A 45,804-nucleotide genomic window follows, 5' to 3' on the forward strand; every position below is an offset into this window, starting at 1 on the left:
GAACAGTGCGCCGGCCAGGAGCAGGACAAAAAGTCCGAGGCAGATCGCGGCAGCTCGGGAGCTGACCGCGCGGAGCCCCTCGGAGCTGTCCGCCGTGGCCAGGTCCCCGGACCGGATCAGCAGCGCTCCGACGAGACCGGCGAGCAGGATCACCGCCAGGTGCGTCCAGGGGGTGGCTACCGCGAGCACCAGCAGCGCGCTGACCACCGCGATGGTGGCGGTGATCTTTCCCGCGGCCATCGTCTTGGCCATCCCGGCGACCGCGTGGAAAACCACGGCCACCGCCGCAGCAAGCAGACCCTGGATCCAGCCCTGGCCGGCGGCGATGCCCGCGGCGTCGATAAGCAGGGCTGCCAGCATCAGCAGGACCGCTGAGGGGAGGGTGAACATCAGCCAGGCCACCGCCATTCCGGCGTATCCGGCGCGGTGATAACCCAGGGCCATGCCCACCTGTGAAGAGGAGGGGCCGGGCAGGAAATGACTGAGCGCGATGAGCTCGGCATAGCTGCTTTCGCTCAACCAGCGGCGCCGCTGGACGAACTCCTCCCGGAAATACCCCAGATGGGCGGTCGGCCCACCGAAGGAGGTAAGACCGAGCAGGCCGAAGGAACGAAAAACCTCACGGAGGTGGACTCTATTCACCACGGTGATCCTAGTGGGTGGATATCGGACATGCCGGACGAGCGAGACTACGTTGGGGCACATGAAACACATCGCAGAGGTCGACGGAGTGGAATACGAGTTCGAGTGGCCCGCTGAGCTGACCCTGCTCGATGCGATGCTCGCCGCGGGCATCCCGGCGTACTACTCGTGCATGGAGGGTCACTGTGGCACCTCCCAGCTCACCCTGGCCGGTGGGCCCTCCCACATGCTGGCGAATGAGGTCCTCGGAAAGTATGAGATCGAGCGGGAGGGACAGGTGTTGGCGTGTCAGGCGATCCGGGATGGCGAGGGCCCCTACCGGGCCGCATATGAATGAGCAGGGCCCCGGGATGTGAAAGGATCAGTGTTAAGGAAATCACAGCGTGCCGTCAAAGGAGTCCCCATGCACATCGGAATACCCCGCGAGCTCATGAACAATGAAGGGCGGGTGGCGCTGAGCCCTGATGGTGCCCGCACCCTGGTCGGGGCTGGCCACCGGGTACTCGTCGAAGCCGGAGCAGGGGAGGCCTCCGCCATGCCGGATGCGGAGTACCTCGAAGCCGGTGCTGAGCTCGTGGAGACCGCCGAGCAGGTCTGGCGGGATTCGGAACTGGTGCTCAAGGTCAAGGAACCGCTGGAGAGCGAGTTCGGTTACCTGCGCGAGGATCTCATGCTCTTCACCTACCTCCACCTGGCGGCCTCCCTGCCGGTGACCCGGGCGCTGCTGGATTCCGGCATCACCGCCATCGCCTATGAGACGGTCACCGACGCCACCGGCGGCCTGCCGCTGCTGACCCCGATGAGCCAGACCGCCGGTCGGCTCGCGGTGATGGAGGGCGCGCACCACCTGCTCAGCCCGATGGGTGGACGCGGTGTACTACTTCCCGGGGTGCCCGGCACTCAGGCGGGTCGGGTGGTGGTGCTCGGCGGCGGCCAAGTCGGTGCCTCCGCGGTGGCGATGGCGGTGGGGCTGCGCGCCGAGGTCACGGTGATGGATCTGAACCCGAAGGTGCTGGGGCACTTCGATGATCTCTATCAGGGGCGGGTGCGCACCCTGGTGTCCACCCCACAGACCGTGGAGGACGCCCTGGTGGAGGCCGACCTGGTGATCGGTGCGGTCCTGGTCGCCGGTGCCAAGGCTCCGGTGCTGGTACCGGATACCCTGGTGGCGAAGATGAAGCCCGGTGCGGTACTGGTGGATGTCGCGATCGACCAGGGCGGCTGTTTTGAATCCTCCCACCCGACCTCGCATGAGCGCCCGACCTTCAAGGTGGAGAACACGATCTTCTACTGCGTGCCCAATATGCCGGGTGCGGTGGCGAATACCTCCACCCGGGCGCTGACCACGGCAACCCTGCCCTTTATCCGTGCAGTCGCGGAGCTCGGGTTTGACGCGGCCGTCGAGAAGCTGCCGGGGCTGGGGGATGGGCTGATGACCCGCGGCGGTCAGCTCCGCAGCCAGGCCGTGGCAACGGCACATGGCCTGGCGCTGGCTCAGTAGTACTCGGACCGCCGCGAGTACTAGACCGGCCGGTTGATGAGCATGGCGGCGACGCGTTCCATGTGCTCCCAGATCGCTGCGCGATAAGCCGGGGGAATGGTCTCCTCCTCGATCTGGTCAAGGGAGATCTTCATCATCTCCAGCCAGCGCTCCGCCTCGGGCCGCCCGATGGAATAGTCCACGTGGCGCATCCGCAGCCGCGGGTGGCCGCGATTCGCGGAGAAGGTCTGCGGGCCACCCCAGTACTGGGCGAGGAACCACTTCAGCCGTTGTTCGGCACCTTCCCAGTCCTGGTCCGGGTAGAGCGGGCCGATCAGGTCATCCTTTTTCACCTGCTCATAGAAACCGTGGACCATGCGGGAAAAGGTCTCATCGCCGCCGATGGCCTCAAAGAAACTCGGTTGGCCGGGCGCACCGGAAGAGGGGAGAGTCATGGCCGCCAGTCTATCCAGTGCGCCCGGCAGGGCTAAGTCGCTGTGCTCCAGTTCAGGCCGTGCGGCCGCAGGTCACGGGAGCGGCCGCTAGCTGTCATACTCCTCACGCCGGACATTGCCGATGCCGTGCGGATAGGGCGTGGTGATGTCATTGGCGCGCATGTCATTGAGCACCTTGGCCTGCAGATAGCGCTGCACCTCCCACTGTCGGCCCGGCAGCGTTTTCACCGAAACCCGGTAGGAGAGGTGGTCCGGCTGGAAATCGGTGACACCGTTCATCACCGGTTCCTCGAGCACACCCTCGCGGATGTGCTCGGCGGTGACCCCCTCATTCACCGAGCTGAGAATGACCTCCCAGGCCTTTTCGGAATCATTGGACAGCCCCACCGGGACCTGGAGGCGGGCGATGGAGAAGTCATCGCTGAGATTGCCCACCCGCAGGATCTCGCCGTTGCGGACGTACCAGACGGTGCCGTCGATATCGCGGATCGTGGTCAGCCGCAGGCTGATGTCCTCGACATCGCCGACGATGCCCTCGCCCAGGTCCACGGTGTCGCCGACCCCGTATTGATCCTCCAGGAGCATGAAGACACCGGCCAGGAAGTCCTTGACCAGCGACTGGGCGCCGAAACCGATGGCCAGGCCGATTACCCCGGCAGAGGCGAGGATGGGGCCGACATTGATGTCGATGGCCTGGAGTATCGAGAGCACCGCCCAGGCCCAGATCAGAATCGCGGCAGCGGATTTGCCGACCGCCGCCAGAGTTCTGATCCGCGCTTTACGACGATCTTCCTGGGCCCGGTTCATTGCCGCGATATGGGGCGGGATCTCCTCTGCTGGGGTCTTTCGGCCGCCAAGCCTCACCGGGAGCTTGGGCTTGCGGAGTTTGGTCTTCGCGTTCCGGTCGGCGAGCTTCTCGATGCCGCGGCGGGCCAGCCAGTGCAGGATCAGCGCGACGATGATCGTGAGAATGATCTCGACAGGTTTCTCCACGAGCCATTCCCTGGTCAGGGGTTGTTGCCACCAGTCGGTGGCGTTGTCCACGGATTGGGCAGCCACTCCGGCTGCGGTGTACAGGGTCGGAAGTTGCTCAGTCATCACTGCCGGAGTGTAGGGACAAGCTCTGGACTATGGCTGGCCGCTTTCTGTGAGCCAGCTGTTTTTCGGTGCTGTGCAGGGGTAAGTCCGGTAGCGGCAGGAGGCCCGGGGGTGAATATAACTCGGGCGCAGAGGTGGGGAATATATACCGCTTGGTCTAGAGTGGCTGATGGTATGACCCTGAGCAGGGTCGAGTTTTGATTGTTGAGGAGCAGCAGATTCATGAGCGCCGCAGGTAACCCGGGATTTTCCACCCAGAGCATTCACGCAGGTTATGAACCGGATTCCCTGTACGGATCTATCAACACCCCGATCTATGCCTCCACGACCTTTGCGCAGGACGGTCTGAATGAGCTGCGCGGTGGCTATGAGTACACCCGCGTGGGCAACCCCACCATCACCGCGTTGGAGCGTACCGTCGCTGCCCTGGAAGGGGCGGAGTTCGGCAAGGCCTTCTCCTCCGGTATGGCCGCCACCGATATCGTGCTGCGTGTGCTGCTCAAGCCGGGCGACCACCTGATCCTCGGCCATGATGCCTATGGCGGAACCTGGCGGCTGATCGACTCCGTCTTCAAGGCCTGGGGGGTGGACTACACCGTTGTCGACACCACCGACGCCAAGGCGGTCGAGGCGGCCATCACCGAGCAGACCAAGCTCATCTGGCTGGAGACCCCCTCCAACCCGGCTCTGGCGATCACCGATATCGCTGCGGTGGCCGCGATCAAGGGGACTGCCAGCCTCGTGGTGGACAACACCTTCGCCTCCCCTTACCTGCAGCGTCCGCTGAGCCTGGGGGCGGATGTCGTGCTGCACTCCACCACCAAGTATCTCGGCGGGCACTCCGATGTCGTCGGTGGTGTCGTGGTGACCAATGATGCCGCGGTTGATGAGCAACTGCTCTTCATGCAGGGCGGCGTCGGGCCGATCCCCTCGGTCTTCGATGCCTACCTGACCGCCCGCGGCATCAAGACCCTGGCGGTGCGCATGGACCGACACTGCGATAACGCCGAGAAGATCGCCGCCTTCCTGGACTCCCGTGCGGAGATCTCCCAGGTGCTCTACCCGGGTCTGGCCTCCCACCCCGGCCATGAGGTGGCCAAGAAGCAGATGGACCGCTTCGGTGCCATGATCTCGGTCCGCTTCGCCGGTGGCGAGGACGCCGCCCGTAAGTTCTGCACCTCCACCAAGTTGATCTGCCTGGCGGAGTCTCTCGGCGGTGTTGAATCCCTGGTGGAGCACCCAGCCACCATGACCCACCAGTCCGCCGCCGGCTCCCAGCTGGAGGTCCCGCGCGATCTGGTGCGCATCTCCATCGGCATCGAGGATGTCGCGGATCTGCTGGCTGACGTGGAGAACGCACTCGACCAGATCTGAGCCTAGGCTCGGGCCCATGGCTGATTCCCTCATTGGTTCAAAGCGCAAGATCGCCGTGGTCACCGGAGCAACCGGTGGCATGGGCGAGAAGATCGTCAGAGAGCTGGCCCGGGACCATGAGGTCCTGGCGCTGGGCCGCAATGCCGAGGCGCTGGCGGGGCTGGAGCGGATCGCCCAGGTCACCGCGGTGCCCGCGGATCTCACCCTGCTTCTCGACGACGCCGCTGCCGCAGATTCCGCGCCGCTTCAGGCGCTCTTCGCCCTGGACAAGGTAGACCTGCTGATCCATGCCGCCGGGGTCATGGAGAAGAAGACCGTCGAAGAAGCTACCGCCGCTGACTGGCGCCTGCAATTTACGGTCAACGCCACCTTGCCGGCCATGTTCAGCGCGCGGCTGCTACCCGCGCTGCGCCGTGCCCGGGGGCAGATCATCTTCATCAACTCCATCTGCGAGCAGGGCGCCCACCCCGGCCACGCCGTCTATACAGCCAGCAAGCACGCACTACGGGGGATCGCAGATGCGCTGCGTGATGAGGTTTCCCCGGATGATGTCCGGGTAGCCACCATCGCCCCCTCCGGCACGGATACCGCCATGATGCGCAAAGCGGTCGAGCAAGCGGGTGAATCGGACTACCACCCGGAGTACTATTCCGATCCGGTGGAGATCGCGCGCGCCGTCCGGCTGATCGCGGACACCGGGGAGAGCACCCAGTTCACTCACCTGGATATCCGCCCGCGACGCCCCTGAAGCCCCTGACAGCGGCCGCGGCCGTGGCTAGAATCGCGGGTATGAACCATTCTGAGGCTCAACCCGAAGACCGTGGACGCATCGCCGTAGTAACCGGGGCCACCGGTGGTATGGGGCGCGAAATCGTCGCCGATCTGGCCCGTGACCACACCGTCTACGCGCTGGGACGCAACCGTGCGGCACTGGCGGAACTGGCGGAGCTCGACAATGTCGAGGCCATCGAATGCGACCTGGTCAATGGACTGCTCCACGGCGGTCCCCATGATTCCTACCGCAAGATCCGAGATCTGGCACAGGTGGATGTGCTGGTCCACGCCGCCGCCATCGCACACCGCCACACGGTGGAATCAGCGCAGCCCCTGGATTGGCGGGGGCAGTTCGAGATCAATGTCTTCGCTCCCGCAGAGCTGACCCGCGAGCTGATGCCGGCCCTGCAGCGGGCCGAGGGACTGACGGTGTTCATCAACTCCGGGGCCGGTCAGGGCGCGCACCCGGGCAATGTGGTCTATGCCGCCACCAAACACGCCCTCTATGCACTGGCGGATGGACTCCGCAAGGAGCAAGCCACCAAGGGAGTGCGGGTGACCACCATCGCGCCGGGACCGACGGACACCCCCATGTTGCAGGGCCTCAACAATGAGGCCGGTGCGGGTTATGAGCCCGCGCACTATATCGAGCCGGTGGAGGTGGCCCGGGCGGTGCGACTCGCGGTGACTGCCGGGCCGAGTACCCAGATCACGGATCTGGCGGTACGGCCGCGCATTGAGCTGGCGGACCGGAAGTAACGCTGAGCGCTGGGCCGCAGACTCTCTGCCGGGAGCCGGATTATCGGCGGGCTCTCCGTACCGCTTTATTCCCACCGTGCTCCGGCAGGATGAGGCGTGGCAAAATGTGTGCAAGGTGCGGTGAAATAGACCAAAAACTGGACTTTCAGTCCACCGTGCACATATTTTGCCACCTCGGGCCACCACCGGGGACCCCACTTCGGGGCACCACTTCAGACCTCAGCCACCGCCAGCCTTTCCTAGACCACTCCGAAGGCGACAGCCAGCGCGTGCCGGGCGACCTTATCCGTTTCCTGCAGCAGCAGCGGGTTGGTTCCCGGCATCGGCGAGATGGTGGTGTCCGGCAGCTGCGCATAGGTGGGGATGCCGATCAGATGCAGTCGCTTGTCCGGTTGTTGGTCCGCTCTGACCAGCAAGCGGGTGTCCGGATCAACCTCGGGGGATCCGGTGGCGATTCGTTCCCGGTTGGTGGTGGTGTCATGGAAGGGGCGGGTCCGGCCAGCTTGGCGGAGGCTTTTCGCCAGCGGGTCCGCCGAGCGGCGGATATCGGGTTGATGCATCCAGGCGTCGACCAGGGTGTGGGCGAAGACGAGGGTCTCATCTGTGTTGGGGGATTTCATCACGAATTCGCCAGCGACGCCGTCGACCCGGAGTTTCGGTTCAGCACCGAGGAAGCTGACCAGTCCGGCATCCACCAGAGCCAGTAGCTGTCGGGTTCGGAACAGCGGCGGGCCAGATCCGGCCATCTGACCGATCGACATCAGGGCGGCGAAGCGGTTGCGTCGGGATTCAAAGGTGTAGCGACCTTCCGCCCCCAGAATCTGGGAGGGCTTGCGGGAGGCGCTGACGGACCACAGTCCGGCCTTGAGCGGGGAGTCCACTCCGGCCGCGGCATCTGCGATATCGCCGACCAAGCGCTGGGCGAGGTATTCGGTGAATTCGCTGCGGGGGGCCACCTTGCCAGCCAGGGCATGTTCCCAGGAGAAGAGGTCGAAACGGTTAGCCGGGTCCGGGATGAATCGGGCAGCGGCCGCGTTGACCTGCTCGGGTGTCGCCCGGTCGAGCGCATCGATCAGGTCCCGGACCGGGGCATTCAGGGCATGAGGTTTCACGTGGTGCAAGGTGCGGTAGTAGGCCTCATAGGAGTCCCGGACAATGGCCGGCCACACCTGTTGATCAAAGTCGATGCTGGCGGGGCCGAGCATGCCGGTCGGAAGGGAGGAAATCACCTTCTTCAGGCGCCGCAGTTCCGGCTTCGGCGGGAGACCACCGTAGGCGGACTTCGGCAGGTAGGGGTAGCCACGGTAGGAGGACACCACCAGGTGCGGTTCCCGCCCGGAGGCTTCATAGCGCAGACCAGAACGCGTGCCAGCATCCTCAATGAAGCGACCACCCCGGTCGAAGGTCAGCAGCGCCATGAGGTCGAAAAAGCCCATGCCCAGGCCACGGACCAGGACGGTCCCTTCCTCGGGGATCTGGTCCACGGACTGCTCCACCGGGTTCCCCGGGCGGATCCAGGTCAACTCCGGGTGCTTATCGACGGCCGCAGCCAGTTCCCGCTCCTCATTATTGGGGCCGGGGGTCAGCCAGCCCACGGCCAGCACCGTCGCATCGGCGGAGATCTCCGAGGCGTCGTCAAGCGTGAGGACATCGCGGTTGCCTGCTTCCTGGATGCCCACCACCCTGGTGTGGTGTTCAATGACGGTGACCTCGGCGGGCAACCGCCGGAGCGCCACCTCAAAACACCAGTGCAGATAGGCGCCGTAGAAGGCGCGGCTGGGGTGTGATTCCGGGCGGGATTCTGCGATCTCCGCAGCGAAGTCCACCGTGATCTGCGGGTTTGGCGGGTAGTTGTCAAAGGTGGTCAGCTTGGCCTCGGCGATGCCTTCGCGCTCCCCCCGGAGCAGACGGATCCATTCATATTGGATCGGCCCCTCGAACACCGGGGCCGCGACCGTGGATTCTGGTTCAGTGAAGAGGGTGACCGCACCGGCGAGGGTGTTCATGCACAGGGTGCGGGTCTGGGAGGGGTCCCAGATCCGGCCGGCGCCGATTTCGGAGTCATCGATCAGATGAAGAGTGAGTGGTGCGCGGGGGTGGGCGCGTAGTTCAGCGGCGATCCGTTCGACCACGGAAATACCGCGAGGCCCCATGCCGATGATGGCGAGGGCGGGGGAGTGCTGGTTTTGACCTGACATGCCAATAAACAATACCTTGCAGGTGAGATAGACTAAGCAGTCTGCTTCAAGTTAACCACGCGGTTTGAACTGTGTTAGTTTCAAACAATACTTTTAGCTGTTGATTATTTTCCTTAAAATCAGAGGAGTTGCCGTTTTGTTTGGAGCCAAAGCAAGGGCGGGGCGGGGCCGCATATTCGGCTTCACTGTTGCTCTGCTCACCAGTGCCTCCCTGATTGCGGGATGCGCCAGTACCACTGAAGAAGGCTCCGAGAACTCCCTGACGTATCTGGAGCCGATCTTCTTCGCCACCCTCTACCCACCGGCGGCGGGTTTCTACCCGAACGGCGGCGTGATCAACAACATCACTGACCGTCTGCTCTATCAGGATCCGGACACCCTGGAACTACAGCCGTGGATTGCCACGGAGCTGCCGGAGATCAACGAGGACGCCACCGAGTACACCTTCGATATCCGCACCGATGTCACCTACTCCGACGGCACCGCGTTGACCCCGGAGAATGTCGTGGCCAATATCAACCTCTTCGCCAAGGGCGATCAAACACGACTGCTCACCTCCTCGGAGCAGCTCAGCAACTATGAGAGCGGTGAGGTGGTGGATGAAGATACCGTCCGCTTCCACTTCAGCGCGCCGGCACCGGGCTTCGCCCAGGCCACCAGTTCCTTCAACGCCGGGCTCCTCGCCGATGCCACCCTCGAGTTCACCAACGAGGAGTTCGCCCCGGGTAATGCCGTCAATGTGATCGGTTCCGGGCCCTTTGTCATCACCGATGAGAAGCTGGGTACCAACCTCACCCTGAGCGCCCGTGCAGACTATGACTGGGCACCGCCGAGCCATGAGCACCAGGGACGCACCCGGGTCGATGAGATCAACTTCGTGCTCGCCGGTGAGGAATCAGTCCGCGTCGGTAGCCTGGTCGCCGGGCAGGCGGACATCGCCCGCCAGGTGGAGGCTCCGGTGGAACGCCACCTGATCAACCAGGGGCTCAACGTGGTCTCGCATGGCACCAACGGCATGAACAACCAGCTGCTCTTCCGCTTCCAGCACCCGAAGCTGCAGGATATCCGGGTCCGCCAGGCCCTGATCCACGGGATCGACCGGGATGAGATCATGCGGGTGCTCTTCTCTGAGTCCTACCCGTTGGCCACCAGCGCCGTCGCCCATACCGCGCTGGGATATAAAGACCAGGGCGATGCCTATGACTATGATCCGGCACTCGCTGAGCAGCTGCTCGACGCCGCCGGTTGGACCCGGGGGACCGACGGTATCCGTGTCAAGGATGGCGAACGTCTCTCCCTGACCGTGAACGAGGCGGTACCGCAGCCCCGTTCCCGTGAAGTTGTCACCAAGGTCCAGGAGCATCTGCTCCGGATCGGGGTGGAGATCCACATCAACCCCGGTGATAACGCCAGCCAGAACGCTGACTCCTTGGACCCGGAGAAGATCCAGATCCGACACACCATGGTCGGACGTGCGGACCATGACGTGATCAAGTCGCTCTACTACTCCGATAACCGCAATGAGCTGTTGAACTACAACGCCACCACTGATTCGCTCGGGGACCCCGAGTTGGAGGCGATGCTGGAAGCGGTGGCCTCCGCACCGAAGCCGGCGGACCGGGACCGCATTGCCGGGGAGATTCAGGATTACCTCACCGAGCAGGCCTATATCCTGCCGCTGTTTGAGGAACCCCAGGTCTATGGGGTGCAGCCCTATGTCAAGGGTTTTGCACCCGAATCAATCGCCCGCCCCTCCTTCTACGGTGTGTGGATCGACCAGGAAGAAAGGGAACAACAGTGAATTCCTCGATGATCCTGCGCAGAATCGGCCAGGCCGTGGTGGTGCTCTTCATCACCTACACCCTGTCCTTCCTCATGCTTTCGGCATTGCCCTCCGATGCCGTGATCGCCCGCTACGCCGCACCCGACCTGGGGTTGTCCCTGGCCGAGATTGAGGCGATCCGTGCCGAGATCGGGGCGGATCAGCCCCTGATCCAGCAGTACTTCACCGCCCTGTTCGGGTTCCTCGCCGGCAACTTCGGCTTCTCGGTCCAGACCGGCACCGCCGTCTCGACCATGCTCGCCGAAGCCCTGCCCGGCACCCTGCTTCTGGCGGTCCTGGCGTTTGCTCTGGCCGTGGTCCTGGCCATGCTGATCGCCATTCTGGCCACGCTCGATTCCGCCGGATGGCTGCGCGGTTTCGTCCGTGGTCTGCCACCGGTGATGGTCTCTCTCCCACTGTTCTGGCTCGGCATCATCGCCATCCAGATCGTCTCCTTCCAGCTTGGTTGGGTACCGGTGATCGGGGCGAGTATCGGACAGGGACTGATCCTGCCGACCATCACCCTGGCCATTCCGATCGCCGCTCCGCTAGCCCAGGTGCTGATCCGCAGCATCGACGAGGTCAAGACACAGCCCTTCATCCAGGCGGTGCGTGCCCGCGGCGCCAGCGAGGCCTGGATCTTCTGGCGCAATGTACTGCGCAACGCCATGCTCCCGGCGCTGACCATGGCAGGCCTGCTCTTCGGTGAGCTGGTCGGTGGGGCAGTGGTCACCGAGGCGGTCTTCGGTCGCGCCGGGATCGGCGCGATGACGGTGGACGCGGTGGCTAACCGCGATACCCCGGTTCTCCTCGCGGTGGTGGTCATCTCCGCCACCGCCTATATCCTGATCAACCTCATCGTCGACCTGCTCTACCCGGTCCTCGATGCCCGTCTGCGCAGGAAGGCAACGGCATGAGCATTCAGCTTCCCAACCTGAAGGGCCGGGACCCCGAAACTCCCGGAGTTCCCGCAACCCCCGCGAAGAGCCGTGGCTTCCGCAATCCCTGGACCCGCCCCGGCGCGATCGTCTCGCTCATCATCCTGGTGCTCGCGCTGGCCGCAGCGCTGGTGCCGCGGTTGTTCACCGGGCTGGACCCGAACGTGGGAACCTATGGTGCGCTGCTGGAACCCAGCGCCCAGAACTGGTTCGGCACTGACTCGGTGGGTCGTGATCTCTATACCCGGGTGGTCTACGGCGCCCGGCAATCGCTCAGCGGCGCGGTGGTTGCCGTGCTGGTGGGGCTGGTTCTGGGCACCCTGATCGGTGTGGTCGCCGGTACCCAGCGTGGCTGGCTGGATGCCCTGCTGATGCGCCTGGTGGATGTGTTGTTGTCCATCCCCTCGTTGCTGCTGAGTCTCACGGTGATCATCTTGCTGGGCTTCGGCACCATGAATGCCGCCTTCGCGGTCGGTATCACCTCGGTGGCCACCTTCGCCCGATTGGCTCGTTCCCAGGTGCTTTCGGTGGCGGCCAGTGATTTCGTTGAGGCTGCCTATGGTTCCGGTGGTTCCCGGATCCAGGTGCTGCTGCGCCATGTGCTGCCCAACTCGCTGACCCCGGTGCTCGCCCTGGCCGCCCTGCAATTTGGTTCGGCCCTGTTGCAGCTGGCCACGCTCGGGTTCCTCGGTTATGGTGCGCCGCCGCCCACCCCGGAGTGGGGTCTGCTCATCGCTGACTCCCGCGATTACATCGCCACCTCCTGGTGGCTGACCATCCTGCCCGGTGTGGTCATCATCGCGGTCGTGCTCGCCGCTAACTACCTCAGCCAGATCATCCGGAAGGAGGGCTAGATGTCCACTACCTTGCATGCTTCCCCGCAGCCGACACCGCTGCTGAAGGTCACCGATCTTGCGGTGTCCTATGACACCGCGAGGGGCCCGGTGAACGCGGTCAACGGCGTCAGCCTTGAGGTCCATGCCGGCCAGATCACCGCGATCGTCGGTGAGTCCGGTTCCGGTAAGTCCACCACGGCTCAGGCGGTCATCGGGCTGCTTGCCCGCAATGCCGCGGTTGATGCCGGCCAGATTGAGTTGCAGGGCACCTCGCTGGTGGGGCTCAAGGAGAAGCAGTGGCGTGAGATCCGCGGCACCCGCATCGGTTTGATCCCGCAGGACCCGAATAACTCCCTCAATCCGGTCAAGACCATCGGTAACTCCGTGGGGGAGGGCCTGGCCATCCACCGTCGTGGCACTGCGGTGGATCGTCGGAAGCGGGTGATTGAGCTGCTGGATCAGGTGGGCATCGACAACCCGGAAAAGCGTTATGAGCAGTACCCGCATGAGCTTTCCGGTGGCATGAAACAGCGGGCGTTGATTGCCGCCGCGCTGGCGCTGGAACCTGACCTGATCATCGCCGATGAACCGACCTCGGCGCTGGATGTGACGGTGCAGAAGGTGATTCTGGATCTGCTCGATCAGATGCGGGCGGAATTGGACATCGGCATCCTGTTCATCACCCATGACCTGGCGGTGGCCGGTGACCGGGCGGACCATATCGTCGTCATGCAGCATGGCACCGTCCGGGAGTCCGGCTTCGCGCAGTCCGTGCTGACCAATCCGCAGCACGAGTACTCCCGGCAGTTGCTGGCGGATGCGCCCTCCCTGGCCACCGCCGTCAACTTCGAGCGGCCCGCGGTCGATGCCGAGGCCAGCCCACTGCTGCAGGTGCGGGAGGTGTCCCAGAAGTTCGGGGATTTCCTCGCCGTCGATGCGATCTCCTTTAGTGTGATCCCGGGGACCACTCACGCCATCGTCGGGGAGTCCGGTTCCGGCAAGACCACGTTGGGCCGTTCCATCGCGGCCTTCAATCAGCCCACCTCCGGATCGATTCTGCTGGGTGAGACCGATGTCGTGGGACTCGGGGTGAAGCAGCGCCGGGAGCTGCGGCGCCGGGTGCAGCTGGTGTATCAGAACCCCTATTCTTCGCTGAATCCGCGGCAGTCCATCGGTGCGACCATCGCGGAGCCGCTGCGTAACTTCAGCTCCAGCTCCCGGGCGGAGATCTCCCGGGAGGTCGGGCGTTATCTGGAGTTGGTGGCGTTATCGGCGGACATGGCGTCCCGACGCCCCGCTGAGCTTTCCGGCGGTCAGCGTCAACGCGTGGCCATCGCCCGTGCCCTGATCCTGGAACCGGAGCTGGTGGTACTCGATGAGGCGGTCTCCGCCCTCGATGTCACCGTCCAGGCGCAGATTCTGCGCCTGCTCGATGAACTCCAGCGTGAGCTCGGCCTGACCTATGTGTTCATCTCCCATGACTTGGCCGTGGTCCGCCAGATCTCGGACACCGTGTCGGTGCTGAGCCACGGCAAGCAGGTGGAGTTCGGGACCACCACTGAGGTCTTCGACAACCCCCGCTCGGAATTCACCCGAGAGCTCATCGACGCGATCCCGGGATCCCGGTACCGTGACGGTGGACTTAATCTCGGCCTCTAAACCACTACTACAAGGAGAATCATGGCGGACATCATCAATCTGCTCAGCGCACTGAACCCGGACAGCGAGCTGGCGACCACCCGGGCCCAGCGCCCCGATGCCCTGGCCAATGCCCAGCGCAGCTTCGAGGCACTGCTGGAGCCGGTTAACCCGGGGACCTTCTCCTTCGGCGAGCGCTATGCCATCGCCACCTATGTTGCTGGAGTGCATCAGGTGGGCAATGCGACCTCCTTCTACTCTGAGCTGATGCTTGACGACGCCCCCGCCACCTTGCGCGATGCGATCCTCGCCGCGGTGGAACGGGGGCTCTCCGCTGGCCCCTACGGCAGCTACCGCGAAGCCGGACTGGCAACGGAATCCGAGCCCGGCGGAGTCATCCACCATGATGTCGCCGCACTGGGGGATCGCCTGGCGGCGGCGCTGGATGTGGCTCACCTGATGATCTTTCACCCGCGTGACTCCCGCCCCGAGGTACTCGGTCGGCTCTCCGCCGCCGGGTGGAGCGCGGATGACACCGTCAGCCTCACCCAGTTGGTCAGTTTCCTCTGCTTCCAGCTCCGCGTGATCCACGGCCTGCAGACCATCAACGGCCACGGGCGGGTGGCTGACTCAGATCGGACTGAGGGAACCGCCGCTGACTGGGAACTCTCGGACCGCGGCTTCGAGGTCAGCACCTACCCGGAGCTGGTGGGCCCCTCGGAGTTCGTCGCCCACCCCCTGGGCTGGGTTCCCTGGGTACCGCCGGTGGCCAAGGCCGATCTGACGGCGGAGCAGCTGGACTCGCTGATCAAACCCGAACGCGCCGATATGCCCTATTTCCGGCTGTTGGCCCGGGACCCGCAGGCCCTGAAGGCCCGCACCCTGACCGATCTGGACATCTTCTACAACGTCGAGGGCGGCATCGGCCGGGCCGAGCGGGAACTGGCCGCTGCGGTGGCCTCGCGGCTCAACGGCTGCGTCTACTGCGCCTCGGTGCACGCCGGCCGGGCCAATGAGGAAGCTGGCCGCAATGCCGACATCGACCGGCTGCTGGCCGAAGGTGTGTCGGCTGATCTCGGTGATGAACTGTGGAATGCGGTCGCAGCTGCAGCCAGCGCCCTGACGTATTCCCCGATGCGCTTCGATGAGTCCCATGTGGAGCGCCTGCGCGCCCTGGATCTCGACGAGGCCTCGATCATCGATGTGATCAATGCCGCCGCCTTCTTCAACTGGGCCAACCGGCTGATGCTGGTGCTCGGGGAGCCTGAGCTGCCCAAGCGTTTCCGCTAGTTGTTTTCCCCGGTGGCCGGGGCACCGGCATATCAGGGACTGGATTTCTACCTGGCTTTACCTGGGGTTTGACGTTTAGGTCTCGAGGATCGACCAGATTGTTCCGTTGCGGAGATGATTGGCGTGATTCTCGAGACCTACCCTTCATTCCCCGGAGTAGCAGACTAGGGCTGGGGTTCCCTTGAGACAAGGTGGCCACGTATGACCTCACACCAATCTGACTCAAGCCTCGACAGGAGCGGATACCGCTCACTGCCGCGAACCTCTACGCCGGCACCGTCAACCGTGGACTTCACCTCAACGCAGCGAATGCCGTTGGCCAGGCAACGATCGACCATGAGCTTCAAGGCAGCGTGCGGGGTGGTATCCGTTGGAGACAAACAGAGATAGATTCATCACCAAGAGGTGCTTGAATATGGCGGCAGTACTGCCGGCCACCCTCTTCGTGATGCTGTTGCACGGCGAAGTCCTCGTTGGCTGAACGTTTATTAACGTGCAGTGCAACGCCGGCCGGGTGCCCGCTATTCTCATCAAGAATACGAGTTCGCAGCAGCACTCATTGACAGCAAGAGGAGCCTCAAGGTGGACATCATCAACCTGCTCGGCACGCCGGGCCCCGACAGCGATATTGCGGCGCTGCGGCGGCACCGTGCCGAGGCGATGAGACAGACTCAGCTGGCCTTCGAAGCACTCCTGGGATCTCTTCACCCGGGTACCTTCAGTTATGGCGAGCGCTACGCCATCGCCACCTATGTCGCCGGGGTGCATCAGGTGGACAACGCCACCGCCTTCTATGCCGAGCTGATGCTTGACGCCTCTCCCAGCACCCGGCGCGACATGATCCTCGCCGCCGTCGAGCATGGTCTTTCCGCTGGCCCCTACGGTGTCTACCAGGAACCCGGGTTAGCGGCAGAGGCGGATCCCGGCGGAGTGATAAGGCATGATGCCGCAGTGCTGGGGGAGCGGCTGGCGGCCGCCCTGGATGTGACGCACCTGCTGGTTTTCCATCCTCGCGACGCCCGCCCGGAGGTACTCGGGCACCTCTCCGCCGCCGGCTGGAACGCGGATGACGCGGTCACACTGGTACAGCTGGTGGGTTTCCTCTCCTATCAGCTGCGGGTGATCCATGGCCTGCAGGTACTGGGCGGTCAGCAGCACCCGGTGAGGGAGTCGGTCCGGGCGCCGGGTGAGTCAGCAGATTGGAACTTCAGCGATCAAGGCTTTGAGATCACCACCTACCCCGGGGTGATCGGGCCGGAGCACTATGTCTCCCACCTCCTCGGTTGGCGGCCCTGGGTCACTCCAGTGAAGAAGCGTGAGCTGGCGGCGGAGCAACTCGCGGCCTTGGGTCCGGAGCGCGCCGGGCTGCATTATTTCCGGGTGATGGCGAGGTCTCCGCAGGCGGTCGGGGCTTATATCCGGGCCCAGGATGACCTCTTCACCAACCCTGATGGCGGTATCAGCCGCGGTGAGCGCGAGTTGGCTGCCACGGTGGCCTCCCGGGTCAATGGCTGCGTCGTCTGTGTGTCCATGCACGCCGGCATCGCCATTGCGGAATCCGGCCGGTCCGCGGAGATGGCGCGTCTCCTGGCCGAAGGTGTCACTGCGGATCTGGGGGATGAGCGGTGGAATGCCATCACCGCTGCCGCGGCTGCCCTCACCCGCACCCCGATGCAGTTCGGCTCGGTTCAGGTGGCACGCTTACGCGGGGCTGGCCTGGATGAGGTCGCGATCTTGGATGTGATCAACTGCGCCGCCTACTTCAACTGGGCGAACCGGTTGATGCTCTCCTTGGGCGAGCCCCAGGCCTCCCGGGCCATCCGCTAGAATCATGGGTCGTGAATGACTTTCTGGGGCGTTTCGATGCGATGTCGGAACGTGCCACCGGCACGGTGATAGGGACCTACTCCACCAGCTTCTCGCTGGCGGTGCGGCTGCTGGATCGCCGAACCCGCACCGAGGTCCGTAATCTCTACGCCATGGTCCGCATCGCCGACGAGATCGTCGATGGTGCCGCAGCACAGGCCGGGTCGGACGTCGAGAAGCTTCTCGGGGAGTATGAGCAGGCCGTACTGGCCGCGCCTGGCCAGCGTTTCCACACCGACCCGGTGCTCCACGCCTATGCCGGCACCGCCCGCCGCTGCCGTTTCGAGGATGAGCACATCCGGGCCTTTTTCTGGTCCATGCGTCAGGACATCACCCCACGCTTTTATTCCAGTGCGGAACTCGAACGCTATATCTACGGCTCCGCGGAGGTTATCGGTCTGCTGTGCCTGCGGATCTTCCTCGAAGGGGAACCCGGCGACGCGGAACTCGAGCATGGGGCCAGATCCCTGGGGGCGGCCTTCCAGAAGGTCAACTTCCTGCGAGATATCAGGGTTGATGAACACAGCCTGGGGCGCAGCTACCTCGGGGAGGTGGACGAGGCGGCGAAGAAGGAACTGATTGCCGGGGTCCGGGCTGATCTGAGGGCTGCGTGGAAAGTCATCCCTCGACTGCCTCGCTCGGCGCGGCTCGGGGTGTCGGTGGCGGCGGAACTCTTCGGGGAACTGGTGGACCGCCTGGACGCTGCGTCGATCTCCCAGATCGAGGCCGGTCGGGTGAGGGTTTCTGATCTGCATAAAGCGCGCATTGTCGCGAGAATGGTGGTCCGGGGATGAAGGTTCTGGTTATCGGGGCGGGTTTCGCGGGGCTGGCCACCGCCGGCCTGCTGGCGAAGGCAGGCCATGAGGTACAGGTGGTGGAGGCCCTCGATGGTCCCGGCGGCCGCGCGGATTCGCTGGAGTTCGAGGGTTTTCGTTTCGATACCGGCCCCAGTTGGTACCTCATGCCCGATGCCTTCGACCACTTCTATCGGCAGATGGGCACCACCACCGCCGCTGAACTGGACCTGGTGGACCTCGACCCCGGCTACCGGGTGTACACCGGCGAGCGTGCGCCCCTTGATATTCCGGCCACCGCTTCGGCGACCATCGAACTCTTCGAGGGGATCGAACCCGGGGCCGGGGAAAAGCTCCGCGCTCATCTGCGCAGCGCCGGTGAGACCTACACCCTGGCTCTGGAACGTTTCCTCTACACCACCTTTGACACCCCGGCCCCTTTCCTGCATCCGAAGGTCATCGCTCGGGTGGGCGAACTGCTGCGGCTGTTGCTGGAACCCCTGGAACGCAAGGTCAACCGTGACTTTGAAGACCCGCAGATCCGTCAGACACTGAGCTATCCGGCGGTCTTTCTCTCCTCGGAGCCGAAGGCCATTCCCTCGCTCTATCACCTGATGAGCCACACCGATCTAGTACAGGGTGTGCGCTACCCGCAGGGTGGTTTCAACGCGGTGGTGTCCTCCCTTCACCGGCTGGCGGTCGAAGCCGGGGTGGTTTTCCACTTCAACACACCGGTGTCCGAGATCCTGGTGGAGGATGGCCGCGCCGTCGGCGTGCACACCCCCGGCAAGGTCTGGCGCGCCGATGCGGTGGTTAGCGGCGCTGACCTGCACCACACCGAAACCACGCTGCTGCCGCGCCGTTGGCGCAGCCGTCCGGAAAGAACGTGGCGACGCCGCGACCCCGGGCTGGGTGCCGTCCTGGTGCTGCTCGGTGTCCAGGGGGAGCTGCCGCAGCTGGCGCATCACACCTTGCTGCTCTCTGAAGACTGGGACCCCGACTTCGCGGCGGTCTATGGTCGTGGCTCAGCGCTGCGGGAGCATGGTGCCTCGCATTCGATCTATGTCTCCAAACCCTCAGCGAGCGACCCCGGGGTGGCACCCGAGGGGCAGGAAAATCTCTTCATCCTGGTGCCGGTGCCCGCCGACCCGGAGATCGGGCGGGGCACCGCCTACGGCACGGAGCAGGCCTCCGGGGTGGTGGCGGGCATCGCCGAGCAGGCGATTGCGCGACTGGCGGAGCAGGCCGGAATCCCGGACCTGAACGAGCGCATCCTGGTGCGGCGCACGCTGGGGCCCGGCGACTTCGCCGAGCGCTATCATGCCTGGTCTGGTGGGGCACTGGGCTTGGCTCACACGCTGCGCCAGTCCGCCTTCTTCCGGGGATCGAATACCTCCGCCAAGGTGAGCGGGCTGTACTACGCGGGCTCCACCACACTGCCCGGGGTCGGGGTCCCCATGTGCCTGATCTCCGCGGACAATGTCCGGCGCAGCCTCCTGCGGGACCAGAAACGGGGTATTCTCCGGAAGCTTTAGGCGAAGGAGGCCCGTTTCCGTCGGCGGCTGCCGGCTGCTGACATCGTGCTCCGTTAGGTCGCAGGGGTATGTGGTTCGTACCATCTGGGTGTGTCCTTCCAATCCTCCCGGAAACAACCCGTCTATGTCGCCATCGCCGATACCCTGCGTTCCCGCATCAGTGAGGATGAGCTGAAAGCCGGGGACAAGCTTCCCACTGAACGTGATCTGGTCGCGGAATTCGGGGTGGCACGGATGACCATCCGCCATGCCCTGGATCTGCTGCAGTTGGAAGGGCTGGTGGAGCGGCGGCGGGGCCGGACCGGCGGGACCTTCATCCGGGGAGTTCCCCCTCGGGTCGAGATGACCCGGATCGAGGGATTCATGCCGCAGCTGCGGGAGCGCCATCTCACGGTTGCCTCGGAGGTTCTGGCGGCTGAGCTTCGCCAGGCACCCGCCAAGGTGGCCCAGGCACTGGAGATCGGGGTCGGACAGCCGGTGTTCTATATCCAGCGGTTTCGTTCGGTGGACGCCACTCCCTTGCTGATCGAGCACTCCTATTTCCCGGCTGATCTGGTCCCCGGCATGTTGGAGTGTGATCTGGAAGGGTCCATGTATGAGTTACTGGGGACCCGGTGGGGGCTGGCGCCGGTGCGTAAATGGGAGACCGTCGAACCTGGGGTGGCCTCAGCCTGGGAACAGGAGCTGCTGCGGATCGCCCGGCAGTTGCCCCTGCTCCGCCTGACGCGGAAGGCGCAGGCGGCGACTGGCCGCTTCATCGAGTACTCCGAGGACGTGCTGCGTACCGACGTCGCGCGGATCGAGGTCTACACCGAGGAACGACCAGGCGGAGCCCGACCAGACCGTGGGATGGGCTAGTTCTGGTGGGCTCTTCTTCGGAGGGTTCCTGGTCTGAGTGCTCAACCCGAAGTGCTCAGTGATCGCTTCCGAGGATGATCTGCGCCGCCTCGTCCATGGTGGCGAAGGCGAGCGCTGCGCCACTGCTCAGGCCGATGCCCACCGAGGGCATGCCAGCGGCGGTGGCGGCCGCCACGCCAGCCCGGGAATCCTCAAAGACCAGGATCCTGGAATGGTCGCTCATCCCGATTCGGTCCGCGGCGGTGAGAAAACCCTCCGGATCGGGCTTACCCCGGCTGACGTCCTCAATGGTGATCAGGGTGCTGAGTCGACGCAGGATATCCCGTTGTTCAAGTACCGGTCGGATGAGATGGGAGAGGGTTCCGGTGACGATGGCGACCTGCTTGCCCTGGTCCACCAGGTGATGGACCAGTTCCACTGATCGCTCAGATACCCGCGGCGACTCGGCACAGATGGCGATATAGCGGGTGGAGACCAGGTCCAGGAGTTCCGTTGCCCGGGTGGTGGAACCGGTACGAGCCTGGGTCAGCGCAGCGGCGATATCGGGTTCACTTTTGCCGAGCTGGGCGGCATACTCCGGGGCGGTCAGCGCCGGAAGTCCCATGTCAAGCAGCGCTTCACCATAGGCCTGTTCGAGTTCGGTTTCATCATCGCTGAGGGTGCCATTGAAGTCGAAGATAATGGCTTGGGAGCGATCGATGAATCCTCGGAGGGCGCTGCTGGGAGTGGACATCGGGAACCTTTCATCGGAGGGTGTGACCGCTGAGTTTAACCAGAAAACTATTTGGATCAGTTCTTTGTTTTTTGGTCTAGTCCATCTTTCTTCTCAAGTTCACTTCTTGGTGATGTTTCAGTCAATTGTCAGTGTCATGCTGTGCAAGCACCAGCTACCGATACTTCCGGGATATGACCCCGGGTACGTGCTGACAACCGTCTTTGGAAGGACCTCACCTTGTCTGCCATGAACACGAACATCTCCCGTCGCTCCCTGCTCCGCATCATCGGTCTCGGTGCCGGTGTGGTCGCCGCCGGACCCATCCTGGTGGCCTGCGGAAGCACCTCCGCCGGTCCGACTGCTGCTGAGGCAATCGGCAGCAGTCTCGATGAGATCGCCACGATGGCCAAGGAAGAAGGCAAAGTTCAGCTGATCGCCTACCCGGAGACCTGGGCCAACTACGCCGGGCACTTCGCCGAGTTCACCAAGAAGTACGGCGTTGAGGTCACCGTTGATTCCCCGGATGCCTCTTCGGCTGAGGAACTGCAGGCAGTCGCGAATCTCAAGGGTCAGCCTTCCCAGCCTGATGTTCTTGATATCGGCTATTCCTTCACCCAGCCGGCCATGGATCAGGGCCTGCTCGAGCCTTATAAGCCCTCCAACTTCGATGCCATCCCGGATCAGCTCAAGGATCCAGAAGGCAACTGGGTCGGTGCCTACTACGGTGTCATCTCAATTGGTGTGGATCTGGCTAACGCCGAGGTACCGACCAAGTTCGCCGACCTGCTCGACCCGAAGTACAAGGGCAAGATTGCCCTGCCGGGCGACCCGCGTCAGGGTGCCTCTGCCATCGCCACCGTCTTCGCTGCTTCCCTGGCCAACGGCGGCTCGCTCGATGACATTGAGCCGGGCATTGAGTTCTTCGCTCAGCTGAAGGAGAGTGGCAACCTGGTGACCGTCAGTGATGCTTCCAGCGCCCTGGCCACCGGCCAGGCCGCCGTGATCTTCGACTGGAACTACAACTGGCTCGGTCGTCGCGATCAGCTCGAGACCGATGGCGTGGACTTCGACTACTTCGTGCTCGAGGACGGCGTCTTCGGTAACCATTACGCCCAGCCGGTCACCATCGGCTCCCCGAACCCGAACGCTGCGCGCCTGTGGGTGGATTGGCTGACCTCTGATGAAGGCTCTGAGCAGTACGCCCTCGGCGGTGCCATCCCGGCCCGCTTCACCGAGCTCGCCGAGGCCGGCAAGCTTTCCGAGGCAGCGCTGGCGGCACTGCCTGACGCGGAGATCGTCGCCCAGGTTGAGTTCCCGACCCTGGAGCAGGGCGAGGCCGCCAACAACACCATCGCCACCACATGGGCACAGAAGGTCGGCTAAGTAATGGCCACCGCACTGGAAAAACAGCTCCCCGGTGGGACCGGGGACGGGCCTGAGAAATCAGCAGGAAGATTCACCCGTTTCAATCTGAAAAACATCGATACCGGATCGCTGCTTGGGGCGCTGCCGTTCTTCGCCTTCGTGGCAGCCTTCCTCATCATCCCGATCATCACCAACACCATCGTCGCCTTCCAGGCCCCGGATGGCAGCTTCACCGTTGAGACGATGGTGACCGCGATCGGACCGGATTACCGTTCCGCCTTCGTCGACACCGCTTTGCTCTCGGTCATCACGGCCGTCGTCGGCGGCGCTTTCGGTCTCATTCTCTCTTGGGCGTTGGTGACCGCAGATCGACCGGGCTGGCTCAAAGGTCTCGTCAGTAGTTTCTCGGCGCTGGCTTCTCAGTCCGGCGGTGTTCAGCTGGCCTTCGCCTTCGTCGCCGCCCTGGGAACCCAGGGATTGATCACCGGCATGATCGAGTTCTTCTTCCCCGGTTCGATGAGCGAATTCTCCATCACCAGTTTCACCGGTGTGACCATCGTTTACCTTTACTTCCAGGTCCCGCTCATGGCGATCCTGATGCTGCCTGCCATCGGTGGAGTCAAGAAGTCCTGGTTTGAGGCAGCCTCTTCACTGGGTGCCAGCCGGTGGCAGTACCTGCGCGATGTCGCCCTGCCGGTGCTGTGGCCCTCGATTCTGGGCTCACTGCTGCTGCTGTTCGCCAACGCCTTCGCCGCCTACGCCACCGCCTACGCGCTGGCCGGTGGCTCCCTGAACCTGGTGCCCATCCTGATCGGCTTCTTCATCAGCGGCAATGTGTTGCTTAACCCGGGGATGGCCGCCGCCCTGGTGACCTGGATGATGATCATCATCCTCGTCGCCATGGGTATCCGGTTCCTGCTGACAAGGAAGAGTGACCAATGGCTCAACAACTAGTACAGGACACCCCCACCGCGGTGGCCGCCCCCACCAGGAAGCAGCGGGCTGGCGGTAATTCCACGATGAGCGCCAACCTGGTGTTGGTTGTCTCCTTGATCTTCTTCCTGGTGCCGTGGATCGCAGCCGCGTCCTTCGGTTTCACCCGGCCTGGTGAGGGCTTCACTTTTGGCCCGCTGGTCGAGTCGCTGTCCGATCCGCAGGCGATCCCCGCCATCAGGAACACCTTGTTGCTGACCGTGGCCTCGACCGTACTGATGCTGGTGCTGCTGGTTCCCACGAACATCTTCTTGAACATGAAGGCTCCGCAGCTGGCTAAGTTTGCCGAGGTCCTCTCGGTGCTCCCGCTGGTGATCCCGGCGGTGGCACTGGTCTCCGGTGTATCGGAATTCTACCGGGCAGTGGCCCCGGCCTTCCTCAACAGCATGTGGTCACTGGTTCCGCTTTATGTCATCCTCGCAATGCCGCTGTGCTACCGAGCCATTGACGCCGGCGTGAAATCCCTGGATCTGCATACCATGTTCGCCGCCAGCTCCTCCCTGGGCGCGAGTACCTTTAGCACTCTGGCCAAGGTCATCCTGCCGAACCTGCGGGTGGCCATGCTCTCAGCCGCGCTGCTGTCCATCTCGATGTGCCTGGGAGAATTCGCCATGGCCTCGCTGTTGCTGCACTACACCTTCCCGGTCTTCCTCGTCGAAATCGGCGGCAGCTATCCGCGTGGTATCGCAGCACTGTCCTTTATCACCCTGATCATCACCTGGCTGCTGCTGGTGGGCATCTCCGCCGCATCGCGTTCCCAGTCCACCGCGAAGCCGCAGAAGAACTAAAGGAGAAACAGATGAGTCAACCTCATGTAGTCCTCAGAGACATCGTCAAGAGCTACGGTTCCAAGACTGTCCTCGACAATCTCAACCTGACCCTCGGCGAAGCCGAGATGGTAGCCCTGCTGGGGCCTTCCGGCTGTGGCAAGTCCACCTCGCTGCGCATCCTCGCCGGCCTGGAACTGGCCAACTCCGGTTCCGTGACCATCGGTGGCAAGGACATCTCTGCCATGCCGACCCGTGAACGCAATATGGGCATCGTCTTCCAGGCGTACTCGCTGTTCCCGCATCTCAGCGCCAAGGACAATGTTGCCTATGGCATGAAGATCCGTAAGGTCAAGACTGCCGCCCGCATCAAGCGCGCCGAGGAATTGCTGGAGCTGGTCGGACTGACCGAGCACATGGACAAGTTCCCCAACCAGATGTCCGGTGGACAGCAGCAGCGCGTCGCCCTGGCTCGCGCGCTGGCCATCGAGCCAGAGGTGCTGCTGCTCGATGAGCCGCTCTCCGCACTCGATGCCAAGGTCCGTAGCCAGCTCCGCGATGAGATCCGCCGCATCCAGCTCTCCGCAGGTATCGCCACCCTCCTGGTTACCCATGACCAAGAGGAAGCCATCACCATGGCGGACCGTGTCGGAGTCATGCGTGCCGGTCAGATTGAGCAGATCGGCACACCGAAGGATCTCTATAACCATCCGCAGACTCCCTTCATCTCGCAGTTCGTCGGAATCTGCAACCGCGTCCCCGGCCTCATCCGTAATGGTCGAATCCACGTGCTGGACGGCGAACTGAGCATCGTTAACACCGGTGACCGGTCCGCCAAAGACGATATCGCCACCGCGCTGGTTCGCCCGGAACAGATCCAGGCTGGGCGTGATGACAGCTCCAGCTTCAAGGTCATGGACAAGATGCTGCGCGGCATCTTCACCTCCGTAATGGTCCAGGACGATATCTTGGTCACCCCGCTGCGCATCGACATGTCCTCCCGGAGTGCTGACCTGCTGGAACCCGGCATGGGCGTCCGGCTGCACATCATGCGCGAGGACACCGTCGTCGACGAAGCCAGCAAGGAAGAAAAGGCCATGGCCCGGGGCCTGGCCCAGCGTGCCAGCCTGAACCCGAACCGCAACCACAGTGAGGTCAACTAGATGAATTCGATTCACCGGGCCGAGTCCCTGGTCGAGCCGCAGGGCTCCACCAACTCCCGCCACCTGCTCCTGCTCGGCGTCGACGGGGTCCGCTGGGACGTGCTCGCCGAGGAGGGCGTGGGCACCCGGCTGGCAGCCGCCGCCCGCGAGGGGAGCCTGCACCGGATGACGATGGAGGCGCCGACGATCTCCGGACCTGGATGGTCCTCGATCCTGACCGGCACCACCCACTCCCAACACGGTGTGCGGGACAACTCCATGGTGGGCAAGCGTCTCTGGAGCTACCCGGACTTCCTCTCCCAGGCCTTCTTCCGGGACCAGGACACCCGCACCTTCGCGGCAGCGGGCTGGCCGGTCCTGGTTGATCCGAACGGGCTCGGTCCGATCATCCACCCGCGCCAGGATCAGCAGTTCGCCGGGCTGCACAATGTCATCGTCCGGGACGGGGAGACCCACGGCTACCAGCGTATCGACGCCGAGATCGCGGACATCTCCTGCGCCGCCATCGCGCAGCGGGGATTCGACGCCGGGTTCATCTACTTCTGCGACATCGATGACGCCGGACATGTGTACGGGCTCCAGGGGGAGCACTACCGCGAGGCGATCCGCCGGGTGGATGCCCATGTGGAACGGATTCTGGCCGCGATTCAGCAGCGCGCGGAGACCCACGGCGAGGATTGGCTGGTGGTGATCACCACCGATCACGGCCACCGCGACGAAGGTGGTCACGGCGGAGACAGCGATCGGGAGAAAGAATCCTGGGTCATCTCGTGGACCCCGAATGGCACTCTTCCGGAGTGGCCCGCCGAGATTGAACCCCATGCGCTGGCCGGGCTGATGCTCGCAGAGCGTTAGGTCATCACCGCAGGGCGCGTGGCACCGGGTACCGCTGGATTATCTCAGCCGGTAGCCGGCGCCACGCACTGTTTCGACCTTCTCCGCACCGATCTTCTTGCGCAGCGTCCGGATGTAGACATCGACGACATTGGAACCCGGGTCAAAGTCCATGCCCCACACCATGGAGAGCAGCTGGGGGCGGGAGAGCACCTGACCGGGGTGCCGCATCAGGGTTTCCAGCAGTCCCATCTCCCGACGGGAGAGGTCGAGCCATGTGTCGCCGATCTGGACCCGCTGGGTTCGAAGATCCAGGATCATGTCCCCGTGGCTCATCCGGTAGGTGGTGTCCTGGCCCACGCCTTCCTGATTCGCCTTGTCCGCCAACCGCAGTCGGATGCGGGCGAGCAGCTCGGCGAATTGAAAGGGCTTGGGCATGTAGTCATTGGCCCCGCCCTCCAGGGACCGGATGCGGTCATCAATGGAGGTCCGGGCGGTCAGGACGATCACCGGGATGGACACATCGGTGGCGCGCAGCGCATCGAGGACATCCATGCCGTCCATCCGGGGGAGCCCCAGGTCGAGCACCAGCAGGTCAAAGTCGCCATTGCCGGCCAGGTGAAAGGCAGCGGCACCGTTATCGACCACATCGCAGGCATAACCGGCGGCTTTTAGGCCTCGTTGGATAAAATCCGCGATGCCGCGGTCATCCTCGGCAATCAGAATCCGACTCATGCTCAGATATTATCCTTCTCCGGTGGAGGGTTGCTCATCAGCGGTGGGTTCCGGGGCAGGCAGTTCCAGGCCGAAGATGGAACCCAACCCGACGGTGGAGTTGAGGAAGGCGCGCCCCTTGTGTGCCTCAGCGATGGCCTTGACGATCGACAGTCCCAGGCCAGCGCCGGAGGGTCTCGGTTGATCAGTGGGGGCACCGCGGTGGAAACGCCCGAAGAGAGCGTCCTGCATGTCCGCCGGGACGCCGGGACCACGGTCGCGGACCCAGATCCGGAAGACCCGATCCTCGCCGCTTCCCTGGAATTCACTGCCCAGGTCAATATCGGAATCATCACCCACGTATTTCAGGGCGTTGTGGTACAGCTCGAGGATGGCTTCGGTGACCCGCTGTTCATCGAGTGCCACTTCACCCTCAGCGACCGCGACCACCTGGGCACGCTGGGTCATGGTGTTCGCTTTCTCCTCGATATCGAGGGTGAGTTCGGCGACATCAACGGGGGCGGGTTTAACGAAGTCCGCCGAGTCGGCGACCACCAGCGTGAGCATGTCATTGACCATCCTGGCCATGCGGTCCAGCTCGGCGGTGGACAGCTGGATGGAACGGGTACGTTCCTCCGGGGTGGAGGATTCCAGCAGTTCCAGCTGCCCCCGGACCACCGTGATCGGGGTGCGGAGTTCATGGCCGGCATCATCGACGAACTGTCGTTGATCGCGGTAGGCCGTTTCCAGGCGGTCGAGCATGCTGTTGAAGGTGGCGGCCAACTGGGCGATCTCGTCACTGCCCTCGACCGGTACCCGCTGGCCGAGGTCACTGTTGTTGATGGTGGAAGCTACCTCGCGCAGGTTCCGGATCGGGGCGATGATCTGGCCTGCGATCAGCCAGGCGATGAGGAAGGCGGCGGCGACCCCACCCAGCCCGATGAAGGAGATGGTGACCACCTCCCGGTCGACGAAGGCCCGGGCTGGATCGGTGTAGACCGCAATGGCGAAGTAGGCTTCTCCGTTTTCATTGGGTGACTGAAACTCGATCCTTCCCCAGCGCACCGTTCCGTCCTCGGAATCATGGAAAATACCGGAGGGGGTGGGGGATTCGAGGATCTCCCTCGCCAGCGCGGAGTCGAAGGACAGTGGTCCGCGGAATCTCGAGCTGAGTTGGCTGAGGTCCGGCTGGATCAATTGTCCCTCGACGGCACCGAGGAAGACCTCATCCTCATCCGGGATCTGCCGGGAGAGGTAGACCTCGATGAGTCGTTGCGGGGTGGCAAAGGGAGCGGCGGTCAGCGGATCGGTACCATCGGCGGCGAACTGACTGAACTCCTCGATCTCCTGCTCCACCGCTTCATTGGCGGAATCGGTGACCTGGGACTGGAGGACTGAGCGGGTGATCACGATGACGCTGCTCAGGGCGACCAACACCACGCAGGTGATCCAGAAGATGATGCGCCAACGAAGCGAACGGGCCGCATCCAGCTTCGGGATGCGGCTAACGTCCGGCATAGGTGATCCTGGTCTGCCGCGCAGCTATTCCGGACTGCGTGCTAATCGTCATCCCAGTCATCATCGTCGTCCCCGTCGTCATCGTCCCAGTCATCGTCATAAGGCTGATAATTCAGTGGTGGCTGTGGAACTGGGGCTGGGGCCTGCTGCACCGGGGCGGGAGCCGGTGCTTGCTGGACTGGCGCGGGAGCCGGTGCCGGTGCCGGTACCTGCTGCACCGGGGCCGGTGCGGGATTCTGAGGGGCATCGGCAGCGGGACCCGGTTCAGCTTCGCCGGAGTTGTCCGGGGAGGTGCTTTCCATGGGGTTCTCGCTGTCGGATTGAGCAGGGCTGCTTTCACCGGGGGCACGGGTGGTGCTGCTTTCATCGAGCTGGATGGTGACCAGCTGTGAATCGACCTCAGGTGACTCATTGTTGCCGGTCACTGCCAAGGCAGTGAGACCAGCGGCGCCGACAAGACCGATGACGGCGAGGAAAGGGGCTAAGCGGCGCAAGGTGGCGGTACTCGGCGCTGGCATGGTGGGCAGCTCCCTTCGAAGGTGTCTACTGGTATTTCTACCAGATCAGCTGTTGGGTTACGTAGACGGTGCCGTCGTCGGCCACGGCCCGGCCGAAGCCCACCTTGTGGTAGTCGGGATTGAGAATGTTGGCGCGGTGGCCGGGACTGTTCATCCACATTCTGGTGATGGTCTCCGGGCTGACGTTGGTGTCATCGTGCCAGGCGATGTTCTCGGCGACATTCCATTGGTTGCTGTGCTCGAAGGCTCTGGTGGCTGCCATCTCCTGAGACCAGAGACGGGAGTTCTCGATGAGTACGGCATCCGTTGCAACCGGGCCCACGCCATGATCCGCACGGTACTGGTTGGTCAGGTCGAGCAGGGTGGACTCATAGTCGCTGAGCGCCGGAGGGGTGCTGGGCTCCGTGTTGACGATCGGTGACTGGCTCGGGGAGTTGTTTCCAGAGCTGGAGAGGGCGTGTGCCGGAGCTGCACTCAATGCGAGGGTAGCGGTGAGCGCGACGGCGATCAGACGAGAGGCTTTCATAGTGATGGTCCTTTCGGGGAGGAAAACTTCAGGGACCCTATTTTCGGGGGCATTGTCACTGTCAGTCATAAGTGAGTTGATATTCATAGATAGGATTTTCCAGGAATGAGTGTGCGCACCATAGATGGATTGAGAGGCCTCCGGCAGTGTTCGGGGTAGCATCGCGGAATAGGGGGCCTGAGGAAGTTCTAGCTTGCCGAGGTAGATCTTCTTAGTGCTCAGGCACTCACCCTATTGGTAGGAACTGAGAAAACCTGAGGAATGAAATGACCTTGAGCGAAGACTTTTTGCCCGCCGAACTAATGACGACCCTGCGAGATCGGGCAGCCGGATATGACGAGGAGAATCGCTTCTTCCATGAGGACCTGGCGGACCTCCAGACGGCTGGTTACCTGAGAATCCTGGTGCCGAAGGAGTTCGGTGGTGGGGGAGCCACCCTGGCGCAGGCCAGTCAGGCGCAGCGTCGGTTGGCGCAGGCTGCCCCCGCGACCGCATTGGGCATCAACATGCACCACGTGATCATCGGAATGGCTTACACCCTTTGGTTGCGCGACGATCACCGTTTGGACTGGGTGTTTGAAGAAGCGGTGGCGGGCGAGATTTTTGCCTTCGGCATCTCGGAGGCTGGCAATGACGCGGTACTCTTCGACTCGGTCTCGCAGGCAGACCCAGCGGGGGAGGGATACCGGATCTCCGGTACCAAGATCTTCACCTCGCTGTCTCCGGTCTGGACCCGCCTGCTGATCCACGCCAAGGTCGCGGACCGGGATGAGCTGGTCTTCGGTTTCCTGGAACGGGGGGCGGAGGGCATCACGGTTAAAAATGACTGGGACACCCTCGGCATGCGGGCCTCGCAGTCCTGCACCACCGTTCTCGAGAATGTTTCACTCGAGGAAGATCGGGTGGCCACCCACACCCCGCTGGGCCCGAATCCGGATCCGGTGGTCTGGGGGATCTTCGGGGCCTTCGAGCTACTGCTCGCCTCGGTGTACACCGGCATCGGCGAGCGTGCGGTCGACCTCGCCGCCGAGATCGTCGCTAAGCGGCGCTCCCAGGTCAAGGGTGCGCCCTACGCCCATGATCCGGATATCCGCTGGCAGATCGCCTCGGCGGGAATTCTCATGGACGGGGTGATCCTGCAGCTGGAGAAGCTGACCGAGGGGGTTGATGCCATCGGCACCGAGCGGGATCCCGATTATGGGGCCAAGTGGTTCCTCCACTTCTCCGGAGTGAAGGGACGGGCCACCGAAGCCGCGAAGGAAGCGGTGGAGCTGGCGGTGCGGACCACCGGCGGGGCACAGTATTTCCGGAGCAGCGAGTTGCAGCGACTCTACCGCGATGTCCTCGCCGGGCTCTACCACCCCTCGGATAATGAATCGCTGCATGCCTCCTATGCGAAGGCGCTGCTGGGCCCGGTCAACTAGGGCAGCGGCGCTAAGCCGCGTCCACCATCCGGTTGTTCACGGCACGCTCAACATGGGCGCGTTCCTCGGCGATCAGGCGCTGCAGCCCGGCGGGGTGATGCCCAGCCAGGAAATGCTCGGCCTGGTCCAGCGCCCGGCGGGTGATGTTCCAGGAGGGGTAGATCCCGGAGAGCGTGGTCAGCGCCAGTTCGGAGGACCACTTCTCCCAGATCGCCGGGGCCAGTGCAAAGACCGAGTCGTTGAACTGCCCCAGGTGCGGGGCCGCGCCGGTGAAGTTCAGGCCCTCGAGCTTGTGGCGCACCGCCAGGTTGGACAGCTCGTGCTCCAGGTCGGTGAGCTGGGCGAAGATCTTCGCCTTATTCTCATCGGTGTTGATGGCAGCTTCGGCACGCAGCGCGGCCTGTTCCCCGGTGGCGGAGCGGTCACGGCTGCGCTCATGCGCAATCGCCGAGCCCGGGTCGGCGATGTCACCGTGGGCGATCAGGGCGGTCAGCGCCCACCACCGCAGGTCGGCATCGACGGTGAGGTTGGGGTTCCCGCCGTCCAGAATCGAGCGGAAGAAGTCGGCGGACTCCTCGGTCAGTGCGGTCTTGGCCAGGGCCTGGGCGAAAATGAGTGCACGATCCGGCTCACTGCCGCGCGCCCCCTCATGCAGGGTCTCGTTGAGCATCTTCTTGCCCAGCCCTTCAGCCCAGTCCGGATCTGCGTAGCTGCGCAGCGCAGACGTGGCCTGGGCGAGGATGCGCTCGAGGACGGCGGGTTCGGTTTCAGCGTGGGCACCGCGGGCCACCAGTGCGAGGAAGTCGCGGGCCCGCATATGACCGCCGCGGGTGGCTTCCCAGGCGGCGGACCAGCACAGGGTGCGGGCCATCGGGTCCACGATCTTGTCGATATTCGCAACCACGAAGTTGCGGGACTCATCATCGAGTTCCATCAGGCAGTAGCTCAGATCATCGTCATTGACGAGCACCAGATCCGCCGCCTCGGCGCCCACCAGCTCCGGCACACTGGTCGATGCCCCGTCGATGTCGAGCTCGATGCGCCTGGTGCGGGAGACGCGGCCGTCGATAAGCGAGTAGAGGCCCACCGCGATGCGGTGGGTGCGCAGCTCACCCGCGCCGGGCTCCGCGCCGTGCTGGGTGATGTTGAAGTGGGAGTAGGTGCCCTCCTCGACCTCGAAGTCCGGGACCAGCCGGTTGATCCCGGTGGTGCGCAGCCACTGATCCGCCCAATCACCGAGGTCGCGACCGGAGGAGCGCTCCAGGGCGCCGAGCAGGTCATCGAAGGTGGCGTTGCCCCAGGCGTGGGTGGCGAAGTGACCACGCACGCCGGCCAGGAACTCCTCGCGGCCGACATAGGCCTGCAACTGCTTGAGCACGCTGGCGCCCTTGGCGTAGGTGATGCCGTCGAAGTTCTGCTCCACGGTCTCGATATCGCTGGCATCCGCGGAGATCGGGTGGGTGGAGGGCAGCTGATCCTGCTGGTAGGCCCAGGACTTCTCGACATTAGCGAAGGTCACCCAGGCAGTGTCATACTCGGTTGCCTCGGCCTGGGAAATCGCGGCGGACCAGGTGGCGAAGGACTCGTTGAGCCAGAGATCATCCCACCACTGCATGGTCACCAGATCGCCGAACCACATGTGCGCCAGCTCGTGGAGGATGGTCTCCGCCCGGCGCTCGTACTTGTAGTGCGTGGCCTTGGAGGAGAAGACATACTCATCGCGGATGGTCACACAGCCCGCGTTCTCCATGGCACCCATGTTGTACTCCGGGCAGAAGACCTGGTCATATTTGCCGAAGGGGTAGGCCATGCCGAAGTGGCGGTGGAAGAAATCGAAGCCCTGCTTGGTTTCGGTGAATAGCCGCTCAGCATCAAGATACTGGGCCAGGGAACGGCGCACGAAGAGACCGAGGGGGACCGCCAGCTCATGCGGCTGATCCGTCGGGGTTTCAGCGTGGTGGGTCAGCTCACCGCGCCAGGTGTCGCGGACCTCGGCGTAGCGGCCGGCGCAGACGGCGACCAGGTAGGTCGAGATCGGGGTGTCCACCCGGGAGGAATGGGTGCTGTGCTTCTCGCCGTGGTGGACCACCTGCGGGGCGTTGGAGATCACCTTCCAGCCCAGCGGGGTGCGCACACTCAGATCATAGGTGGCCTTGAGGTCGGGCTGGTCGAAGCAGGCGAAGACCCGCTTGGCATCGGCGGTCTCGAACTGGGAGTAGAGGTAGACCTCATTGTCCGCCGGATCCACGAAGCGGTGCAACCCCTCACCGGTGCGGGAATAAGGGCAGGTGGCCACGACTTCGAGGGTGTGGCGGCCCGGAGTCAGCCCCTTCAGTGCGATGCCGTGGGTATCGTCATAGCCCCTGGCGTTCAGTTCTAGGGCAGTGTCGCGGATGCTCGTGCCATCCAGCCGGACTCCGTCCACGCGGTTGGCCCGCAGGTCAATGAAGGTGTCACCGGCCTCTTTGACGGTGAAGGTGACCACCGTCGTGGACCCGAACTCGACATCGCCCTGGTTGAGGTCCAGGGAGATGGCATAGTTTTCGACCGACAGTAGCGTCGACCGGGCCTCCGCTTCGGTGCGGGTCAGGTTGATAGAGGTCATGAAAACTCCTTAGAAGTTGGGCATCCGGGAATCTGGTCGAGGTAAGCGGCCACTGACATGAAGCCTAATCTGCAACTACGCTGGAAGCGTCAACTGTTTTTGCTCGAGTGATTAAAGGAAATAACTGTATGTCTGAGAACGTGACTCTCTGGTTCGACGTTACCTGCCCCTTCGCCTGGCAGACCTCCCGCTGGATCAAGGAAGCGGAGAAGGTCCGCGACATCAAGGTGGAGTTCACCCCGATGTCCCTGGCAGTGCTTAACGACGGCCGCGAGGAACTCCCGGACTCCTACAAGGAGAACATGAAGGCCGCCTGGGGCCCGGCCCGCGTCTTCGCCGCGGTCAAGACCGAGGAGCCGGAGAAGGTCGATGAGCTCTACACCGTCATGGGTACCCTGGTGCACCCCGGTGGCGAAGGCGGCAAGGCTGACTTCGGCGCCTATGACGAGATCATCGCCAAGGCTCTGGCGCAGGTCGGACTCGATGCTAAGTACGCCGCCTACGCCAACACCGAGGAGTGGGACAGCAAGCTCAAGGAGTACCACCAGTCCGCCATCGACTCCGTCGGTGATGAGGTGGGCACCCCGGTGATCAAGCTCGGCGATGCCGCCTTCTTCGGCCCCGTGATCACCCGCGTCCCCCAGGGGGAGGAAGCCGGCGAGATTTTCGACGCCGCGGTCCGCCTGGCCCAGTACCCCTATTTCTTCGAGATTAAGCGCACCCGCACCGAGATGCCGCAGTTCTAAGTAGGTTTTTGAACTGCCGGACGTACTCCCCCGAGATCTTGAGTTCTCGGGGCAGTACGTCCGGCTTTTTCTTTTCCCATCGTGGGAGCCCCGCCGCCCGGATGTCCGGCCTCCGAACCCGAGAGAATGCCGGGAACTCCCGGTAGCCTGGCCAGCAGGAACCGTCGCGGACGGGCAGCCGGAGAAGAAGGAGCGGGGCAATGACTCCCAGGGAAATAGCGCCACGAGTGTGGTCATGGGCGAGCATCATCGATCAGGCCACTGCAGATCAGGCGATCGCGCTGGCACAATTGCCCTTCATCTCCCCGCATATCGCGCTGATGCCGGATGCCCACTTCGGTATGGGATCCGCGGTGGGCACGGTCATCCCGACCGAAGGTGCAGTACTCCCGGCATCGGTCGGGGTGGATATCGGCTGCGGAATGATCGCGGCCCGAACCACCTACACCGCAGCTGACCTGGCACGTATTGAACTGACTGAGCTGCGCGACCAGCTTGAGCGTTCGATCCCACTGTCCCCGGGAAACTACAACCGCAAGGTCCACCACGAGCACACCCGGCGCCGGGTCAACGAGCTGGAGGAGCTGGCGGACCGGGATGCGGTCGACCTCGCCCATTCCCCGAAGTGGCGGGAGCAGCTCGGCAGCCTCGGCGGCGGAAACCACTTCATTGAGCTCTGCCTCGATGAACAAGACCGGGTGTGGTGTTTCCTGCACTCCGGCAGCCGGGGAGTGGGCAATAAGATCGCCCGCAAACACATCACCATCGCTGGAGTGGAGTCGGCCAAGGGCACCATCGAGCTCAGCGACCCCGATCACGCCTACCTGGTAGAGGGCACCCCGGAATTCGATGCCTACCTCCGGGACCTGCACTGGGCCCAGACCTTTGCCCTGCTCAACCGGGAGGAGATGATGGACCGCTTCGTGGACCAGCTCGCCAGACTGATGGCCGATGACCCCGCGGAGGTTGAGGTGGAGCGGATCAACACCCACCACAACTACACCGAGAAGGTTGACCTCGAAGGTCGGGCGGTGTGGTTGACCCGCAAGGGAGCCGTCAATGCTGAAGCTGGGAGACCTGGCTTGATCCCCGGATCGATGGGTACCCGCTCCTATGTCACCCGCGGCAAGGGGAACGCCCTGGCGTTGTACTCCGCCCCGCATGGTGCCGGACGGACCATGTCCCGCACCCAGGCCAAGAAGACCTTTACCGCCGCAGACCTGGATGCCCGGATGGCCGGTATTGTCTACCGCCCCGGCAAGCAGTGGGTCGATGAGATCCCGGACGCCTATAAACCCATTGATCAGGTGATGGCGGACGCCGAAGATCTCGTGGAGATCGTTCACGAGCTCCGGCAGGTGCTCAACGTCAAGGGGACCTGAGCCTCATTGTCCCGGCATCGGCCCAGCCCCGGGCCACGGTCATTCCTGGGTCACGTTCAGGGAGAACTCAATGAAGCCGGAGTCCTCGACCGCGACGAACCCCAGGTTGGGGGCTTGGACACCGAAGTCAGACCAGGTGGTCGGGATTTGTCCCACCAACTGGGCGGTGCCCTCGCCGAAGGCACTCTGTACCTCGGCGGTGACGGGCCTGGTCAGACCGTTGAGGGTGAGATCACCGCTCACGGAGTAGGTCTGGGTTCCACTGACCGCCGCAGTGGAAAGATCCACCGGCTCGGTCAGCGTGAAGGTCGCCTCGGGGTGCTGTGAGCTGTCGATGGCCGTGGTACGGAAGTAATTGTCGCGCCGGGAAGAGTCTGTGGTGATGCTTTCTATCTGAAGGGTGAGCTCAGTGGCGGTGAGTTCCTGCTCCGCCACGGTGAGCGAACCGCTGATGTCCCCGGTGCGGCCGGTGACGGTGCCCTCGGATCCGTTGAGCACCTCATCGACCCGGTAGCCCGCGTAGGAACCATCGGTGACTGTCCAGCTTCCAGACAGATCCGCATCGGTGGCGGGTGCGGGAGAATCCTGGCTGCTGGGCGTGTTCGCTGAGGAACTCAGAGTGGGGACATCCTCTGCTTGGGAGGAGACATAACCGCTGTAGAGGCGGCTGCCAAGCAGGACACCTGCCAGGAGGATGAGTACCGCGAGGATGATCACGATGATCCACCGCAGGCGCTTGTTTCGGGAATGGGTGGGGGCCGGACTCTCGGACATGGGCTCTCCTGGGGGTGGCGCCACCCTCACGGTGACGAAGGTCGTGATAACTGAATTATCCACCTGTGGTGGAGATATGTCGCCTCTGCGGGAAGACTCATGGCCTTTTTGGGGGAAGATTTCAGGTGGAACACAAAATCCCCTGACTTCCGCTCTGTGGACAGGGAATCACCGATTACACTGACCGCCGACGTGGGGCGCGGGTGAGGGAGCTATTTCCCCACCGACCGGCGGAATCCTGCTCAGCGCCGCGTCTCGTACCTGGTCAGGACCACGTCTCCGGGAAACGTCCGCATCTCCATCAGTTCCAGGTTCACCCAGCTGTCCAGCCCGGTGAAAAACGGCGTGCCGCCGCCCACCAGGACCGGATGGGTGGCCAGCACGTACTCGTCGATCAGCCCGGCCCGCATGGCCGCCGCGGCGAGCGTTGCGCCGCCGATACTCATCGGGCCGCCGTCCTCGGCTTTGAGCCGGGTGATCTCGGCGATCGCGTCGCCGGTGACGAGGCGGGCATTCCAGTCGACCTTGTCGATCGTCGAGGAGAACACTACCTTCGGCGTCTCCCGCCAGTTCCGCGCGAACTCGATCTCCGCCGGGGTGGCGTCGGGTTGCTGGTCGCCAGTCGGCCAGTAGGAGCTCATTGTCTCCCAGAGTTTGCGCCCGTACAGCGACAGGCTGCTCGCCCGCTCCTGGTCGAGCCACCACTGGAACAGTTCCTCGCTCGGCCCGCCCCAGCTGATGTCATCGCCGGCTGCGGCGATATAGCCATCCAAAGTCACGTTCATGCCGTAGATTAATTTCCGCATGGCGCCAGCCTTCCGTCAGTGGAATCCAGTCTATAGCTCGGGCGCATCGTGGTAAATAGATTCATTGTTGCGCGATCTGAGCCGCAGACAAACCTCGGGATGCAACGTGACCTGCTCGACCGGCTCCCGCCGCGACGCACCTCAACCTCCAGAACTGCTTGGCACCCGGCGGTCGGCGGGCTTATGCCTGGAGAAGAGCTCTAGACACCAGATGGCACCGAACTAAGCTGTAGGGGGACACATCAATTCGCCCCCGGGAAACCATGTCCCAGGGAGAGACGGCAGGGTAGCCATCATGCTCGGTACCACCATCATTGCCTCTATCATTGCCTTCCTGGGAGGCGTCGCCACCTACTACAGCTGGAAGCAGAACCGCCTCCTTTCCATCATTTCCGGTGTCATCGGTGTCATCGCCGCGGTGGTCGCCATCGTTCTGGCCTTCATCGGGGCGGTGATGGTCATCATGCGTATCATTCCGATCCTCATCCTGATCGGTCTGCTCTGGCTGATCTGGAAGCTGTTCATCAGCCGGAAAACCGAGAAAGTCAGCAGTTGAGTCACCGTGGGGCGCCCGGTGATCCGGGAACCTCAGCCCCTCCAACATCAGACATGACCCCCGGGATGCCAGATTTGGTTCCCCGGGGGTCACTGCTGATTTCGGACCGCTAGTGCTGCAACAATCCCAATAACTGGTGGCGCAATTCCGCCTTCCGTTCATCCTGGCTGTCATCGGCATCATCCATACGCGGGCGAGGCAGGTCGACCGTGATATCGGCGATGATGGTGGAATTCGGGGAGGGGGCCATCACCAGCACGCGGTCGGAGAGCAGAATCGCTTCATCCACATCGTGGGTGATCATGACAACGGTTCGACGTGAGGCCTCCCAGACCTGCAACAGCTGGAGCTGCAGTTGGCGACGGGTCAGCGCGTCCAGGGCTCCGAAAGGCTCATCAAGGAGCAAGATTGCGGGGTCGATGGCGAAGGCGCGGGCCAGTCCCACTCGCTGTTGCATTCCGCCGGAGAGCCGGGCGGGACGCCGCTCGGCGGCGTGGGAGAGATTGACCTTCGCGAGCCACTCCGAGGCAATCTCCGAGCGCTTAGCTCTGGAAAAATCCGGGTGGGCCGAGCGCAGGCCGAATTCGATATTGCCGCGGGCGGTCATCCACGGCAGCAGCGCATGGTTCTGGAATACCAGGCCACGATCCGCTCCCGGCCCGGTGACCTGTTGGCCACCAGCCGTCACGGTGCCGGAGGTGGGGAAGTTCAGGCCCGCGATCATGGAGAGGATCGTCGACTTGCCGCAGCCAGAAGGGCCGAGGATGGCGACGAACTCTCCCTCCCCGATGGTGATCGAGGTCGGCGCGATGATCGTGGTTGAGCCATAGGACTTGGTGATCTCGTTGAGGGAGACATGGGGATTAGTCATAACGGACAACCTTCTGAAGTGCGGCGATGAGATGGTCAAGGACCAGGCCGGTCAGGCCGATGATCACGATGGCGACGACGATGGCATCAATGTCGAGGCGGTTCCACATGTTCCACACGAAAAAGCCGATGCCCTGGCCACCGACGAGCATCTCCGCGGCGATGATCACCAGCCAGGAGGTGGACAACGACAGGCGCAGACCGGTGATGATCCCGGGCAGCGCCGAGGGGAACATCACGTAGACCACTTTCGACCACCAGGAGGTGCCGAGTGTGGCGGTCAAATCCAGATAAGTGGGGTGGATAGTGCGCACTGCATCAATGGTGTTGACCAGGGTGGGCCACAACGCGGAGAGGACGATGACGAAGATGGCGGTGTTTTCGGCATCGCGCAGCAGCGCCAGGCCCAGCGGCAGCCAGGCCAGTGGGGAGACCGGGCGCAGAATCTGGACCATCGGATCCACCGCCCACCGCAGGGTGGTGGATCGGCCGAGGATAAAGCCCAGCGGCACTGCGATCACTGTGGCGATGAGAAAGCCGAGGATCACCCGCTTGAGGCTGGTGAGCAGGTGCCAGAAGATACCGACGCTGGCGGGGCCGTCCCGGTAGAAGGGATCGGAGAGCAGCTCGACGGCGCGGGCGCCGGTACGCGTCGGGGTGGGGGCGAGGTCGCTGAGCCAGCCAGCACTGGCGGCCAACTGCCACAGGCCAAGGAAGGCGGCGAGCAGCACCACACCTAAGATGACCGCATTACGGGGCTTGGGGGTTGACTTCACTTCTACGTCAGTTCCTTGGGTAGTTATAGCGAGTAGTTGCGGGTCGGGTGGGTGGGGTCAAAGACCTGCCCGTTGATCTGCACCGGACGGCCGGTGACCGGGGAACCTGCGGGCAGCACCGAGGCGGCGGCCGCGATGATCGCGGCGTCGTCAAGCGGAAGGCTCGTGCCGCTGCTGAGATCCCAGCGCGCGATCTGCGCGGCCATCCAGATGATGGCGGTCGGGTCAGTGGGATCACCGAAGGACATCATCTCCGGATCTGTGACCTCCTCGTCCTCCCAATTCCGGTAGTGTCCCGCCAGCGCCGGTGAGAGGAGTCCGACCGGCTGATTGAGGTACTTCTCCTGGGACAGCAGCTGGGCGGAGTCCTCGCGTCGGGCTGGATCATTGACAATGCCTGCAGCCTCGTGGAGCGCCCTGAGCAGCTGATCTGCCGTATCGGGATGGCCGCTGCGCCAGTCCTTGGCCATCGCCACGGCACAACAGGGATGTTTGTCCCAGAGCTGCCTGGTGGGCAGGAAAATCCGGCCGGACCCGGACTGCAGGGCGCGTTGGTTGAAGGGTTCCGGGCCGATGAAACCATCGATCCCGCCGACCTCGAGCTGGGCCACCATGTCCGCCGGGCGCAGCAGGCGCAACTCCACATCAGCCACCGGATCCACCCCACCGGCGACCAGATAGTCCCGCAGCAGCAGAGCGTGAACCGAGTATTCGAAGGGGATACCCAGCACCATGCCGGTCATGTCGGCGGCTGATTGCACGCGGGGGTGGTGCTCGGCGGCCAGCGTGATGGCCTGGCCGTTGGTGTTCTGGGTGAAGCTCAGCTCGGTGGGCCTTTTGCCGTTGGTGACACCGGAATCAATGGCCACCGGCATGGGGGAGAGCATGTGCGCGATATTGAGCTCTCCGGTGGAATAGGCGCTCCACAGGTCCGACCAGCCGGCGTATTTCTTGAGCGCCACGTTGAGGCCATGCCGCTCAAATACTCCAGCAGCCTCGGCGATGAGCAGCGGGGAGGCACAGGCGATCGGGACGTAGCCGATACTCAGCGGGGCATCTTCGTTGTTCGACAAGGTTTCGCGGTCCCCGGTGGAACAGGCTCCCATCCCGAGCATGAGGGAACCCAAGGCGGTGGCGGAGGTAGCACGCAAGAAGGTCCGTCGGGAGAGCTGGGGCATGGTTGGTGGAATTCCTCGTTCCAGGCTGAGAAGACGTGCTGTGGGAAATCACAGACCGCTCGGTCTTTGAAGCTGTCTGGGAACTATAGCTATTTCCCTCATGGCTCGTCCACTGGGTGGGTCAGTGGGGTTATATGTGCAGGTATTTACATGCAGACTCTCTGGCCTGGGATAATATTCATTTTATAGACAATGCGGTTCATCTCTGAATAAAAATATGCTAGCGTCGGCTCCGTAAGCTAAACACTTGAAGGAGATTTCATGTCTGATCTGACCCCGAACCACAATGACGGCGAGGCCCTGGCCCCGATCGACGCTGATGCTCTGAAGGCACTGGCGCAGAAGAACATCGACAACCCGGAGGGCGGTCGCAAGAAGATCCGCACCCACACCGAGGCTGACGGCATGTTCCGCAACATCACCCAGGTCCGCGATCTGCCCGCGATTCTGGTGTCCGAGCCGCCGGCACTGCTCGGTGACAACTCCGCCGCCAACCCGACCGAGGTCGCCCAGGCCGCTCTCGCCGCCTGCATCTCCGTGGGTATCCAGGCCATCGCCACCCACCGTGGTGTGACCCTGACCAAGATTGACATCGACATCGTCTCCGACATTGATGTCTCCCCGACCTGGGGTACCGGCGACCTGGGCGAGCACAAGCGCCCCGGCGTCTCCGACGTTGAGGTCAGCATCGACCTCGAAGGTGACGCCGACCGCGAGACCCTGGACCAGATCCAGAAGGACGCCGTTGAGTGGTCCCCGGTGGTCAATACCTACACCCGCCCGGCCAAGCTGACCTCCAAGCTGGTCTAAAAACACCCTTTTCACCTCCAACCAATCTCATCCGGAAAGCGTATGACCACCGTGACCCAGCTTGTGACCACCACTGAACCCCTCATTCTTCCGGCCGTCTTGCGCGCGGAGATCGCCGCAAATGCGAAGCCGGTGGACAAGGGGGAGAGGGATGCCCGCTATGTGCTGAATTTGCTCGGCGACGCCGAGCTGCTCAGCCTGGGGGCCCCGACCAACGAGAGTGGGAAACTGCTGGACATGGCTCGGGTGGTCCGTGAGGTGTCCGCAGAGGATCTCTCTGCCGGTTTCACGCTCTGGGCTGACCGGATGACGTTGGAGTACCTGGTGCAGGCCGGTACTGAATACTCCCTGGGTCTGGCCGCGCAGTTGCGTTCCGGCCAGCGTCCGGGAGTCACCGGAATGGCCGGGGCTTTCAAAGAAGCCGCTGGCTGCGGTGAAATCGACCTTGCGGCCTCCCGGGTCGAGGGTGGTTGGCTGATCAATGGCAAGCTGAACTGGGCCTCCAATCTCTATGAGGACGCAATCGTGGTCACCGCGGCCAAGTCCGCGGACGGTGATCGTTTCCTCTTCGCTTTCGAGGCTGGCCACGCCGGCGTGGAATTCGGCAATCCATTCGGCCTGTTGGGGCTCAATGCCACCGCTTCCGCCTGGGTGGGTTTTGACAGTGTCTTCCTTCCGGATGAGCAGGTGCTCACCGAGGATTTCAACAATTTCATCAGGACCGTGCGCCCGACGTTCGTGGTGCTGCAGACCGCCGAGTGCATCGGTGTTGCGGAGGCCGCGGTAGCCGCCGCTGCCAAGCGACTCACGGGGGTCAACGAGTGCTTCAGTGCGGACCACCAGCAGGTGGCCGCCCGAGTTGCAGAGGTGATCAGCCGCCAAGAGGAGATCATTTCCCGAATCGGAAAAAGCCAGGTCAGCCCGGTGGAACTGCTGGAACTGCGGCTCGAAGCCGCCGAGGTAGCTGTCGCCGCCGCCAATATCGAGGTACGTGTCGCCGGTGGCGCCGGCTATGCAAAATCCTCTCCGGCGTCCCGTCGTTTCCGCGAAGCCGCCTTCATTCCGGTGCAGTCGCCCTCAGAGGGGCAGCTGCGTTGGGAACTCGCGCGCGCACGTGAAAACGCCTGACAGTAGACTGCTAGCCATGCGCGTATACCTTGGAGCCGATCATGCCGGATTCGAAACGAAGAACATCATTGCTGAACACCTGAAGAATCAGGGCCACGAGGTCATTGACTGTGGTGCCCACGTCTATGATGCCCTCGACGATTACCCCGCCTTCTGTATTGAGGCAGCCACCCGTACCGTCAACGACCCGGGTTCCCTTGGAATCGTCTTGGGTGGTTCGGGCAACGGCGAGCAGATCGCCGCGAACAAGGTCAAGGGTGCCCGCTGCGCCCTGGCCTGGTCCCCGGAGACCGCCCGCCTGGCCCGCGAGCACAATAATGCCCAGTTGATCGGCATTGGTGGCCGCATGCACTCCGAGGCTGAGGCACTTGCCATCGTTGATGCCTTCCTCGATCAGGAATGGTCCCGCGAGGAGCGCCACCAGCGACGTATCGATATTCTCGCCGACTATGAGCGCACCGGTATCGCCCCGGCCCTGCCGGAAAACTAGCACGAGAACTTAGTTTTCATTTTCTCCGCCGACATTCCCCGACGCCCGGGTGGTTCCCCTCAGAGGAATCGCCTGGGCCTTCTCTGTTGCCCTGCTGCGGTCAGCGCTGGGGGAGGGGGCCGGAGAGCGGGAGATCAATGCCGATCAGGGCCCCCAGACCGGCGACGGACTCCACCCATGCCCGGCCACCGTGGTGGGCGGCGACCGCATGAATCAGCGGGGAAATAACTGGGGTGGGAGCCGCCGGGCGGGCGGATTCACCCCGGTCGCGCACCCATAGGCTCAACGCTCGTGAGCTCCCGTCACCCCGGAAAGTGGTGCCGAACTCGATTCCTTCCGTCGAGCCCAGGGACCCCGGGGAGAAAGCCTGAATCGCCTCACCCAGGGCAATTCGCAGCTGCTCCGGGTTCACCGAGACTTCCTGACCGGTGGCGGTGGAGGCCAGTCGCACCGCGAGGCCGCTGTCCTGCCGGAGCCGCTGCACCAGCTGCCAGGTCAGCTCCCCGGAATCTATCGGGAGATCCTCGCCGACGGTGCCAGGCTGCAATAACTGCGAAAGGGCTCCCAGTGACTCCGATACCTGCTGGAGTTGGCGGACATGCGGGGCCAGCGTGGGTTGCTGCGCGGCCGCAGCATTGAGGTACTGCAGCGGTGCCCGCATCTCTTCCCCGGTGTGCCTGAGCGTGGCCCGATGGGTGACATTCGGATCGTTCACCTCGGGGGAGGGCTTATCGACGTCCACGATGGCCGGGCTGGGTGCCTCGGTACCCGACATTGCGCGCCGTCGATGCTGCCATCCCAACACCAGCGACAGGATCAGCGCCAGCACTGCAGCACCACCGAAGGCGGTCACTGCGGTACTGCGCAGTACCGCCGAGGTCGCCGCCAGGTCCGCATGGTCGGCATCGGTGTGGTGGACCACCACGAATGCCGCCGGGCGGGGGTCCTTAGCGCTGCTCAGATGCACTTTGCCCCAGTGGATGCTGGCGCCTTTCTCACCAGCGGGCGGCTCGATGACTCCGGCGGCAGCCGCGGAGTTGGAAATTTCCAACACCAGGGAGGAATCCGGCTCAAGGCGGCGGGTGGAATCACCACGGTTCATCTGGATGACCCGATCATCGACCAACCCCGCGAGTGCTTCATCTGGTTCGGGGATTCTGGTGGCGAGGTAGACATCCAGGAGCCGGGTGCTGGCACCGAAGGAGTTCCCGGTCTGCGGATCAGTGGCCTCTTCGCTGAAGGTGACAAATTGCTCGATCTCATTCTCAACCGCAATGTTGGCCTGTTCGGCGACTTGCTGCAGCAGCGTTTCCCGGACCACCAGGTAGGTGGCGGCCATAGCCAGGGCCGTGACCAGCAGAATTGCGAAGAAAATTCCGAGACCATGGCCGAACACGCCCGAACCAGGCCTGCTCCATACGGGCGCCGGATCAGTTTTGTTCGGACGGGGCTCAGTCATCGCAGGGAGAAATCATCGGCAGGGGAACTTCTTTCTGGTGTGGGGCATCTTCATTGGTACCTCATATGATGCGTCCTGGAAATTAAACTCCGGTGAGTCCGAGATGAGAGTTACTTCATGACGATAGCGGTGGCGAGAGGGGAATGGGAACGAAAAACCGGCACCGGGGGACCCGTTCGAATCAGGTCCCACGGTGCCGGTCAGGTGCGGCCCTGCGGGGGATTAACGCCTCAGGAGCTAGAAGTCGAAGTCGAAGTCACCGAATCCGCCGAAGAGTCCGCCGTCGTCGCCACCGCCCATGTCGCCGCCCGTATCTTCAGCGCCGCCCATGTCTTCGCCACCTTCGCCGGCATCCATGCCCTCATCAGTGCCTTCGCCGGCGCCGCTGGCGAATTCCTCGCCACCGTAGGGCACCCCAGCCATGCCGGTAAACATCATGGAGAACATCATCATGGAGCTGGCGGTCCACATGCCGGAGGCCAGTGCACTGGCCCACCACGGGGAGGAGTACCAGCCGGCAGGTACCGGCCGGCCGGCGACATTGCCGCCGGGGTAGTAGTTCGGGGTTTCATCGGAGGCCACCGGGGAGGCCGTCAGGGTCTGACCCTCGTGCTCGATCTGGCGACGCTCAGTGACCGTGCCAGCGTTGCGCTGGCCCTCCAGGAGCGGCAGCTCCGGACCAGTAGTCATGCCCATGATCTCACGGGCGGCGTTCATGTAGTGCAGCCCCTCAAGCGCGGACTCGCGGGCCAGCTTGGCCTGTTTGGTCGTGTTCGCGGTGGAGATCTGGGAGGCTGCGGCGTTGTAGCGCTCGGACGCATCGGCAATGGCCTGGGTGGAGGCGGTGTCATTGCCGGCGATGGTCAGTACCTGGGAACCGAGGCGTTCGATCCAGCGACGCGCGTCTGCGCGCGCATCCTCCAATGCATTGGCCTCCTCCAGCTCCTTCCGCTTCTTATTGTTGCGGTTCATGAAGTAGACGGCGGCGGCGCCGCCCAGTATCAGGATGAGAAGAAGTTCCACGAGTCAATCGCTCCGTTGCCGATGGTGCATGCGCCGAGGGTGAGTCGAAACAATGCGGGTTGCTATAGGGCCAACGCTACAGGTGGCGGAAAAGTTCCGGGTCCGGTCGTAGCGTTCCCGGGTCTGGGTAGCGTTCGCAGCCGCGGAATAACACCGGGGGTCAGTGGGGCCCAGCTGGGTGATTTCCATTTTTCGCTGAACTTGGGCTAAACTGCACAACGCACACCACAGCCGTTTAATCCGGATCTGGTGGAGTGGGAATGTCGTATAGTGGCTAATACCTCAGCCTTCCAAGCTGGTCTATTGG

The 45,804-nt window shown here is 63.5% G+C and carries 43 protein-coding genes (1 of these 43 cut by a window edge); 26 read left to right on the forward strand and 17 right to left on the reverse strand.

Features of this window, described 5'->3' with window-relative positions:
- Positions 1-642, reverse strand: partial view of a chromate efflux transporter gene (gene chrA, locus ACTU46_RS09975; RefSeq protein WP_443381448.1) — the 5' portion only. The gene continues 534 nt to the left of window position 1, outside the view; only the first 642 of its 1,176 coding nucleotides appear in the window; its start codon is at positions 640-642; its stop codon lies off the left edge, out of view.
- A gap of 61 nt (positions 643-703) precedes the next feature.
- Between chrA and ACTU46_RS09980 the strand changes: the two genes are divergently transcribed.
- Both ACTU46_RS09980 and ald read left to right on the forward strand, forming a co-directional pair.
- The gene (locus tag ACTU46_RS09980; protein ID WP_443381450.1) at positions 704-979 is read left to right on the forward strand and encodes a 2Fe-2S iron-sulfur cluster-binding protein; all 276 of its coding nucleotides are present in this window, start codon (positions 704-706) and stop codon (positions 977-979) included.
- Between the two features lie 66 nt (positions 980-1,045).
- Positions 1,046-2,143: an alanine dehydrogenase gene (ald, locus tag ACTU46_RS09985; RefSeq protein WP_443381452.1), complete on the forward strand. Its 1,098-nt coding sequence runs from the start codon at positions 1,046-1,048 to the stop codon at positions 2,141-2,143.
- Positions 2,144-2,163: 20 nt separating this feature from the next.
- Here the strand turns inward: ald and ACTU46_RS09990 are convergent, their stop codons facing one another.
- Positions 2,164-2,577 (reverse strand): globin, encoded by a 414-nt coding sequence (locus ACTU46_RS09990; protein ID WP_443381453.1) that lies wholly within the window; start codon positions 2,575-2,577, stop codon positions 2,164-2,166.
- A gap of 87 nt (positions 2,578-2,664) precedes the next feature.
- Positions 2,665-3,675 (reverse strand): mechanosensitive ion channel family protein, encoded by a 1,011-nt coding sequence (locus tag ACTU46_RS09995; protein WP_443381455.1) that lies wholly within the window; start codon positions 3,673-3,675, stop codon positions 2,665-2,667.
- A gap of 222 nt (positions 3,676-3,897) precedes the next feature.
- Between ACTU46_RS09995 and ACTU46_RS10000 the strand changes: the two genes are divergently transcribed.
- Genes ACTU46_RS10000 through ACTU46_RS10010 form a run of 3 tightly spaced genes read left to right on the forward strand, consistent with a single transcriptional unit; the run spans position 3,898 to position 6,582 of the window.
- Positions 3,898-5,049: a cystathionine gamma-synthase gene (locus ACTU46_RS10000; RefSeq protein ID WP_443381457.1), complete on the forward strand. Its 1,152-nt coding sequence runs from the start codon at positions 3,898-3,900 to the stop codon at positions 5,047-5,049.
- 16 nt (positions 5,050-5,065) lie between these two features.
- Entirely contained in the window at positions 5,066-5,797 is a 732-nt protein-coding gene (locus ACTU46_RS10005) for an SDR family oxidoreductase (RefSeq protein ID WP_443381458.1), read from the forward strand.
- Between the two features lie 41 nt (positions 5,798-5,838).
- Positions 5,839-6,582, forward strand: a complete 744-nt coding sequence (locus tag ACTU46_RS10010; protein ID WP_443381460.1) for an SDR family oxidoreductase — start codon at positions 5,839-5,841, stop codon at positions 6,580-6,582.
- A 239-nt stretch (positions 6,583-6,821) separates the two neighbouring features.
- On the opposite strand, the gene ACTU46_RS10015 is transcribed toward ACTU46_RS10010, so the two are convergent.
- Positions 6,822-8,780, reverse strand: coding sequence for an FAD/NAD(P)-binding protein (locus tag ACTU46_RS10015; RefSeq protein ID WP_443381462.1), 1,959 nt, complete (start codon positions 8,778-8,780; stop codon positions 6,822-6,824).
- Positions 8,781-8,973: 193 nt separating this feature from the next.
- On the opposite strand from ACTU46_RS10015, the gene ACTU46_RS10020 reads away from it, so the two are divergent.
- The 9 genes from ACTU46_RS10020 (at position 8,974) to ACTU46_RS10060 (ending at position 20,357) form a co-directional block, all read left to right on the forward strand.
- Entirely contained in the window at positions 8,974-10,581 is a 1,608-nt protein-coding gene (locus tag ACTU46_RS10020) for a TIGR04028 family ABC transporter substrate-binding protein (RefSeq protein ID WP_443381531.1), read from the forward strand.
- Complete coding sequence (locus ACTU46_RS10025) at positions 10,578-11,519, forward strand: ABC transporter permease (RefSeq protein ID WP_443381464.1); 942 nt, start codon at positions 10,578-10,580, stop codon at positions 11,517-11,519. Before ACTU46_RS10020 ends, ACTU46_RS10025 begins: the two co-directional genes overlap by 4 nt.
- Positions 11,516-12,394: an ABC transporter permease gene (locus ACTU46_RS10030; protein ID WP_443381465.1), complete on the forward strand. Its 879-nt coding sequence runs from the start codon at positions 11,516-11,518 to the stop codon at positions 12,392-12,394. The genes ACTU46_RS10025 and ACTU46_RS10030 overlap by 4 nt, the downstream gene beginning before the upstream one ends.
- Positions 12,395-14,035: a dipeptide ABC transporter ATP-binding protein gene (locus ACTU46_RS10035; protein ID WP_443381467.1), complete on the forward strand. Its 1,641-nt coding sequence runs from the start codon at positions 12,395-12,397 to the stop codon at positions 14,033-14,035.
- A gap of 21 nt (positions 14,036-14,056) precedes the next feature.
- Positions 14,057-15,304, forward strand: a complete 1,248-nt coding sequence (locus ACTU46_RS10040; RefSeq protein ID WP_443381469.1) for an alkylhydroperoxidase domain protein — start codon at positions 14,057-14,059, stop codon at positions 15,302-15,304.
- 582 nt (positions 15,305-15,886) lie between these two features.
- Positions 15,887-17,131, forward strand: coding sequence for a CMD domain protein (locus tag ACTU46_RS10045; RefSeq protein ID WP_443381471.1), 1,245 nt, complete (start codon positions 15,887-15,889; stop codon positions 17,129-17,131).
- Between the two features lie 41 nt (positions 17,132-17,172).
- Positions 17,173-17,964 (forward strand): phytoene/squalene synthase family protein, encoded by a 792-nt coding sequence (locus ACTU46_RS10050; RefSeq protein ID WP_443381533.1) that lies wholly within the window; start codon positions 17,173-17,175, stop codon positions 17,962-17,964.
- Positions 17,961-19,499 carry a phytoene desaturase family protein gene (gene crtI, locus ACTU46_RS10055; RefSeq protein ID WP_443381473.1) on the forward strand — a complete coding sequence of 513 codons (1,539 nt, stop codon included), beginning with the start codon at positions 17,961-17,963 and terminating at the stop codon, positions 19,497-19,499. The genes ACTU46_RS10050 and crtI overlap by 4 nt, the downstream gene beginning before the upstream one ends.
- 90 nt (positions 19,500-19,589) lie before the next feature.
- Positions 19,590-20,357 (forward strand): GntR family transcriptional regulator, encoded by a 768-nt coding sequence (locus ACTU46_RS10060; protein WP_443381474.1) that lies wholly within the window; start codon positions 19,590-19,592, stop codon positions 20,355-20,357.
- Between the two features lie 55 nt (positions 20,358-20,412).
- Here the strand turns inward: ACTU46_RS10060 and ACTU46_RS10065 are convergent, their stop codons facing one another.
- Entirely contained in the window at positions 20,413-21,090 is a 678-nt protein-coding gene (locus tag ACTU46_RS10065) for an HAD family hydrolase (protein WP_443381476.1), read from the reverse strand.
- A gap of 228 nt (positions 21,091-21,318) precedes the next feature.
- On the opposite strand from ACTU46_RS10065, the gene ACTU46_RS10070 reads away from it, so the two are divergent.
- Genes ACTU46_RS10070 through ACTU46_RS10090 form a run of 5 tightly spaced genes read left to right on the forward strand, consistent with a single transcriptional unit; the run spans position 21,319 to position 26,215 of the window.
- Positions 21,319-22,455: an ABC transporter substrate-binding protein gene (locus ACTU46_RS10070; RefSeq protein WP_443381478.1), complete on the forward strand. Its 1,137-nt coding sequence runs from the start codon at positions 21,319-21,321 to the stop codon at positions 22,453-22,455.
- A gap of 3 nt (positions 22,456-22,458) precedes the next feature.
- Complete coding sequence (locus tag ACTU46_RS10075; RefSeq protein WP_443381480.1) at positions 22,459-23,391, forward strand: ABC transporter permease; 933 nt, start codon at positions 22,459-22,461, stop codon at positions 23,389-23,391.
- Positions 23,376-24,218 carry an ABC transporter permease gene (locus ACTU46_RS10080; protein WP_443381481.1) on the forward strand — a complete coding sequence of 281 codons (843 nt, stop codon included), beginning with the start codon at positions 23,376-23,378 and terminating at the stop codon, positions 24,216-24,218. Before ACTU46_RS10075 ends, ACTU46_RS10080 begins: the two co-directional genes overlap by 16 nt.
- Before the next feature lie 11 nt (positions 24,219-24,229).
- Positions 24,230-25,360 (forward strand): ABC transporter ATP-binding protein, encoded by a 1,131-nt coding sequence (locus tag ACTU46_RS10085; protein ID WP_443381483.1) that lies wholly within the window; start codon positions 24,230-24,232, stop codon positions 25,358-25,360.
- Positions 25,361-26,215 (forward strand): alkaline phosphatase family protein, encoded by an 855-nt coding sequence (locus ACTU46_RS10090; RefSeq protein WP_443381485.1) that lies wholly within the window; start codon positions 25,361-25,363, stop codon positions 26,213-26,215.
- Between the two features lie 39 nt (positions 26,216-26,254).
- Here ACTU46_RS10090 and ACTU46_RS10095 read toward each other — a convergent pair whose 3' ends face one another.
- From ACTU46_RS10095 to ACTU46_RS10110, 4 genes are read right to left on the reverse strand one after another with little or no spacing between them, the layout of a single operon-like run.
- On the reverse strand, positions 26,255-26,929 hold the full coding sequence (locus ACTU46_RS10095; protein WP_443381486.1) for a response regulator transcription factor: 675 nt from the start codon (positions 26,927-26,929) through the stop codon (positions 26,255-26,257).
- 9 nt (positions 26,930-26,938) lie between these two features.
- Positions 26,939-28,426, reverse strand: coding sequence for a sensor histidine kinase (locus ACTU46_RS10100; protein WP_443381488.1), 1,488 nt, complete (start codon positions 28,424-28,426; stop codon positions 26,939-26,941).
- 41 nt (positions 28,427-28,467) lie between these two features.
- Positions 28,468-28,944: a hypothetical protein gene (locus ACTU46_RS10105; RefSeq protein ID WP_443381490.1), complete on the reverse strand. Its 477-nt coding sequence runs from the start codon at positions 28,942-28,944 to the stop codon at positions 28,468-28,470.
- 37 nt (positions 28,945-28,981) lie between these two features.
- On the reverse strand, positions 28,982-29,470 hold the full coding sequence (locus tag ACTU46_RS10110; RefSeq protein WP_443381492.1) for a CAP domain-containing protein: 489 nt from the start codon (positions 29,468-29,470) through the stop codon (positions 28,982-28,984).
- A gap of 266 nt (positions 29,471-29,736) precedes the next feature.
- Here ACTU46_RS10110 and ACTU46_RS10115 point away from each other — a divergent pair, with 266 nt between their 5' ends.
- Complete coding sequence (locus ACTU46_RS10115; protein ID WP_443381493.1) at positions 29,737-30,894, forward strand: acyl-CoA dehydrogenase family protein; 1,158 nt, start codon at positions 29,737-29,739, stop codon at positions 30,892-30,894.
- Between the two features lie 10 nt (positions 30,895-30,904).
- Here the strand turns inward: ACTU46_RS10115 and pepN are convergent, their stop codons facing one another.
- On the reverse strand, positions 30,905-33,499 hold the full coding sequence (pepN, locus tag ACTU46_RS10120; protein ID WP_443381495.1) for an aminopeptidase N: 2,595 nt from the start codon (positions 33,497-33,499) through the stop codon (positions 30,905-30,907).
- A gap of 128 nt (positions 33,500-33,627) precedes the next feature.
- Here pepN and ACTU46_RS10125 point away from each other — a divergent pair, with 128 nt between their 5' ends.
- Together ACTU46_RS10125 and ACTU46_RS10130 are read left to right on the forward strand one after the other, a co-directional pair.
- Positions 33,628-34,245: a mycothiol-dependent nitroreductase Rv2466c family protein gene (locus ACTU46_RS10125; RefSeq protein ID WP_443381497.1), complete on the forward strand. Its 618-nt coding sequence runs from the start codon at positions 33,628-33,630 to the stop codon at positions 34,243-34,245.
- A 200-nt stretch (positions 34,246-34,445) separates the two neighbouring features.
- Positions 34,446-35,627 carry an RtcB family protein gene (locus tag ACTU46_RS10130; RefSeq protein ID WP_443381499.1) on the forward strand — a complete coding sequence of 394 codons (1,182 nt, stop codon included), beginning with the start codon at positions 34,446-34,448 and terminating at the stop codon, positions 35,625-35,627.
- A gap of 39 nt (positions 35,628-35,666) precedes the next feature.
- Here the strand turns inward: ACTU46_RS10130 and ACTU46_RS10135 are convergent, their stop codons facing one another.
- Positions 35,667-36,401, reverse strand: a complete 735-nt coding sequence (locus ACTU46_RS10135) for a YceI family protein (RefSeq protein WP_443381501.1) — start codon at positions 36,399-36,401, stop codon at positions 35,667-35,669.
- A 242-nt stretch (positions 36,402-36,643) separates the two neighbouring features.
- On the reverse strand, positions 36,644-37,207 hold the full coding sequence (locus tag ACTU46_RS10140; RefSeq protein ID WP_443381503.1) for a dihydrofolate reductase family protein: 564 nt from the start codon (positions 37,205-37,207) through the stop codon (positions 36,644-36,646).
- 295 nt (positions 37,208-37,502) lie between these two features.
- Between ACTU46_RS10140 and ACTU46_RS10145 the strand changes: the two genes are divergently transcribed.
- Positions 37,503-37,763: a hypothetical protein gene (locus ACTU46_RS10145; RefSeq protein ID WP_443381505.1), complete on the forward strand. Its 261-nt coding sequence runs from the start codon at positions 37,503-37,505 to the stop codon at positions 37,761-37,763.
- 109 nt (positions 37,764-37,872) lie between these two features.
- On the opposite strand, the gene ACTU46_RS10150 is transcribed toward ACTU46_RS10145, so the two are convergent.
- The 3 genes from ACTU46_RS10150 to ACTU46_RS10160 are packed head-to-tail and all read right to left on the reverse strand — an operon-like array spanning position 37,873 to position 40,587.
- Positions 37,873-38,634 (reverse strand): ABC transporter ATP-binding protein, encoded by a 762-nt coding sequence (locus ACTU46_RS10150; protein ID WP_443381507.1) that lies wholly within the window; start codon positions 38,632-38,634, stop codon positions 37,873-37,875.
- Positions 38,627-39,409, reverse strand: a complete 783-nt coding sequence (locus ACTU46_RS10155) for an ABC transporter permease (protein ID WP_443381509.1) — start codon at positions 39,407-39,409, stop codon at positions 38,627-38,629. Before ACTU46_RS10155 ends, ACTU46_RS10150 begins: the two co-directional genes overlap by 8 nt.
- Before the next feature lie 23 nt (positions 39,410-39,432).
- Complete coding sequence (locus tag ACTU46_RS10160; RefSeq protein WP_443381511.1) at positions 39,433-40,587, reverse strand: ABC transporter substrate-binding protein; 1,155 nt, start codon at positions 40,585-40,587, stop codon at positions 39,433-39,435.
- Between the two features lie 261 nt (positions 40,588-40,848).
- On the opposite strand from ACTU46_RS10160, the gene ACTU46_RS10165 reads away from it, so the two are divergent.
- From ACTU46_RS10165 to ACTU46_RS10175, 3 genes are read left to right on the forward strand one after another with little or no spacing between them, the layout of a single operon-like run.
- Positions 40,849-41,397, forward strand: coding sequence for an OsmC family protein (locus tag ACTU46_RS10165; protein WP_443381513.1), 549 nt, complete (start codon positions 40,849-40,851; stop codon positions 41,395-41,397).
- A 42-nt stretch (positions 41,398-41,439) separates the two neighbouring features.
- Positions 41,440-42,525 (forward strand): acyl-CoA dehydrogenase family protein, encoded by a 1,086-nt coding sequence (locus tag ACTU46_RS10170; protein WP_443381515.1) that lies wholly within the window; start codon positions 41,440-41,442, stop codon positions 42,523-42,525.
- Between the two features lie 16 nt (positions 42,526-42,541).
- On the forward strand, positions 42,542-43,015 hold the full coding sequence (locus ACTU46_RS10175) for a ribose-5-phosphate isomerase (RefSeq protein WP_443381517.1): 474 nt from the start codon (positions 42,542-42,544) through the stop codon (positions 43,013-43,015).
- A gap of 100 nt (positions 43,016-43,115) precedes the next feature.
- On the opposite strand, the gene ACTU46_RS10180 is transcribed toward ACTU46_RS10175, so the two are convergent.
- Together ACTU46_RS10180 and ACTU46_RS10185 are read right to left on the reverse strand one after the other, a co-directional pair.
- A complete protein-coding gene (locus ACTU46_RS10180) occupies positions 43,116-44,474 on the reverse strand; it encodes a hypothetical protein (RefSeq protein WP_443381518.1) in 1,359 nt (452 codons plus the stop codon).
- A 237-nt stretch (positions 44,475-44,711) separates the two neighbouring features.
- Positions 44,712-45,446: a DUF1542 domain-containing protein gene (locus tag ACTU46_RS10185; RefSeq protein ID WP_443381535.1), complete on the reverse strand. Its 735-nt coding sequence runs from the start codon at positions 45,444-45,446 to the stop codon at positions 44,712-44,714.
- Between the last annotated feature and the right edge of the window lie 358 nt (positions 45,447-45,804).

Origin of the sequence: Corynebacterium sp. A21 (assembly GCF_052266655.1) — a bacterium.
Classification (GTDB): Bacteria; Actinomycetota; Actinomycetes; order Mycobacteriales; family Mycobacteriaceae; genus Corynebacterium.

What these genes read in the sequence shown, in the direction of transcription:
- ACTU46_RS10160 (WP_443381511.1), bottom strand. Translation starts at nt 40,587, where the DNA reads ATGCCCCAGCTCTCCCGACGGACCTTCTTGCGTGCTACCTCCGCCACC.
- ACTU46_RS10165 (WP_443381513.1), top strand. Translation starts at nt 40,849, where the DNA reads ATGTCTGATCTGACCCCGAACCACAATGACGGCGAGGCCCTGGCCCCG.
- ACTU46_RS10180 (WP_443381518.1), bottom strand. Translation starts at nt 44,474, where the DNA reads ATGACTGAGCCCCGTCCGAACAAAACTGATCCGGCGCCCGTATGGAGC.
- ACTU46_RS10140 (WP_443381503.1), bottom strand. Translation starts at nt 37,207, where the DNA reads ATGCGGAAATTAATCTACGGCATGAACGTGACTTTGGATGGCTATATC.
- ACTU46_RS10010 (WP_443381460.1), top strand. Translation starts at nt 5,839, where the DNA reads ATGAACCATTCTGAGGCTCAACCCGAAGACCGTGGACGCATCGCCGTA.
- ACTU46_RS10185 (WP_443381535.1), bottom strand. Translation starts at nt 45,446, where the DNA reads ATGAACCGCAACAATAAGAAGCGGAAGGAGCTGGAGGAGGCCAATGCA.
- ACTU46_RS10070 (WP_443381478.1), top strand. Translation starts at nt 21,319, where the DNA reads ATGAACACGAACATCTCCCGTCGCTCCCTGCTCCGCATCATCGGTCTC.
- ACTU46_RS10130 (WP_443381499.1), top strand. Translation starts at nt 34,446, where the DNA reads ATGACTCCCAGGGAAATAGCGCCACGAGTGTGGTCATGGGCGAGCATC.
- ACTU46_RS10100 (WP_443381488.1), bottom strand. Translation starts at nt 28,426, where the DNA reads ATGCCGGACGTTAGCCGCATCCCGAAGCTGGATGCGGCCCGTTCGCTT.
- ACTU46_RS10115 (WP_443381493.1), top strand. Translation starts at nt 29,737, where the DNA reads ATGACCTTGAGCGAAGACTTTTTGCCCGCCGAACTAATGACGACCCTG.
- ACTU46_RS10040 (WP_443381469.1), top strand. Translation starts at nt 14,057, where the DNA reads ATGGCGGACATCATCAATCTGCTCAGCGCACTGAACCCGGACAGCGAG.
- ACTU46_RS10030 (WP_443381465.1), top strand. Translation starts at nt 11,516, where the DNA reads ATGAGCATTCAGCTTCCCAACCTGAAGGGCCGGGACCCCGAAACTCCC.
- crtI (WP_443381473.1), top strand. Translation starts at nt 17,961, where the DNA reads ATGAAGGTTCTGGTTATCGGGGCGGGTTTCGCGGGGCTGGCCACCGCC.
- ACTU46_RS10085 (WP_443381483.1), top strand. Translation starts at nt 24,230, where the DNA reads ATGAGTCAACCTCATGTAGTCCTCAGAGACATCGTCAAGAGCTACGGT.
- ACTU46_RS10050 (WP_443381533.1), top strand. Translation starts at nt 17,173, where the DNA reads ATGTCGGAACGTGCCACCGGCACGGTGATAGGGACCTACTCCACCAGC.
- ACTU46_RS10000 (WP_443381457.1), top strand. Translation starts at nt 3,898, where the DNA reads ATGAGCGCCGCAGGTAACCCGGGATTTTCCACCCAGAGCATTCACGCA.
- ACTU46_RS10090 (WP_443381485.1), top strand. Translation starts at nt 25,361, where the DNA reads ATGAATTCGATTCACCGGGCCGAGTCCCTGGTCGAGCCGCAGGGCTCC.
- pepN (WP_443381495.1), bottom strand. Translation starts at nt 33,499, where the DNA reads ATGACCTCTATCAACCTGACCCGCACCGAAGCGGAGGCCCGGTCGACG.
- ACTU46_RS10110 (WP_443381492.1), bottom strand. Translation starts at nt 29,470, where the DNA reads ATGAAAGCCTCTCGTCTGATCGCCGTCGCGCTCACCGCTACCCTCGCA.
- ACTU46_RS09990 (WP_443381453.1), bottom strand. Translation starts at nt 2,577, where the DNA reads ATGACTCTCCCCTCTTCCGGTGCGCCCGGCCAACCGAGTTTCTTTGAG.
- ACTU46_RS10005 (WP_443381458.1), top strand. Translation starts at nt 5,066, where the DNA reads ATGGCTGATTCCCTCATTGGTTCAAAGCGCAAGATCGCCGTGGTCACC.
- ACTU46_RS10150 (WP_443381507.1), bottom strand. Translation starts at nt 38,634, where the DNA reads ATGACTAATCCCCATGTCTCCCTCAACGAGATCACCAAGTCCTATGGC.
- ald (WP_443381452.1), top strand. Translation starts at nt 1,046, where the DNA reads ATGCACATCGGAATACCCCGCGAGCTCATGAACAATGAAGGGCGGGTG.
- ACTU46_RS10035 (WP_443381467.1), top strand. Translation starts at nt 12,395, where the DNA reads ATGTCCACTACCTTGCATGCTTCCCCGCAGCCGACACCGCTGCTGAAG.
- ACTU46_RS10170 (WP_443381515.1), top strand. Translation starts at nt 41,440, where the DNA reads ATGACCACCGTGACCCAGCTTGTGACCACCACTGAACCCCTCATTCTT.
- ACTU46_RS10175 (WP_443381517.1), top strand. Translation starts at nt 42,542, where the DNA reads ATGCGCGTATACCTTGGAGCCGATCATGCCGGATTCGAAACGAAGAAC.
- ACTU46_RS10125 (WP_443381497.1), top strand. Translation starts at nt 33,628, where the DNA reads ATGTCTGAGAACGTGACTCTCTGGTTCGACGTTACCTGCCCCTTCGCC.
- ACTU46_RS10080 (WP_443381481.1), top strand. Translation starts at nt 23,376, where the DNA reads ATGGCTCAACAACTAGTACAGGACACCCCCACCGCGGTGGCCGCCCCC.
- ACTU46_RS10065 (WP_443381476.1), bottom strand. Translation starts at nt 21,090, where the DNA reads ATGTCCACTCCCAGCAGCGCCCTCCGAGGATTCATCGATCGCTCCCAA.
- ACTU46_RS10075 (WP_443381480.1), top strand. Translation starts at nt 22,459, where the DNA reads ATGGCCACCGCACTGGAAAAACAGCTCCCCGGTGGGACCGGGGACGGG.
- ACTU46_RS10105 (WP_443381490.1), bottom strand. Translation starts at nt 28,944, where the DNA reads ATGCCAGCGCCGAGTACCGCCACCTTGCGCCGCTTAGCCCCTTTCCTC.
- ACTU46_RS10145 (WP_443381505.1), top strand. Translation starts at nt 37,503, where the DNA reads ATGCTCGGTACCACCATCATTGCCTCTATCATTGCCTTCCTGGGAGGC.
- ACTU46_RS09995 (WP_443381455.1), bottom strand. Translation starts at nt 3,675, where the DNA reads ATGACTGAGCAACTTCCGACCCTGTACACCGCAGCCGGAGTGGCTGCC.
- ACTU46_RS10135 (WP_443381501.1), bottom strand. Translation starts at nt 36,401, where the DNA reads ATGTCCGAGAGTCCGGCCCCCACCCATTCCCGAAACAAGCGCCTGCGG.
- ACTU46_RS10015 (WP_443381462.1), bottom strand. Translation starts at nt 8,780, where the DNA reads ATGTCAGGTCAAAACCAGCACTCCCCCGCCCTCGCCATCATCGGCATG.
- ACTU46_RS09980 (WP_443381450.1), top strand. Translation starts at nt 704, where the DNA reads ATGAAACACATCGCAGAGGTCGACGGAGTGGAATACGAGTTCGAGTGG.
- ACTU46_RS10095 (WP_443381486.1), bottom strand. Translation starts at nt 26,929, where the DNA reads ATGAGTCGGATTCTGATTGCCGAGGATGACCGCGGCATCGCGGATTTT.